We start from the raw sequence: 57,671 nt of genomic DNA, 5'->3' as shown, positions 1-57,671 counted from the left end.
CCGGTTGACGGTTACGGGACCCTGCGTACAGCATCGTGAATGCTAGTTAATGCCGAGTCGCTTGGCGAGAGATTTCAGGAAGGCGTCCGCATCCCCGACGTACACGTAGTCGCTTTGCGCCATGATGGGGGCGTTGTCGTCGCGGTTGACGGAAATGATGAGTTTACTTTGGTCAATGCCTACCAGGTATTGGGTCGCGCCGCTAATGCCGACGTTAATGAGCAGCTCGGGCGCAATCGTGTTGCCAGATTGGCCGATTTGCTGCTCAACGGAAAAGTCGTCGCGGTCCGTGAGGGGGCGCGAAACGCCGACGCTGGCCCCCAGCTTGGCGGCTATCTGCCGGGCCAACGCCACCGTTTGGTCAGACGCGGCACCACGGCCGAGGGACAGCACCTTGCGGGCACCGTTCACGCCCGTAGCGGTGGATACGGCCACGTGTTCGTCGATAATAGTGTCACCAACTGACGCGCTGACGGGCACGTCGCCATCACGAATCACCGTCTGGCTGTTGGTAACCCGTTCAGCGGCAAAGGTGTTGGGGCGGACCGAAACCATTTGCGGCCGGGCTTGTGGGCACGTAATTTCGCACATGACGTTGTCCCCGTATGACGGCTTGACGGCCACCAGGAGGTTGTCATCGTAGCGGAGGTCCAAACAGTCAGCCGTGAGCCCGGTGGTCAGCTGGGTTTGAACCCGCGGCGCTACTGACCGGCCTTGCGGAGTGGCCGCAAACAGGACGCTGTCGGGCCGTTCTGCACGTGCCAACGCGGTGATAACGTCGGCCATGGTGCGGTCACTGGCCCGCTTCAGTTTTGCGTCCCGCACGCGAATAATTTCGTCCGGTCCGTAATCGGCCAGTTGTTGCTCAAAGCTGTCGTCGTCGCCCTCGAGCAGGATGGCGACGACGGGCCGTCCGTTGGCGATTTGCCGGGCTTGGTGATGAGTTGAAAGGTGACGGGCTGTATGCGGCCAATGGCGCGTTCGGCTACCACCCAAATTGCGTTTGTCTTTGTCATGATTTTGCCCCCCCTAGATTAGGTTTTGTCGCTGCAGCTGCGCGATCAGCTGGTCAACGGCCTCGTCAGGTGTGCCGGTCAGTGGTCGTGTGGCCCGTTGCGTCGGTGTTGGTGCGTATACTTTGGTGACAACGGTTGGCGACCCCGCTAACCCGATGCGGTCGGGATCAAGGTTGAGGTCTTGTTCCGTCCAGGTGGTGATGGTTTTGGTGAAACTATCCTGAATGTTGACGGGAGTTTCGTAACGGGGATGGTTAATTTCACTGCGAACCGTGATGACTGCGGGGGTAGTAAGTGCGACGGTTTGGGTGCGGTCGTCGAGGTCGCGCTGGACCGTTAGTCCACCGGTTGCATCTGGCGTGATCTTGTTCACGAACGTAGCCTGCGGGACGCCCAGCAGTTCTGCGGTGATGGGCCCGACCTGCCCGGTGTCCGCGTCGACTGCCTGCCGGCCAAAGAGGGTGAGGTCCACGCCGCCGATTTTGTTAATCGCGGCTGCGACGGTGTAGCCAGTTGCGAGCGTGTCGGCCCCGCCGAATGCGCGCGAGCTGAGCAAGTAGCCGTCATCCGCGCCCATGGCCAGGCCGTCGCGGAGGGCCTCAGTCGCTGCGGGCGGGCCCATGGTCAGCACACTTACGCTACCACCAATTGCGTCGCGCAACTGCAGCGCAGCTTCGATGGCGTTCTTGTCGAATGGGTTAATCCGGCCGGTAGTGCCAGAGCGCACCAGGTTATGGGTTACGGGATCAAACTTCACGTTATTGCTTTCCGGAACCTGTTTAATGCAAACAACAATTTTCATGATGATAGCCTCCTACTTGTTGAGCTCGGACTGAGCAATAGCCGAGCGCATCTTTTCAACGGTGCCTTCAGCAATCTCCATGGCGCGGGCATCGAGAATCAGGTGTGCCAGCGGGTATTCCCGGCTGTAGCCGTAACCGGCGAGGACTTGTAGGGCGTCGTCACAGGCACTGACTGCGGTGCGTGAGCCATACGCCTTCGCCATTGCGGCCTCCTCGGAGTAGCTTTGTCCCGCGACTTTGAGTGCGGCCGCCCGTTGGTAGAGCAGCTTCGTGGTCTCTTTGCCAATTGCGATGTCCGCCAGTTTCCGTTCGATACTTTGCAGGTGGCCGATGGGGACGTCGATGGCCTTACGCTCGTTAGCGTAATCGGTGGCGACATCCAGTGCGTGCTCCATGATGCCCGTCAGCGCGGCACCCATCAGGATGCGCGCGTCGTCGTGGGCGGAGTCGCCGACCAGCATGCCGTCACCCTGTTGGCTGAGTAGGTGGTCTGCGGGGACGGTCACCTCATCGAGGACGATTTCGCCCACCGGCACCCCGCGCAGACCGATAAAGTCCTCCTGCTTGCCAAAGGAGAATCCGGGCATGCTGGAGTCCACGACGAACACGGATAGTTCGTCTGGGGCAGTTTTGGCCAGGACACAGTAGACGGTGGCCAGACCGCCGTTGGTAATCATGATTTTGTTGCCAGAGATAACCCAGTGGTTGCCAACTTTGCGGGCGGTAGTCTGGATACCCATGGGGTTAGAGCCACCACTCGATTCGGTCATGCCGAATGCAAAGATGTGGCTGGTGGCCGTAGGGAGGTACTTGTCTTGCAACGATTGCGCGCCAAACTTAATAATCTGCTCGACGGTCTTGTAGTGTCCCTCCAGGGTTACCGCTGCGCTGGCGTTACCCTGGGCCATCCGCCGCACGACCTCGGCGGTGATTTCGGGATCAAAGTCGGCGCCCCCGTACTGTCGTGGTAGCATGAGCCCGAGGAACCCCGTACCAATCATCTTGTCCAGCAACCCCTCGGGATAGTGGCCGTCCGCATGAATCTGCATGTCGTAAGGCGCAACTTCCTGATTGGTAAACTCGCCGACCATGCGCAACAACATATTTTGTTGTGGTGTCCAGTTTAATTCCATATTCGTCACCTAACCTTTATTATTTACGTTCTGCGTTCTACGTTGTAACCGTGTTCTCATTCTGTTTATACACTATCCGCGGGTGTAAGTACAACTGTTGTGGGGGTGGGGCGGCAGCGTAGGTCGGACCAGTGAGCTGCGGCTTACGTGGGGTGCTCCATGGTAATCCACTGCTAGGGCGAAGCTCCAACCCGCCAGGCCCGGGCGGGTTTCCGCCGCGATTTCAAGACCGGCCGGAAAACCGCCGGCCGGTCTTGAAATTCGTCGCGTTCTAACGGCTAAAGCCGTAATAACGTTACACCCCGGCAGTGGTTACCATTCCGACCCCACACGCCTACGCCCACTGGTCCGACCGACGCGGCCTACCGCTATGGGGTGAAAATTTGACTCATCGTTGATTGCCTAATTACCATAATCAGAACGTGTGGCCTGGCAGCAAGGTGGATTGGTTTGCCCGGTGTGCAAAAAAACACCATGCCAGGTAGGCATGGTGGATTGGAAGGGGTATGTGGGACGAATAAACCGAGAAATGGAGGTGCATAGTCCTCTAGTTGGTGGTAAACACCACACCGCTTCCTCGTTAGTCGTGCGTAGGGAAACGAGTTGCACCCCGCAGAAACCGACGTATAAGCAAAACCAGACAAGAATCCAAGTGCGGGATTCTCGTCTGGTCTTACTTATACTCTGGTTTCTAACCGCGGGGTTCCGCTCTCTAAACGAGCTCCGCAGGCCAGAAAGCGACGTATAAGCTACTAGCACCAAAGGCCAAGTACGGGGCACTATATGGGCGGTCAACACCACACCGTCCCCGCGTTACCTTTGCTTATTGAAACGAGCTCCGCAGGCCAGAAGACGCCGCATAAGCAACTCTAACCAAAAGGCCAAACCCGGGCCTTTCGGTTAGAGTTGCTTATGCTCTGCCTTCTAAACGGCCTGCTGCGCTCTCTACTTACTCAACTTACTAGCCGCCGCCTCGTCAACAAACACAATCACGTTGTCGTGGTTTTGCAATACGGATGCTGGCACGTCCTCCGTTACCGGACCCTCAACCGTTGCCTTAATGGCGTCAGCCTTGTCTTCACCGAAGGCCAACAGGATGATTTGCTTGCTCTTCATAATGGAGCCAATGCCCATGGAAATGGCGTAACGTGGCACGTCTTCTTCATGTTCAAAGAACCGTGCGTTGGCGTCAATCGTCACTGCGTCAACGTTACTTTGTGGGTGCCCTCATCAAACGGTGTGCCTGGTTCGTTGAAGCCGATGTGGCCGTTACGACCAATGCCCAGCAACTGAATATCGATGGGGTGCTCCTCGATAATCTGGTCGTAATCCTTAGCAGCCTGCTCGATGTCTGCAGCCTGACCGTCTGGGACAAAGCTTTGCTTGAATGGCTTCTTGCTGAACAGGTGCTCGTTCATAAAGTAGTGGTAGCTCTGGTCGTTCTTCGTGTCCAAGCCCACATACTCGTCCAGGTTAACGCTGGTCATCTTGCTGAAGTCCAGATCACTACTGGTCATGTCGTTGTACAGGTCAACGGGGGAGCTACCCGTAGCCAGACCCAAAGTCTGAATACCATTGCCCATTGCGTCCTTAATTACGTTAAATGCCGCCTTGCTAGCCGCTGCCTTACCGTCAAATACACGTACATCCATGATTGAATCCTCCTTGATTGTCTTCCGCTCGTTTGGTCTATACCAATGATATTATCAGGGGCGTTGAAAGTCAAGCTTTTCTAACCTTAGTGTAGCCGGTTTCTTTGACGGGTGCTATAGCGGGTGTTGGTTGGTATACGTCCTATTTGAGCGGGCGGAATTGTAGCGTATTTTTGAATTCAAAATAGCCTCCCAACTGGCGTGATTACTCCCAATGTTGTGAGCAATCGGCTACCAGTAGGAGGCCAAATTAGTTGAGTTCTGAAGTGTGGACGGGATGAAACTACGCTATTTGTTGACCAAAGCGCCAACAAACCAGGCTGAGAAAATTAAAACCACTCCTAGTAGAACCAGCAGTATATCTTTTTTTAAAGTTGACCTTTTTCCCTCGAGCACCTAGTTAGCTTACACATCACTCGGTTCCGGATGCTCCGCCCAAAAGTTGGTTAACGTTGCGGCCAGTTCGCGCGTGCTCCGCGTGTTCGCCTTGACCTGCCAGTGGGCCGGCAGCAGTTGCCGGTAGCGGGGCTCATTGAAGCGGGCGTCCAGTAAGAGGATGACGCCCACGTCATGGGCGCCGCGAATGACTCGCCCGCCAGCTTGCAGGACGTTGTTGAGCCCGGGGAGTTGGTACGCGTACGCAAAACCCTGGCCGTTGCGTTGCTGGTAATACTGCTTGATGCGGTCGGTCTCGCTGGACAGTCCCGGCAACCCGACCGAGACGACCGCCACCCCAATGAGCGCCTGTCCGCGGAGGTCGATGCCCTCGGCGAAACTCCCGCCCAGTACCGCGAAACCAACCACTGGTGGTTGTCCCGGTGCAAAGGCGTCGAGGAAGGCTTTGCGGTCCGCTGCGGACATCGCGCTCCTTTGCGTAACCACATCGCATTGTGGGTTGGCCCGCACAAAGGCGTCGTGCACCGTCTCAAGGTAAGCGTACGACGGGCAAAAGACCAGGTAGTGGCCGGACCGCGCCGTGACCATCACCGTCAATGCGGCGATTAATGCCGGTAGGCTGGCGGTGCGTTCGCGGTACGTGGTGCGCACGTTGCCGGCGACGATTACCGCCTGGTTGGCCGGCGGGAACGGTGACGGTAACGTGTACGCCAGGCTGTTGTCGGTGCCGCCCAGGACGTCGCGGTAGTAGTCCATCGGGGTGAGCGTGGCCGAAAACAGGACGGCACCGTGACCGAGGGCGAGCCGCTCGTCCACAAATTGACTGGGGTTCAGGCACATTTGCTTCACCGTCAGGTCCGCTCCGTCGCGGGCAACGCTCGTTTCAAAGGCGTCGTCGTACAACTCGGCAATTTTGAGGTAGGCGTTGGCGGCAAAGAAAGCGTCCAGACCGGCATCCAGTACCTGGTCAACCTCCGCGTTCTTCTCGGCTTCCAGCCACTCGTGAAACTGGGTGGCAAAGGCATCGAGCTGTCAATTAGGGGCTCAATGGGCTCCTGCTGGAAGTGCTCCTCGCGCTGCAGGTTGGTGTCCAGTACGTCCATAGTGTCTTCGACGCCGCGGATGCTCTTACGCAGCCGGGTAATGCGTCCACTTTTCAGACCGGATAATTGGGGGATGATGTCAGCAAATGCCTGCCGTGATACCGCAGCACTGTACATGTTGCGGGCTCGGTCCACCAAATTGTGGGCCTCATCAACCAGAAAGCAGTTCTCGGGGTCAGGGTTTGCAAAGAAGCGTTGCAGAAATACCCGTGGGTCGAATAGGTAGTTGTAATCGCAAATGATGACGTCACAAAATAGGCTGGCGTCCAGCGAAAATTCGAACGGATCGACGGTATGTTTACGGGCGTACTCCTCGACTACCGCACGAGTAATGAGGTCGTTATTAGCGAGCATGTCCAGTAACGCGGGCTTGAGCCGGTCGTAGTAGCCGAGCATGTACGGGTTTTGCGTGGGCTCGTCGGGTTCGTCGTCAAAACGGATTGTGTCCCGGGCAGTGATGGTGATACTTTTCGCGGTCAGGCCGGCATCGCCCATGCGGCCCATGGCGTCCTCGGCCACGTGGCGGGTGGCGGCTTTGGCCGTTAAGTAAAACGCCCGGTTGATGAGCCCGGCACCCATGGCTTTAACGGCGGGAAACAGGGTGGAGATGGTTTTGCCCGTACCAGTGGGAGCCTGCACAAAGAGTCGCTGGCCGGTGTAAATGGTCTTGTAAACTGCGCCAGCAAAGTCGTGTTGGCCCGCACGAAATTCTGGAAAGGGAAACTGGAGGGCCGCGGCGGTCTCGTTACGGCGTTTGATGATGTCGCTGCGTAGCTTAATCCAACTACCAAACTCCGTAATCAGCGCTTGGTAATTATCCGCCAGCTGGGCCGCGGTGTATTCGCGGCGATGGTGGCTCTCGTCCTGGTTGCGGGTGTTGACGTAAATCAGGTCGATGGTGAGGCCGTCAAGTTCCCGTTCCGTGCACAGATAGTGGCCGTAAGTTTCGGCTTGCGCCCAGTAGCGGTCGACGGTGTTGGGGGTGAGTTGGTCAAAGTCGCGGGCGGAAGTCTTGATTTCTTCCAGAATGACGGGACCATCGTCAGGGGTGATCACCCATCGGCCCGGCCGTCAATGGTGTACTCAACGTCGGCGATGGTTTCATCCCGTTTAAGGTAAACTTCCGACTCGTATTCGTAGTCGGAGTTATCGGCGTGGGCATCCTGGATACGCCGGTGGATTCGGCTACCCATCATGGCGGTATTGTTGCTGGATTGCGTGACCGGATTAAGGTCGCCGCTACGCACGGTAAACTCAACCAGTTCCCGTACACCAATTCTCGTTGTGGCCACGTACTCACCGCCTTTGCAATTGATTCAGGCATCGTATCCCAATTTTAAATAGGTTACGTTGTGCCCGTCGTGTGTGGTACCGCGACCTTTAGTATAGATGTTTGGCGGGTGGCTGACCACCAGAACTTGCAGGGGGTGCGGCTGTTCGATATGATGAGTGCAGTTATGGCGTGTGCACGCGCGCCTTTGCATATAAGAAGGGAATACCAAATTATGGAGATCAACGTACAGAAATATCTTGATGCCGTGACGAACACGGACTTTGTGATTGCTGAACACACGGTGAAACCATCGGCAGTGGAGCAGGACGGCGTAGCGGCGGCTCTTGCGCCCATGGTGGCCGACGCTCAAACCAATCTAGCGGCCGGCCGTATTATGCGCAGCGTGGTCACCATCACGAGCGCGGAACCGACCACCATTGCTTTGGAGGCCGGCGTGGTGAACCTGCCCATGGCGGACGCAAGAAAATCACCAATTTTTTTGGGTAACGACGAGATTGTGCCGGTGCGGGTGTACCTGACCGTCGCCAACAAGTTCCTGAACGCATCCGGGTTCCGCATTGACGAGGTCGCAACGGCGGACGAGTTTATCGCCAACGCGGATCAGTACGGGCAAAGCATTGTGGCCTCCGTCCAGGAAAAGCTAGCGCATATTGCTGAGGAAGCTGCCAAGCCTCAGGAGGAGGTTAAACCGCAGACCGTTAAGAAGACGACCACGAAGCGCAAAACTACGCGCACGGCCAAGAAGACGACGGCGAAGAAGACCACGACGCGTAAACGTACCACCACTAAGAAGGCGGCCACTAAGAAGACAGCCAAGTAGTAGTGGGCACGGTAGGGAGGCCGAGGAATGATTAACCAGATGATTTTATTAGTAGTGACCGGTGTTGCGGCCGGCATTCTGGGTGCCATTATGGGTATCGGTGGGGGATGATTATTACCCCCGTGCTGACGGTGCTGATGGGGCTGCCCATCCAGTACGCCATTGCGGCCAGCATTATCGCGGTGATTGCGACCAGTTCTGGTGCGACCATTGCGTACCTCCGCGACGATATGTTGAACCTGCGGGTGGCGATGTTTCTCGAAATCGGGACGACGGTGGGTGCCATCGTGGGTGCTATCGTTACGGGCATGGTTCCGTCCAACATTTTGTACTGGCTGTTTGGCGCGTTGTTGGTATTTTCCACCTACAACATGATCCGTAAGTTGATTGGTAAAACCGACGCCGCACCAGCGGACCATCCTGACGAGCTGGCCACCAAGTTGAAGCTGAACGGCTCTTACTACGATAAGGCCACAAAGAAGCAGGTTGATTACACCGTCACCAACGTTCCGGGCGGGATGACCATGATGTTTGGGGCGGGGCTAGCCTCGGGGATGCTGGGTATTGGTAGTGGTGCGTTCAAAGTGATTGCGATGGACACCATCATGAAGATGCCACTCAAGCCTAGTAGCGCCACGTCTAACCTGATGATGGGGGTAACGGCTGCCGCGAGTGCGACCGTGTACTTCTTTAACGGGTCACTGCGGCCGGAAATTGCGGTACCACTCGCACTGGGAATTCTGGGTGGCGCGTTGATTGGATCACGGATTATGCCGATTATGCCCACGCGGTTATTACGCATGATCTTTGTACCCATCATTGGTTTCATGGGGATTCAGATGCTGCTGAAAGGATTCGGGGTGACCATCTGATGCAAAATCGTGAACGGGACCAGATGCACGAGGAAACCAAGTACGTTGAACTACTAATTGGTCGTATCATGCGTATCGGTGTGATTGCGGCGGTCGTGGTCTTACTTATTGGGCTGGTGTTGATGCTCTTCCAGGGCGGCAACTACGCCACGGGCTCGCAACCACACCGCTTTGGGACAATCTTCACCGGGCTGCTGCACGGTCAAGCCGATGCGGTCATGATGGTTGGCTTGTTCCTGCTCATCCTGACGCCGGTACTGCGAGTGGTCGTTTCCATATATGCTTTCATGGTGGAGCACGACCGTCTGTATGTGTGGATAACCACCGTCGTACTAGTCATTCTGGCGGTTGCGATGGTCATCGGTTACTTTGGGTAAACGGGTCACCGAAAATCAGTTCGGTACTGTACTTACAAAAAAATAAGCTGGTAAGATGATTCTTGTAAGCAAAAAGATAAGGTGGTTATTACAGTTATGGAAACTAAACTTTTGGATTTGTTAAACCAGCGGCACTCAATTTACGCGCTGGGCAAGAACGTTAAGCAGAGCGACGAGGACATCGTGGAATTGGTGGAGAACACCATTCAGGCAACGCCACACGCATTTAACGCCGTTACGACCCGCGCGGTCTTCCTGTTCGGTGCTAAGCACGACGAACTGTGGGACATCGTGGTTAAGCGGCTCAAGAGTGAGGTGCCAACTGAGGCGGCCTACGAAAAGACCAAGGAAAAGATTGCTAGCTTCAAGGCGGCTTACGGGACCATCCTTTACTTTGTGGACACGGACCAGGTTGCCCAGCTGGAAAACGACTTCCCGCTGTACGCTGCTAACTTCAAGGATTGGGCGGAACAGGCTGAAGGTGCCATCCAGACCAACACTTGGGTAGCGCTGGCCGAAAATGGCATCGGCGCTAACCTGCAGCATTACAACCCGATTATTGACGACTTGGTTCGGGATGCATTCGACATTCCGGCAAACTGGAAGCTCCGCGCGCAGATGGACTTCGGCTCCATCGAGCTGGTGCTGACGCCAAGGACAAGATGGACAAGAACGACCAGTTCAAAGTCCTGAAGTAACTCGAACACAACCTTATACAGGTGCACCAACAATACAATACTCAACAAGGCCGCGACCCCGTGTCGCGGCCTTTTATACGGTGGTGGGTGGACGGCAGCGTCGGTTGAACCGGTGAAATGCGGCTTAGGTGGCTGTGAACACGCGGGTGGTATTTGGGACTGCGGCTTGCGTGCCCTACGCCGTAGGTTGCTACGGTGGCGGGTGGGCGGCCGCGTCGGTCGGCCCGGCGAGCTGCGGCTTACGTGGGGCACTCCATGGTAATCCACTGCTAGGGTGAAACCTCCAACTCACCAAGCCCGGGTGAGTTTCCGGTGCGATTTCGAGCCCATCCGGAAACCCGCCGGCTGGTCTCGAAACTCGTCGCGTTCTAATGGCTAAAGCCATAAGAACGTTGCACCCCGGCGGTGGTTACCATTCCGACCCCACACGCCTCCGCTCACCGGCCCGACCGAAGCGGCCTCTTGCTACTGTATAGGTAACGTCTCCGGGCGCGACACCTCCGTCCCAAATACCACTCGCGGGTTTCCGAGACATAGTGGCAGTTGTTACCATTCCGACTCCACCTGTCTCCACTCACCGACTCGACCGACGCGGCCTCTCGTTACTGTGTAAGTCACGGCTCGTGGCGCTAATCTCCGTCCCAAACCCCGCCCGCGGGTTCTCGATACACGGCGGTAATGGTTACGGTTGCGTTCCACACGCCTCCGCTCACCGGTCCAATCGACATGGGCTCATGATACTGTTGAAATCACGTCTCAGGTAACGTTGTGTGCATCTCAAAACTTAGACCACGGTCTACCTGTACGCATTGATGAGCTCGGCAAATCACTGATTTAGTCGTTACTCATAATCGGAGCAAAGAGCGGGGGCCAGCAAAGTGACGGTGGGGTGGAGGCGCTTTGCCTGTAGACGTGGTTGTGATAGTAGGTAAGGCCGCGTCGGTCGGGTTGGTGAGTGAAGGCGTGTGGGCCGGAGCGGTAACCACTGCTCGGGGAACACAGGCAGTTTGCGCTTTAGCGCTTACTGCGTGTTTCTCGCAGGAATGGCGTAGCCAGTCCGAGAGTTCCATAGGCTTTAGCCATTAGAACGCGACGAGTTCTGAGACTGACCGGTGGGCTTCCGGGCAGGCTCAGAATCGCACCGGAAACTCGCATGCACTTGGCGAGTTGGAGGTTTCGCCCTAGCAGTGGATTACCGCGGAGCGCCCACGGAAGCCGTAACTCATCAACCCGACCAACGCTGCCGGCGACCACTAAGGTTGCAATCATGGCGCAGGGCACGGAAGCCGCAACCCCACCACCACTTTGCCAGCACGGACCACCCCGCCGGCCAGAACCGCCACTGCGCGGTGACGATAGCGGTATAATATATACAGTAGGAAAATGAAGTTTGAGGAGGAACTACTATGGTGTTTGGAGTTATGGGTGTGCGCCTTTTTGGTATGCGCCACTTAATTCGGGAGGCAACCCGCAGTAACGGTGGGAACGGCAGCGGCGCCGTGAGCGCCATCATTTTGATTGCCGTCGTCTTTGCGCTCTGGTACCTCGTCGTTCCCCGCCTGCGCGCCCGGCGTCGTGCCCAACAGCAGCAGGATCGCGTTGCCGCCTTTGCCGAGACGGTTGAGCAACCCCAGCGGCCCGCCAAAGTGGCGACCGTACCTCTAGGGGTCGCCAACCGCGACGAATTTATCGCCCTCGCGCGACACGTTCAGGCCGCCGTCGATCAGCGTGACCGTAGCGAGCTGACCCGTTATACCACCAAGCACGCCTGGACCCAGATGACCCGCGACTGGCCAGCTTCCGCTGCGCCGGTGGGGTATACCGAGCTGACCTTCGACAACTTGGCGCGACTGGCGACCGACAAAGACGAACTGCTTATTCGGGCGACTATCACACGCACCACGATGCCCGTGGGGACCGACGCCGAACCCGAGGCGCCCACTACCACGACCAGTCTGTGGGAGTTGCAGCGCTCCGAGCATGGGTGGGTTGTGAACAAAATTAATGAGGACGAAAGTTAGTTTTTTTAATTACAGATAGTAGGTACAATTTGTAAGCAATTGTTGGTGGCGCAATCGTACAATGCGTTATTTTTAACTTTGTGCTGTTGCGAGAACGGTTGATAAACGGTACACTTGCGTCAGTTTAAGATTCGTGTTTAGGCGTTGATGAGAAGAGTAACTACTTTGGCCGTTATTCAGAGAGCCTCCGTTCGGTGTGAGGAGGTAATGGCCGGGTAGTGAAGATGGTCTCGGAGCCGTAACCAGCGATACTGGTTCGTGGGCAAGCGTTACTTTGCCGGGTATCACCACTGCGAGGTGGCGGTACCGTTGAGGCGTGTTGTGGCACGCAAAGTAGGGTGGTAACGCGCGTGGGCGTCCCTTAATCCGGTTTCCGGGTTGTGGGGCGCCCTTTGTTGTTCGTAGGTAGTTGTGGCTGCCACGATTAGGTTGAACACGATGAGATGATGAAAGGGGGTGGTCGCATGGCCCAGCAAATGTGTTGTTCGGTGTGTAAACAGGAAGCAGATGCAGAACCTTGCTGTATGCGCTCGAGCATAGGGCGGACAAAGATGAAGAAGAACGGTGCGGTCACCTCGAACGTGGCCGCCGGTTAAAACTGGAGGCATTTAAATGCATAAGCAATCATGGGCCCGATTAGCGGCCACTGGGACTTTGGTACTCGCAACGGCGCTGGTACTCGCCGCATGTGGGTCAAGCAGTTCATCAAGCAGTAGTAAGAAGCAGGAATTGAACCTGGCTGCGTCAGCGCAACTGGATACCATCGATATTTCCAAGTCGACTGGCTACGGGCAGACGGGGAACGTTTACGAGAGTTTTTACCGTTTAGGCAAAGACGGCAAGGCGACCGCCGGTTTAGCTAAGTCCGCCACGGTGTCGGCTGACGGGAAAACATACACGTTTAAGATTCGTCCGAACGCTAAGTTTAGCAACGGCGACACCATTACGGCGCAGTCGTTCGTTTATTCATGGCGGCGGACGATTGATTCTAAGACCACATCACCGTACTCCTACCTTTTTTTCCGGGATTAAAAACGCTGACGACATCATCGCGGGCAAGAAGAGCCCGGACACTTTAGGCATCTCGGCTAAGGGCAAGGACACGGTAGTAGTGCAGCTGGACCAGCCAATTGCCTACTTCAAGGTTTTGATGGCCTACCCGCTGTTTTCGCCACAGGATCAGAAAGTGGTGGAAAAGTACGGCAAGAAGTACGGCACCAAGGCGGAGTACTCGGTGTACACTGGCCCGTTCAAGATTTCCAAGTGGAACGGGACGAGCAACAAGTGGACCTTTGTGAAGAACAAGGACTACTGGGACGCCAAGAAGGTTAAGTTGCAGAAGATTAACTACACCGTCGTTGGTGATGCGGGTACCAGTTTGGACCTGTACCAGACCGGCAAAGTTGATTTGACGCAGTTGGAAGCCACCCAGGTAGACAACTACGTGCACAACAAGGAGTACAAGATCTATCCTTACTCCTATGTCAGCTTCCTGGAGTACAACCGGGCTAACAGTGATGCTAACAAGAAGAAGGTTCTAAGCAACACCCACTTCCGTCAGGCAATTTCGGCTTTGGTTAACCGGAAGCAGTTGGCGAAGAAGGTGGTCGGCCAGGGTACGGTGATCCCAACTGGTCTAGTATCAACGTCGCTCGCCTCGAGCCCAAAGACGGGGAAGGACTTCTCCAAGGATCAGGCGGTATCGGGCACGATGGATTACGACGTCCAGCAGGCCAAGAAGGATTGGGCTGAAGCGCAGAAGGAAACCGGCGTTAAGGATATTACGCTGACCGTCCTGGCACCAAGCGATAACGGTAGCGACAAGGCTACGCAGCAGGTGGTTCAGTACCTGAAGGCGCAGGCAGCGAAGTACCTGCCGGGTCTCACCCTGAAGATTCAGACAATGCCGTCGCAGGCCGCTCAGCAAAACGAGCAGAACGGCAACTTTGACATTGTACTGGCTGGTTGGGGTGCCGACTTCAACGACCCGATTTCCTTCCTGCAGATTCTGCAGAAGGACGCTTCCTACAACTACGGGAAGTATGACAGTGCGGAGTACGAGGCGCTCGTGAAGAAGGCTTCGGTTACGGATGCGAACGACCCTACTAAGCGTTGGCAGGATATGATTGACGCCAGCCACGTCCTCATGAAGGATCAGGCGGTTACGCCGCTGTACCAGAGCGTATACTCTTACCTGCAGAAGAGCGACGTGCACGGCATCATCCACAACACGGCGGGGACGCAGTGGTCTTACAAGTACGCTTACATCAAGTAGGCGGGTTGCGGTAATAAATTGAACAATCATCTATTGGGAGTTCGCCTGGGGCGGGCTCCCTTTTTTTATGCTGGGGTGGCTGGCAGTTCTGGCTTGGTAGCTTCGGTCGCAGAATCCCCGCCCCCAACCGTAACCGCCAGGCCACCACAACCTGCCAATAGCAAATTGAACAACGGTTTCGCTGTGTGGGTGGAACCTGTATACTGAAAGTAAATAACACGTGGAGAGGAAGTGGCCTTTGTGAAGCAGCCGCTCGGTAAGGTGCGCCTAACTAGTCGCCAGGCACGCTGGTTGTACCTGACAGTCCAATTACTATTGGTGGCCGTCCTGATTTTCGTATGTACCAAAATTTCCTTTGTTTTTGAGCCCCTGCAAACCTTCTTCTCGACCTTGCTGGGTCCCTTTCTGATTGCGGGTTTCCTGTACTACCTGCTCCGCCCGCTGGTCAAACTGCTGATGAAGCTCAAAATGCGGCGGCGGGCCGCCAACATCACGGCCTTTATCATTCTGCTCATCCTGGTTATCGGTGGGCTGGCGGTGCTGATCCCGCGGATTACCGGTCAGGTGGTCAACATCGTCCAAAACCTGCCACAGTTGGCTGACCGCGCGCAAAAGTTAGCTAATCAATTAGCCAGTACGGACATCGCCAAGAGTATCGGCGTTGATACTATCGTTAAGAAGTTCGACTTTGATAACCAAAAGATGATTAAAAATCTGACCAAATTGCTGGGCAACAACGCCACCGAAATTTCCTCTGTGGTCAGCTGGATTGGTAACGCCCTGGTCAACATTTTCATGGCGCCCATTATTTTGTACTTCCTGATGAAGAACGGCGACAAGCTCTCCGGCAATATTCAGCGCTTCTGCCCTCCGGCACGACGTCCGTTTGTCGCCAGCTTGCTACACCGCGTGAACAGTACCGTTGAAACTTACTTTACCGGTCAGTTCACGGATATGCTGATTGTTGCCATTCTGTCCTGCATTGGGTACTACATCGTTGGCACCCCGTACGCATTAGCTATCGGTTTTACTGCTGGGGTGATGAACATGGTGCCGTACATTGGCCCGTGGTTGGGTGCCGTGCCGGCGGTGCTGGTCGCGATGACCGTCTCCTGGCAGAACGTGCTTTGGGCCGTAGTGGTTGCCGTCGCCGTGCAGCAAATTGATAACAACTTTGTGTACCCGAACGTCATCGGTAAGACGCTCGACATTAGCCCGCTAACGGTCATTGTCATCCTGCTTACGGCCGGCAATATTTGGGGCCTGCTGGGCGTGATTTTGGGGATACCAGCATACGCGGTGGTTAAAACCGTGCTGACCTGTTTCGTGGAGGAGCCGAATAACGGGTTCTTTGACTTCATGAACGAGGCCCCCGAGCCTGCGCCGGTGAACGAGTCTACCGATACACCAGCTGACAAGGACGCGGATTAGGCGTAGTTCGTTAATCCAAACCAATCAAAAGCGGAATCCGGTAAATCAATCCGGGTCCCGCTTTTTGGGCGTGGTCAGTTAATTTTAGTGTGCCTGTGCGTCGTTGCGGATGGTAACTGTGTTAGCCATAGCCTGGCGGACGGCGCGGCCGAGGCGTTGGCACCCCGTCTTGATGTCATCAATTGATGCGTGCGTGAAGGCGAGGCGGAGGCCATTATGGTGGTCGTGCAACGGGTAAGTCATACTGCCAGGCACCAGTGCCAGTTCGTCTTTGTACTCCCGTGCCAGAACGTCCGTGTTGATGGTGGTGGGCAACTCTAGCCAGACGAAGAATCCCCCTGAGGCGCGCTGATTATCGCTGTGCCGGGCATCTCTGCGCGTAGACCAGCGACCATGGCGTCACGCTTTTGCGCGTAGTTGTGGCGGAGTGCCGCAATGTGGGCGTCGAGATCGTTATCGGCGAGGTACTGGCTCACGCCGCGAAGGGTGAGCGTACTCGACTCAAGGTCGGCGCCAGTTTTGAGCGCGACCAGGTCCTTGATGATCTCTGCATCGGCGTGCACCCAGCCCACCCGGAGACCCGGCGCGAGGACTTTGCTCATGCTGTCAACAAAGATGACGCGGTCGCTTTGATCCAGTTCGCTGAGCGTGGGCAGGTTAATGCCGTTGTAGCGCAACCACCGGTAGGGCGCGTCCTCAATAATCATGACGTCGAACTCCCGCGCGAGGGCGAGCAACGTCCGCCGCTTGTTGAGCGACATCACGGTGCCGGTGGGATTTTGAAAGTCGGGCACGGTATAGATGAGCTTTACCCGGCGTTCCGTGAGTACGCGGCGGAGCGCGACCATATCCATACCGTCACTTTGCACCGGGACACCCTCATAGTGCGGTTCGTAGGTATCAAAGGCACTGATGGCACCGGGGTACGTGGGTGCCTCGACGACGATAGTGTCGCCGGGATTGATGTAGAGGCGCGCGATGAGGTCGAGCGCCTGCTGGGCCCCCTGCGTCATGGCGATGGTATCAGCGGTGGCGCGGACACCGTCGCGCTGCAGTAGCCGGGCTAACTGTTCACGTAGCGGGCGGAAACCCTGGGCGTCAGAGTACTGGAATTGGTCGCCGGTACTGTTGGCCATCGCTGCGGCAAACGCGACGCTCAGTTCCTGCTGGGGAAACAGCTTGGGGTCAGGCAGACCGCCCGCAAAGCTGATTTGGTTCTTAGTGGGCGCGGCTAGTAGGTCACCTAGTCCGTTATCCGTGGCGCGTTGAGTACGTTCTGCGTAATCCATTGCTGTTTCCTCCTTGTGGCTGAATTAGTGGTTGGTGGAGCGGGGTATATAACTGGTGATTGGTACGGCGTTCCCGCGTTAGTGTCAGGTATTAAAACGAGCTGCGCCCCGCAGAAAGCGACGCATAAGCAGTTACGAACAGGAAGCCAAGTACGGGCTTCCCGTCCGTAACTACTTATGCTCTGCTTTCTGACCGCGGGGCTCCGCTCTCTAAACGGCCTGCTCCGCTCTCTTGCCTTTACCCTACAGCCCGCCCTATAATAAATAAAGCTCAACTATTTCATTTAAACTTGAAAGATATTCAACTAGAGGTGGAACCATGTCCAATTTTAGCTACCAAGTCTTCTCTTCAGTGGTCAGCTCCGGCACCTTTGCCCGTGCCGCCGCCGAACTGAACGTGACCCCCAGTGCCGTTAGCCATAGCGTTAGCCAGCTTGAAACCGAGTTGGGCTTCCCACTCTTTATCCGTAACCGTAGCGGGGTCGAATTGACCAGCGATGGGCGCACCGTGCTCCCCGTGATTCAGGGTATCCTCAACCTCGAAGGGCAACTCCATCAAGTTGCCGATGACATTAATGGTATGGCCGCCGGGCGCGTGCGGATCGGCGCCTTCTCGTCCGTCTCGACTAACTGGCTACCGCAAATAATTCAGCGTTATAAGGCGCAGTTCCCGCAAGTGCATATTGAAGTCGTCCAGGCGGGCTTCAACGAAATTAACGAGCAGGTGCGCCTCGGTACCATCGATATTGGTTTTTCGCTCCTACCGGTGGACAGCCACGTTGACGTTACGCCGCTCATCAAGGACCGCATTTTTTGCGTGACGCCCAGTGACTTTAAGCCGCGCAACGGTGAGTTTGTCGATGATGCCGATATTGGCGGGCGTAGCTTCATCCTGCAGCAACAGGACTACGATCGTGACACCAAGCGCGCGCTGGACCGCTACCACGTTTCGGGCAACTCGCTGACGTACTCAATTGACGACCAGTCCATTCTGTCGATGGTGGAATCAGGACTGGGGCTGGGCATATTGCCCGAGTTGGCCCTGAACAAACTGGTCGGTAACGTCAACGTCTTTCCGTTCTCGACCGACTTTGAACGTACGTTGTGCATGGTGGTTAACCCCACGCAGGCCCAGGCGCCCAGCGTGGCTCACATGCGGCGTACCATCACGGATTACCTCCAGTCTGAGTACGGTGAGCAATATTTGGATGCATAGCTAAGCAAAGACGACCCCGCACACGCCGCGGTTTTGCGGGAGGGGGGTCGTCTTTGTGGTGTGACGTTACATTTTGTCCATAGTCTCGTTGAGTGCGGCATCCACCCGGTTGTTATCGCGGTTGTTGGCGTGGCCCTTGACTTTGTTGAAGGTGAGGTTGTCAAAGCGGTCGACTTGGGCGAGTAACTGTTGCCAAAGCTCGGAGTTTTTCACGGGCTTACCTTGCTTACGCCAGCCGTTGGCGCGCCATTTGACGTACCATTGCTGTTGCATGGTGTTGATAACGTAGGCCGAATCCGAGTACAGGTTGACGGGAATATCTGTCCGCTTGATGGCGGTTAGGCCCTGAATAGCGGCCATGATTTCCATGTAGTTGTTGGTGCGGCCAAACTCACCGCCGGACAACATTTTTTTCGTGGTCACCGTACCGGAGGAGGGCGGCCCATGCGCTCTTGTCGGTTGGACGGACGGAGCCGCCCTTGTTGACGCCGGTGTTCCGGTTACCGCCGTCAGTGTAAAGTTCAATTGTGTCAGGCATCGTGGTTCCTCCTCAACTTTCTGCCCATTTAGTGTAGCACAAAGGGTTAGATGGTGGTCGCCGTAGCTCCGGTCACGAAGGCCACCCACACGGCCGGAACCACCACGTTGCTACGCATACTCCCAACGTTGCCATGCAGTAGAGTAAATAACACATTCCGGGTGTTCCGTGGTAGAATGGAATGACTGTTTTCGCCACGTACGTAAGAGGGGTTGTACACAGAGATATGGAAAAGCAACGTTTAACGCGTAGTAACTTGTTTTTTTATCGGTTCGATGTTGTTCGGTATGTTCTTCGGTGCCGGCAACTTAATCTTCCCCGTGTTTTTGGGTCAGGCATCCGGTAAAAATGTGATCCCAGCTTTGATTGGCTTCCTCGTTTCTGGCGTCGGGCTCCCACTACTCGGTGTAGCCGCTATCGGCCTTTCACGGACTGATGGTGTCTTCTCACTAGCCAAGAAGGTTGGTCGTCCGTACGCATTCTTCTTTACCATCGCGCTGTACCTGTGTATGGGGCCGCTGTTCGCCACGCCACGGCTCGCGACCATCTCATACGAAATCGGGTTATCCACGTTCATCCCACAACGCCACGCAAAGTTGGCCCTGCTAGTATTTTCCGTTGCGTTCTTCGTGGTGGCGTGGCTGTTAGCCCGTCGACCAGGACGCATCATGACCTACGTGGGGAAGGTGCTGACGCCGGCATTCCTCGTGGCCCTCGCGTTACTGCTAGCGTTTGCCATCATCTTTCCACTCGGCACTTTAACCAGGACATGGTGGCGACCGCGTACCGGCACACCCCGCTGGTTAAGGGGTTCACCGATGGGTACATGACCATGGATGCTTGGCAAGTCTGGCCTTTGGCGTCGTGGTGGTTAACGCAATTCGGGAGCTGGGCGTCACGAAGCCCAAAGCCATCGCCACCGACACCATCAAGCGGGCGGGATTGCCGCCATCCTCATGGCCGTGCTGTACGCCGCGTTAGCGTTTATGGGTCTGACTTCCCTGGGCCAGTTCGACTTTGCCAGCAACGGCGGGGTCATCATTGCCGAAATTTCCAACTATTACTTTGGCACCCTGGCAGTATTTTGACCGCCATCATCGTGATACTGGCCTGTCTGAAAACCGGTATTGGCTTGCTGACGTCCTTTGGGGACACGGCAGTAGAGCTGTTTCCGCGGCTCAAGTACCGGAAGGTGGTATTCTGGGCGGCACTGCTTTCCCTGATCATCGCCAATGTTGGACTCAACGAGATTCTGGCGATTTCCGAGCCCGTGATGTACTTTCTCTACCCGCTAGCAATTGTGCTAATACTCACAGCGTTGGCCGAGCATTTATTCGCGGACGATCGCGTAGTGTACGTCATGACGACCATTTTCACCTTTGTACCGGCACTTCTAGATGGTCTCAATGCGTTGCCGGCGGGACTCAAAGGTGGTTGGGTACACCAGGTGCTTGGTTGGGGACAATACTTACCGGGATTCAGTATGGGTCTGGGGTGGATTTGTCCCGCCATTGTGGGCTTTAGTATAGGTTGGATTTGGCACGGATTGCGTCGGTACAAGCGCCAGTAATATAAGCATAAAAAAAATTTTGTTAGGGTTTGCAAAAAATCAACGCCAATTAAGGCGTTTTTTTTATTGCCCAAAATAAAGAATAGTCGTTACCGCTGTGTACCAAATACCGGTAATTAAGTTAACTAATGATTATATGCTCAGTTGTGAATTGCTGTAATTGAATACGCCACCTTGTTCGCTCGCGTAGATTAAAGTTATAGGCAGCTGCTGGAAAGTGCACAAGGGGGATGCTTTGGCAGCCGAGACGACGCTGTAACTTTGACGAGGGGAGGTAATAAGATGACTAAACGATTGATTAATGCTTGCGCTGTGCTGCTGTTACTGCTGATGCAGTTACAGGGGCTCTGGGGCAGCACACAAACTGTCAATGCCGCCGACAACGCGGTTACGATAGTGGATGATGAATCGGCGCGGGTCACCGTTACCCCAACGGTAGTGGATGACCGGATTGATTGGCAGATCGACTTTGACCGCCACGACCCGGCCGACCACACAACCCGAGCGATTCGCATTCGTCTAGCGCAAGCAGAAAATGGTACCGGGACCGTCGTTCGGCGCGATGGCGACCTTGAGCAATCAAAGACGGACGCTGACGACGAATGGTACCACGAAGACGAATATAGTAAGGACGCCCAGGGTAAGCTGGTGGTGAGCACCGATTTGGACGCCACCCAGCTGGTCGTCTGGGTGCAGCTGGATGGTCAGGACATGGGGGGCACGGTGACGAAGGACCTGCTGCAGGAAACCGCAGCGGATCCGCACACCGTGACGTTGCCGGTAGCCGTGCAGGATCAAGTAGCGGAGGCTAAAGAGACGGCCGCGGCTAAGGAGTCTCCAGATGTCACTACCACAACTGATGTCAGTGCGCCGGAGCTGACGGAGACTGACAGGGACGCGGCGGTGGTGCCGGCAGATGAAGATGCGGATGCCGAGGAATCGGTGACGGCAGATGCTGATGCCAAAGAGCCGGAAACGGATACTATGGACGCCGACACCAATGAGGCTACCGCTAAGGTTGACCCACCTGGGAACGCTGTGTTGGAGGCAACCAATTTACGGCTGCTGGCCAATGCGTCGGCTGACCTCAAGGTTGATGTTGCGAGTCAGACAAATAATTATGACGTAAAAGTTAAATCTAGCACCGCCACATCCGGCGGGTACGGTAGTCAGACCGCTATGGAAACTAACCGTTATCGTGAGTACGCGACCGCGGGTTCGACCGCAGTGATTTTTAGAAATCGTACGGGTGCGGGCAATGTGAACCTTACGCTTGAATATGACTATGTTGGTACGGTCATGGATAGCCATGGTCAAATCGTTGATATTGGTGCCTACGTCAAAATTGATAACATTACGAACCATAATGGCGATTGGAATTCGAGCAGGGTATACGCCTTTGATTTCTCCCACAATTTCTACTCTGGTTTGGTTTTGGCCAACGTACGGAGCTTTGACTGGGAAGTGACGTTCTTCGTGAAGGGTGACAAGAATACCCACGTGGAATTCGGCAGTTACGGTGACTTGCTAAACCAAGCACAGTTAACGTTTACCTCCCTGAACCCTGGTGAGTTTGTTAACCCGCTGAGTGGGGGTACGGCGGAACCAGAATTTGATAGCCATCACGTTAGCCACAGGCAGTTTTACGCGAATACCCGTGTTGGTGTTACCAAAGGCAACTTTGAAAATGAATATCAAAACACGTCGACGGGTGCAAAAGAGACCATGGGTTACACCTCTCATACCTGGGGCGAATGGACGCCAGCCAGCTACACGAACCCCGACAAAGAATGGGAGGACTGGTCTGGGGCGGCCACCTTTGCCAAAGGGGCGGTGGCTCTAAGTATCACTGGCTCAACGTTCAAATTCAAACGGGGTACGTACGGTGCTTCGACCAACGCCTGGTTGGCCTTGTCTAGCGGATCGCGGGAGCTAGAAATACCTAAAGACTTGGAGAATCGTAAGAGTGTTAGCAGCCAGAAACTTCCAGGTGGGGGTAGCCCTAGTGATGTGGCAACAGAAACGGGTAATACCTGGACTAACAACAATTTAGATCAAGAATTGGTCAACAGTTATCACCCTAACGGTACGTTCTACTACTACATTAACCAGCAAACGTACTCGTTGAATGACTACCTGGCCAAACCCGGGAAAATCACGATTACCGATGTACTGCCGGAGCACCTGCAGCTGGTGTCCGGTAATGACCGGGCTAGATTATTCAGCGATTTAACTAATGGGGTGGCTCCCTCTGGTGACGGTGTTAACGTCACCAATTCGGTCAGCACTGGGTCAGAAGGTAACCGACAAAAGGTCACCATCGAACTCACTGAAACCCAAATTCGTGGCATTGCCTTCACTGGTGGCTACTTTACCATCCGTTTGGCGGTGCGCGTTGTGACGAACCCAACGAACGTTGACCCACGCGCGACTTTGGAAAACAAAGCGACGGTGACCATGACACCGGTGCTGGGGAACCAGACCTACACCAAGGAGACGAACACGGTCACGGTTTACCTGGGCGATAAGGTGAACGGCACCATCCAGTTCGACAAAGTTGACGCGGATGGTGGGTCCTTGCAGGGCGCAGGTTTCACGCTGTACAAGAATGGTAGCCAGGTTGGCAACGAGGTTCTTGCCGACGCAGATGGGCACGTAACGTTTAAGGATATCGCACCTGGGGCCTACACCATGCGTGAAACGACGACGCCAGATGCTTCAAGCCCAACAGCACGGTCTACGGCGTCACGGTTAATAACGATGGCTCCATTAAGTGGACCACGGGGATGCCAGAAAACAACAAGGTTGTTAACCGTCTCAAAGATTTTGAGCTCACGGTGCACAAGCTTAACGGTGCTGACAAGCAAGCATTGTCCGGGGCTGTGTTCATCCTCACCGATGCAAATGGTCACAGGATTGAGGAGCAGACCTCGAATACAGACGGCAAGCTCATTTTCTCTACCAAATTGGTCCAAGGCACCTACTTCATCGAAGAAACCAAAGCTCCAGATGGCTTCGAATTACTATCCCGGCGGATCAAAGTGGTGGTGAGTGCGACCGGTATCAGTGCCACTTATGTCGACAAGGATGGTGATGAAATTGGGTCCGAAGAGGTTGATTTGGATTACAAGCTGAATGTTCAAGCCAATCCCAATACCGCCACGGTGACGGTTAAAAACGAACCCGTCACCCCACCGGGAGGCAAGCTACCCGACACGGGGAGCCGCGGCCTGATGGGCTACATGATTGGCGGGTTGCTGCTGGTCCTCATCGGTAGTGCTTGGGCACTCATTCAACGGCGTCGGGGAGGTGATGGTCATGACTAAACTCACACGCTGGCTCCTAGCAGCCATCATTGCCGTAGTGGGTATGACCGTCTTGTTGACGGGGGCGCACACCGTATCCGCGACGACGACCACAACGGTTACCATCCACAAACGGCTGTACCACAGCCGGGATGAACTGCCGAGTATCAGTAACAACGGGACTGAATTAGACAGCAATCACGCGGCAATCACCAACAGCGTGGGCCTGAACGGCGTACGTATGCGGGTGTATGACGCGAGCGATTATCTCCGCGACTTTGCAGGCGGGATGGACCGGTTCACCCAAGTGTACGGGAATGGCGATATGACCGCGGAGGCCATGGCTACCGTTGCCAAAGAGCGGGCGATGCCGTTGGTTGCGGACGTGACGACTGCGACTAGCAGTACTGGCGAGCAGGGAGTCGCGAGCTTCCCGGTTGAACGCCAACGTGACGAGCAGCCAACCGCGTACTTCATCGTTGAGGATGCGGACACCGCGGGGGCGGAGGACGTTGACGTAACGGCCCTACCCGGACTGCTGGTGATTCCTAACATGTACAGCACTAGCACCGCGGCTTTGCACATTTACCCTAAGAACGTGGCCTACCAGCGTGACCCCTACTTCTTCAAAATTGGGCGCCAGGCGAATGGTGACCAAAGTCGGTTAGCCGGCGCGAAGTTTGTTGTTCGGCGACAGCTAGCGGGCGGCTGGGAGTATCTGGCTGCCCAACAAGATAACTTACAGCAGCTCAGCTGGGTCACCAGCGCGACGCCGACCACGGACGCAAAGGTGCGGCAGTTTACCTCCGGCGACAACGGCCTAGTAACAACCGGTGAAATTATGTTTCCCGCGGGCGATTACGAGTGGGTGGAGGTACACGCACCAACCGGCTACCAGATATTAACTAATCCGGTGCCGATGGTGGTACCGACCAGTACCTACAACGCGGACGGTTCGTATAACTCGGTGCTGATTAACGGCCAGCCGGTTACGGAAACGAGCGATGGTAACTTGACCACGGCCATTATTGAGCAGGGACGGCCATACGTGTATAACGACGCGCAGACGACTATCACTGTTCCGGGCACTGGCGGGGCGAGTGGCGGTGGGACCGCGGCGGGAGTCGCGACCCATCCGGAAACGCCCACTGGCAGTACGGGCCGGGGATGGTTGCCACAGGCTGGGACGGCACCTGTCGATTCTAGCAGTGATGGTCGGATTATTGATGATTGGAATTGCGTTGTATTGGCGCCGGCGCTTGCGTCGGGCCGTAGTGGAGGCAAAGTCAAAGAATGATTAGCGACATTGATGAGTATCGGTAATTGGGGAGTGCGCCATTATGGCCCCCCTGACAAGATGAGGAGGAACCGCCATGAAACGCGCAAAATTTGGGTATTGGGGCAGTCTGATTGCCGCGTTGGTCCTGATGATCAGCGTGCTAGCCAGTCTGGCAGCCATCCGGCCGGTGGGAGCAGCGAGCTCACCCGCAACGGTCGGAATAACCATTCATAAATTGAAATTAACGGACAACACAACAATTACTAATAATGGCTTGGAGCAGGGCAACCTTGGCCCGACTTTGCAGGATGCTGGGTTCACGGTCTACAACATCAGCAAACAGTTTTACGCGGAGTACACCGGTAAGAACGGAGACGAGTTGGTCGCAAGGTATACCAATGACCTGACCAGCCTGGGCAATTACCAGGACGGTCTGGTTGGCTCCGAACAGTTGACTGGTCCCACTGGGCAGGCCAGCTGGACTAGCTACCGGCAAAGACGGAGCTGGGCAGCGGTGCATCGGTTGACTCCGTTTACCTGATTCTGGAAACCACCGTGCCGGGTACGGTGACATCGGGTGCCCAACCAATGATAGTGGCGTTGCCAGTGAAGAATCCTGCGGGGGCCGGCACGTTGAGCAACATTCACCTCTACCCGAAGAACTACGGGATTGATAAGGTGCTGTTGGACGAAGAGGGTAACGCGGCAACCGACACACAACGCTACGAAGTGGGTCAGCCGTTCACGTACCAGGCTAAGTTCACGGTGCCTAGCAACATTACGAGTATGAAAGAATTTAGGATTTGGGACGCGTTCGAGGGTAGCGGTGTGGTGTATGACGGCATCGACTCCGTGACTGTGAACGGAGACAGCAGTAAGGACTACCTGGCTGACTTTAACGCACACTCTAGCTTTGCTTTTAGCGGAGCAAATACGCGGTGGGACTACAACTTTACCCTGAATGACGCCAATGCAAAGGCGTTCTACGCGAGCCTAGCGGGCAAGACAATCACGGTGAAGTATTCCGCCCACATCACTGAAGATGCGGTTCCGGACGTAGCTGTGGGTAACAAGTTCTACGTTAACTACACGACGGATACTGGTAATAAGCACGAGCTGGAAGACGATTCCACAAAGGTGACAACCGGTGGGCACAAGTTCAAGAAGGTGTCATCGACCACCGGCGCCACTCTGAAGGGTGCAGAATTCGTGGTGCGAAACGCTACCGATAAGTACGCATTAGTGGCGCATGACAAAGTCACGTGGGTGGACGATCGCGATGACGCGACCACGTACACCTCTGGCGAGGACGGCAAAGTCGTTGTTAAGGGCTTGGCGGACGGTACGTACGAATTAGTTGAAACGGCCGCACCTGATGGCTACCAAACAATGACGAAGACTACCGGCTTCACAATCGTTGCGGGTAGTTTCGGCGAAGAAAAAAACCATCGACGTTAAGAACGATCCCAACACGTTCGGTTACCTCCCAATGACGGGTGGTATGGGCTGGGTACTCTTCATCCTGGCTGGTGTTGGTCTGATGGGCGCAGCGATGCTCATGATGCGGCGTCGCAATACCCAAGCATAGGGCACAACAGTGCAGCCCGCATTTTCGGGGGTTGCATACATATAATAGAAGGGAGTGGCAGGCATGCGGCGAATATGGGCGCGAGCAATCCTAATTGTGGGTCTGTGTGTCTGCGCGTACCCCTTTGTGAGTCAGCTTGTGAACGACGTGGTGGTCTACCACCAAACGCAGCGGGCGGCTGACAAAAACGAGGCCCGTTACGCGGCTGCGCTCAGGGAGCAAAAGCGTACGCAGCCCGAGGACAGCTTTGACAAGAAGAACCTCAGCAAAGCCGTGCGGGCACACCTGCTGGGCAGCATTACCGTCAGTAGTATTGGTGTCCGGCTGCCACTCTTTGACAACGTGGGCGAGCAGGCACTCCACGTCGGTGCGGGCGTGGTGCCGGGAACGGATGCGCCAACGGGTGGTCGGGGCACCCACACGGCCATCTCGGCGCATAGCGGGGTACCCTCAAAGCGGCTGTTCACGAACCTGAAGCGTGTGCGCAAGGGCGATACGTTTGTGATGACGGTGGCGGGGAAGCACTACGCGTACCGGGTATTCAGGATCCAAACGGTGCTGCCAACGGCTGTCCGGGAGCTGGAACCAGAGCGGGGGGAGGACTTGGCAACGTGATCACCTGCACGCCGTACATGGTGAACTCCCACCGGCTACTGGTGACGGGCAGGCGCGTACCGTACACGGCGGCGGTGGCTAAGCAGGCGGACCAGGGGGCAAAGGAGCGGTACAACCGCAGCACAGTCATCCTGATCGCGGTTGTTGCGGGAATTATCGGCCTCATCGTGGTCTTGGTGTGGCGGCAAAGGCGGTAAGCGGCAGCGTAGGCCGGACCGGTGAGCTGCGGCTTACGTGGGGTGCTCCGCAGTAACCACAGCTAGGGCGAAGGCTCCAACCCGCCAAATGTGGGCGTGTTTCCGCCGCTATTCTGAGCCTGCACGGAAACCCACCGGTCAGTCTCAGAACTAGTCGCGCCGTACGTCGAAGACAATGGAGCTCTCGGACTGGCTGCGCCATTCCTGCGAGAAGCAGGCAGTAAGCGCTAAAGCGCAAACTGACTGCGTTCCCTGGCAGTGGCTACTACTCCGACCCCACACGCCTCCGCTCACCGGGCCGACCGACGCGGCCGCACGCTAATGTGGTAGCGATAGCACGGGGGTTGTGACTATATCCGCGGTGGCCGGGCCGGGGTGGTGCGTTTCGCGATAACCGTTGCTAGTGCGAAGAACTCAACTCGCCACACGAGAGCGTGTTTCATTCAAATCTGCGTGACGCATGCGGCCAGCGCTAAAACCAAAAATGTTTACGCGACCCAGAACCGCTAACGCACCAGACTGTTACTTATCCCATGTGGACAAAAGTATGGTTAGTGCTCTAGTGTATGGATGGAACCCGTGGGTGGAATTGGGGACGGAGGCGTCGTGCCTGGAGACGTAATTGCTGCGACCCCGGAGCGTGCGGGTGTAGCAACCTACGGCGTAAGGCGCGTAAGCCGCATTCCCCAAGTCCACCCGCGTGTTCCCCGCCGCATACTAGTTCACCCCCCTGGTGGAATTTGCCATGTCTGGTAGAATAAGAGATAAAACGTTAAGGGGACCCGGACATGGAACCACATTTAATCATTACGGATATTGACGGCACGCTGGCGGTCGACCACCAGCACGTGTCGCCCGACACAGCGGCCGCGCTCAACCTAGCCATGGATGCGGGCAACCCGTTCTTCGTAGCTACGGGGCGGATGTACGCGCTGGCCAAGATCATCGCGGACCAGGTCAGCGACCGGGCTGGTGTGATTGGAGCCAACGGGGCCGTCTACGACTTTTCCGGTCAACGGGTACACCACCTGCTGGGCGTTGAGGCACTCACGCAAACCAACAACGTGACCACGCGCCATGGGCTGTCCGCGTTTTACTTTAGCGACGACACGGTTTACTATACGCAGACGCCGCCCACCTTTGTGGAGGCTGCCTTGCGCGTCTTCCAACCTGACGGGCTAACCGTCGGCGTTAAGCAGGTGGGCACGCTGGATAACCTCCTGAAGCGGGCTGACCGCATCACCAACGGGATTGTGATTAGCCCCCGGGACGCTGAGGGGTTGCGCCGCACTCAGGAAGAGCTGGCGGCCACTGACCTGATGCACGTCTCCGCGTCAAATCACGACAACATGGAGCTGATCCCGCGGGGAATCGATAAGTCTACGGCGGTGCAGGAGCTACAGGCAAAGACGGGGATTCCGGCTGCCCGCACCATCGTCTTTGGCGACGGCATGAACGATATCGGCATGATGAAGCAGGCCGGCATCAGTGTGGCGATGGGCAACGCGGTTTCTGCGGTGAAGGAGATTGCCGCTTACACCACGGACGACAACGAGCACGACGGTATCGCTAAATTTTTGACCGAATACTTGGGCACGAAATAAATGAGAATAGTTACGCAAAAGGGTTGACGTTTATGCGTTAACACTTTCATTTTGAGACGATTTACGCCATACTGTGACCGTTTACAAGTCCGCCAGTGGTGGGTTTGCTCTATGCGGTTTCTAATCGGTCGGTGCTTGCAAAACACCGTACTACGGGGATGCTGATGGTCGGTAAATAAGTTTAAGAATTGCGGCGGGTGGCCAATTCGTGAGCAAACGCTATTTACTTTAATGGCATTTTAATGTATTGTTTTACTATTAGATTTAGCGTAGTGACATTCTGTGACTACCGAACAAATACATATCGTCATCTTCTTAGTGGCATTATGTTTGTTTAAGTAAGCGAGGGAGCACGCACATGGCAAAATATCTTGCAAAACGAATCTTCTTTCTGATTTTAACGCTGTTCATCGTTGCGTCCATCACCTTCTTCCTAATGAAGATGTTGCCAGGGACGCCATACAACAACCCGAAAGTTACCGGGGCACAGTTGGCTGCGTTAAACAAAGCCAACGGGTTGGACAAGCCGGTTTGGTACCAGTACCTCAAGTACATGGTGGGCCTGGTTCACGGCGATATGGGTACTAGTTACCAGTTTGCCGGCCAGAGTGTTAGCCACCTGATTATTTCCCGAGTCGGACCATCCTTCCAGATTGGTGCTCAGGCGATGATCGTGGGTACGTTGCTGGGAATTCTGCTGGGTGCGATTGCCGCAATCCGCAAGAACACCTGGGTAGACTCCACGGCGACTATTTTCGCCATCCTGGGACGTTCGATTCCTAACTTCGTCTTTGCCTGCCTGCTACAATTCTGGTTGGCATACAAGTACCAGATCTTCCCAATTGCCCTGTGGGACGGGTTCAGTTCCTCCATCCTGCCAACGATTGCCCTGGCCATGGCGCCATTGGCACAGACGGCGCGGTTCATGCGGACCGAAATGGTGGACGTCCTGAACTCCGACTACATCGATTTGGCCCGGTCAAAGGGTGACTCCAAGTGGCAGGTTGTGGCTAAGCACGCCCTGCGGAACTCCATGATTCCTATCGTCACCATCATTGGACCGATGGCGGTTGACCTGATGGTTGGTTCGCTGGTTGTTGAAAACATCTTTGCTATTCCTGGTATTGGTGAACAGTTCGTCCGTTCCATCCTGACGAACGACTACCCAACCATCATGGGTCTGACCATGCTGTATAGTGTCATGCTGGTCGTCATCATCCTGGTCGTCGACATTCTCTACGGGTTCATTGACCCACGTATTCGCTTATCCGGGGAGGCAAACTAATGGCTGACTACAAAATCACCGCAGACAGTTTCAAGCCGGCGCACATTGCCAAAGAGCAACAGGAAAAGCTCGGCACCGACAACATGACGTTCATGCAGGATGCGATGCGGCGCCTGCGTCACAACAAGATGGCGATGATTTCGTTGTGGATCATCATTGCGTTCATCGTTATCTCATTGCTCAGTTTCTTCTTTTCACCGTCAAATCCTAATACCCAGCACCTGAAGTGGAACAACTTGCCACCAAAGATTGCTAACTGGAGTATTCCTGGTTTCCGTGGTTACGGTGTTTCTGCCGGCGCCAAGGTGAACGTGTACGCACAGAACAACGTGCCGAACAACGTTTGGTTTGTGCTGGGCACTGACAGCCTAGGCCGTGATATCTTTAGTCGTATCTTAGTTGGTACACGTGTATCACTGTTCATCGCCTTCATGGCTACGCTGTTCGACCTGACCATCGGTGTGGTTTACGGGCTGGTTTCCGGTTGGAAGGGCGGCATGGTTGATACCGTGCTACAGCGGATTATCGAAATCATCAGCTCCATTCCTAACCTGGTTGTTGCCATTCTGATGCTGTTGGTGTTCAAGCCAGGTCTGACTTCCATCATCATTGCCATCGGGTTTACCGGGTGGGTGACGATGGCCCGACTGGTGCGCGCGCAAACCCTGCAAATTAAGGACCAGGAATACGTCCTGGCCGCGCGAACGTTGGGTGAGTCATCCGTCAAGATCGCGATGAAGCACCTCATTCCTAACTTGAGTTCAACCATCATCATTCAGACGATGTTCACGATTCCGACGGCCATCTTCTTTGAAGCCTTCCTGAGTTACATTGGGATTGGTATTCCATCACCAACGGCTTCCCTGGGGACTTTGCTCTCTGATGGGCAGAAGAACTTCCGGTTCCTGCCGTACCAGATGGTCTACCCGGCCATCGTCATTTCCGTACTGATGATTAGTTTTAACCTGCTGGCCGATGGGCTGCGGGACGCATTTGACCCACGTACGACGCGCTAGGAGGTGAGCCTGTTGAGTAAAATTCTTGAAGTCAAAGATCTACAAATTGATTTCCACACGTACGCCGGCACGGTTCACGCCATCCGCGACGTTTCGTTTAGCTTGGAAAAAGGTGAGACGCTCGCCATCGTTGGTGAATCCGGTTCGGGTAAGTCCGTTACCCTGCGGACGTTGATGGGTTTGCTGGCTAACAACGCCGTGGTTAAAAGCGGCGAGGTTAACTTCAACGGTGAAGACGTATTGAAGAAGTCTGAAAAGGAACTGGATGCCATGCGCGGTAACGATATCGCCATGATCTTCCAGGACCCCATGACGTCTTTGGACCCAACCATGAATATCGGTAAGCAGGTGGCAGAACCGCTCCTGTTGCACAACAAGATTAGCCAGAAGGATGCCATGAAGGAAGCCGCCCGGGTGCTCGACCTGGTTGGTATTCCAAATGCGCAGAACCGGCTGAAGGATTACCCACACCAGTTCTCTGGTGGCCAACGGCAGCGGATTGTTATCGCCATTGCCATCATCAACAACCCGCAAATTCTGATTGCCGACGAGCCGACGACCGCACTGGACGTAACCATCCAGGCCCAGATTATCGACCTGTTGAAGGAATTGCAGACGAAGATTGATACCAGTATCATCTTCATCACCCATGACCTAGGGGTTGTGGCTGGGATTGCGACCGTGTCGCCGTTATGTATGCGGGGAAGATTATCGAATACGGTACTGTGGACGAAATCTTCTACAACCCGAAGCATCCTTACACATGGGGCCTGCTGGAATCCATGCCGACTTTGGAAACCAAGAGTGACCGGTTATACGCGATTCCTGGTACGCCGCCCAGCCTAATTGATCCACCAAAGGGTGACGCGTTCGCTGCCCGGAACCAGTTTGCCCTGCAGATTGATACCGAGCAGGAACCACCATTCTTCCAGGTATCACCGACGCATGCGGCCGCAACGTGGCTGCTGCACCCGGACGCACCTAAGGTAGAATTACCACCAGAAATTCAGCGCCGCCAAGAAGTTTGGCAGCAAATGCATCCAGAAAAGGCGGGTGACTAACACATGGCAGACGAGAAAGAAAAGCTGGTGCAGGTACGTCACCTAGTACAGACCTTTAACCCCGGCAAGAAGACGGAAGTACGCGCGATTCAGGATATTTCCTTTGATATCTATCGTGGTGAAACCCTTGGCCTGGTTGGTGAATCCGGTTCTGGTAAGACCACGACAGGCCGCGCCATCATTCGGTTGTACAAGCCAACCAGTGGCGAGATTCTGTTTGATGGTAGCGACATTGCCGGGTTGCACAACGGTTCCAAGGAAATGAAGGAATTCCGGCGTGAGATGCAGATGATCTTTCAGGATCCCTACGCTTCTTTGAACCCCCGGATGAAGGTTAAGGATATCATTGCCGAAGGAATTGATATTCACCACCTGGCCAAAGACGATGACGACCGTGATGCTCAAGTGGCTAACCTGCTACAACTGGTTGGTCTGAACCCCGACCACGCCACCCGTTACCCGCACGAATTCTCTGGTGGGCAGCGGCAGCGGATTGGGATTGCCCGTGCTTTGGCCGTGCAACCGCAGTTCATCATCGCTGATGAACCGATTTCCGCGTTGGACGTTTCGATTCAGGCCCAAGTGGTCAACCTGTTGAAGAACATTCAGGATCAACGTAACCTGACGTACCTGTTCATCGCCCACGACTTGTCCATGGTGAAGTACATTTCTGACCGAATTGCCGTTATGCATTATGGCCGGATTGTCGAGCTGTCGACTGCCGATGAGGTGTACAACCACCCGTTGCACCCGTACACGCAGAGCTTGTTGTCCGCGATTCCGATTCCGGATCCGGAAGTACAGAAGCGGCGTGAGCGGATTTACTACGATGCTAGTGCCGAAAATGACGGTGCTGAGCGGAACATGGTGGAAATTACACCTGGACACTTCGTCTTTGCTTCTGATGACGAAGTGCAGGGGTATAAGGATCAGGCGGCTAAGTACGCTGCTGACGAACAGTAGTTATTTACCGTTTTAAAAAGACTTCCAGTTTGAGCTGGGGGTCTTTTTGTTTGCTTGTGAAAAATGGTGTCATCGAGTGTAAAACGACCTGTCAAGAACGATGTAACAGTCTTTTGATTGGTGCTTGTGAAATGAGGCCGAATGAACGATGGGGTGCTAAAATTAATCCTCCACACTGCATAAACGCATAATTAAATAGTTAATGTTATCATCACTAAAAGTGTCAAGAATGATTGACATGGCGCGGTATTTATCATTTAATAAATTGGACGAACTGTATTCATTATGCAATTAGCGACAATACATACATTGGGGAATGTTTAGGTGTTAGTTTATTTACTTTGGGGGAATTACTATGACTTTACGCGGTGAGACCAAGGTTCATTACAAGATGTTCAAATCTGGCAAGAAATGGGTTGTGGCGGGGATTGCCGTGGCCGCGATGGTGCCCATGATGATGGCACCAACTGTCCTGGCACCGCTGGCACCGGTACGGGCGGCTAGTGACGGTAGTACCGATAAGAGCGCTACCGGGCTATTGAACCACTACTTTGCTAACGCCAGCTGGGGCGCGGACATCATGACCACCGCCGTTAGCGATGGCGCCTTTGTAGACGCCACGGCCAATGGCTATGGTAGCGTCACGATTGGGTCGCCTAACTACGTACAGGCCATCGACAAAGCCGGACTACGGTTAACGATTGATGGGGATACTTGGACTGTTGGGCCACGGGATAGTAGTAAAAACGTAGCATTAAATTCCGTCGTCAACGCAGTTGGTCTCCCCAGCGGCAGCGTGTTGGCCAATCCTACCGACGTTGGCAACATGATGTCTGTTTTGGCGTACCTAGAGGGCGTACCACTGAACAGCATGAATGGTGGGTCGGGTTTAACTAGTGGCTTCCCGTACACATTGATTAGTGGCGGCGAAATGACCATGACGAACAACGTTCCATTTTCGGGTAGTGCCATCGGCGGTTATAGTGCTATAGCAGCGGGTAACGTCACTCTAACCAACAATAACTCCGCGCCTACTGGTAACGTACTGGTGACTGATGGGGGAAAACTTACGGGTACGGGTGCACTGCCGGATGCGGTTGCTAACGGCATCAACAAGTATCAATTCACTACTGATTCAATAGTGGGTAAAGAGCAGGCGTTGAAGTCGGCCTCAACTGCCATTGTGAATAAGATTGTGGGTGACAACACCGCTGCCGTAGCCGCAACTGCCGGTCATAGCGAAATTGACTTAGACTTCAGCAAGGCAAAAGCAAACGACAATACTTACGTGTTTACGGTTGACGCTACGCAATTGGGCAACCGCAATAATGACTTTGTCTTCACGAATACTAACGCTTATGACGGCTATAGCAACGTTTTAATTAACGTCACTGGCGGCAGCGGTGCCACCATGACCGTTCCGGCCGTGCGGAACACGCCAGCTGGGGTTGACCAGGTGGTGTTAGCCAGCACGGATGGTACCACGTTGAATCTATCTAATGAGCAATTCAAAAACACTGGGGCCAATGTCACCGTCATCGCACCAACCTCCAATGTCATTCTGTCTGGTAGTGCTCCCATCAATGGTTTCGTTGGCGCCATCAATGGTGACGGCAGTGGTAACGGCTACGTAGCGCAGCCAACCACCAACAACTACACCGTGCAGTTTGTGGACGTGAACGATAATAAGAAAGTTGTCGGGACCACCACCGTTAGCGGTAATGCTGGCGACTCCAGCACAGTGACCGTTCCGGACGGCTGGGCGTTAGCTAGTGGGGCTTTCAGTACGGTCACGTTGACGGATACCCCGGCGACCGCAATTCAGGTTCCGGTCACGCAGGTCAAGACCGCGACCGTGACGCAGACAATCACGAGTACGGCGCAGAAATCTGCCACCGACACAACACCAGTGACGGATAACGACCAGGACGCGAACGGCAACGCCATTACCTATCCGGGCAAAGTGGCTGACTTACCGGCTGCCCAAACCCGGACCACGACCGTACAGTACACGACCGAGGGTACGGGCGACAATACCGCTGTAAACGTGCTCAGTGGTACGACTGGCAACGTCGTCTTTGCCGCTATCGAGGCGCAAAACGTGACCGGCTGGCTTGAGGACCAAAGTAGCGTTGCCAATACCTACCTCGATGAAAATGCCTTAATTAGTAAACTGAAAACTTTGGATAGCGAAAATGGCAGCGTTAGTTTTGACGCCCAGCTTATCTACTACCCATCATCAACTAGTGTGCACAAAACGCTGACCTTTACCGATCACGTTTATTTCGATTACGCTGACGATGCGGAGGGCGACTGGGATCAGTTGCCAGCTGACTTTGACCGGACCGCGACCGTGGGTTACACCGAGACAACCGACTATAACGGTACCGTTACCCGCAGCGACTTTGCGGTTGAGGACGGTGATGGACTGGACAATGTTACGGACGCCCAGATTGCCGGTTGGACAGTTGCTGGGTACACCAATAATGCGGACTTGGGCAACTTTATAACCGACGACGGCATGGTTGGCCTGCTAGAACAAAGTAACGGTGATACGCAAAGCACCAACACGCTAATCACGTACTCCGCCGCAGAGGTTGCGCTGACGGTGACCTATGTTGACGACGCTGACAACGGTGCCGTAGTGGGCGAGACCACTACTTTAACCGGATTAACCGGCAGCACGGGTACTTATCACGCCACCGCGCCAGATAAGTACGTGCTGGCTAAGACCCAAAGCAGTGCGGTTGATTACACCGTCACCCCTGACAATAGTGACAACATCACCGTGCACCTGACGCACGCTATTACACACACCGCGGCCACGACGACGCGGACCGTGAACTATACCATTGAGGGCCAAAGTAGCGCCAAGGCACCAGCCGGCGTGACCCAGACGGCAACGTGGAATGTCGCCACTGATGAGGTGACCGGTGATGCTGTATACACGCCACAATCTGGCTACGCAGTGGTACAATCACCGACCATTGACGGCTACACTGCGGATGGTGATGTGGCTGCCATCAGTTTGGCTGTCACGACTACCGCGCCGGCGAGTGCCACTACCGCGACCGTGAACTACACGGCCAACACGGAGACTCTGACCGTGCATTATGTCGATGATGTGACTGGCGCAGAGGTCTCCACGAATACGGTGGCTGGCAACATGGACGACACCGGCACTTACACCGTAGTAACGCCGGCACATTACGCCCTGGCCGATGGACAAAGTAGCAGTGTCACCTACACCTTGACGAACGACGATACTGACGACATCACGGTGCAACTGACACATGCCGTCGCGCACACCACGGCTACGACGACGCGCACCATTAACTATGTCATTGTGGATGGCGACCAAAGTAAAACGCCGGCCGCAACCGTGCAGACCGTGACGTGGGCTGTGACCACCGATGAAGTGACCGGCACGAGTTACGCGACGGCCCAAAATACCTACGGAGCAGTGACGTCCCCATTGGTTATGGGCTACACGGCTGACGGCAACGTGACCGCAGAAGTGCTGGCACCAACGTTAACTGAGCGGCTGGAAAATACCACCACGACGGTGACTTACCGTGCGGATGCCGCATCGCTGACGGTACACTATGTTGACGACGTGACCGGTGAACAGGTCACGAGTGCCACGCTCAAGGGCGTAACGGACGGCACCGGTACTTACCAAGTGACGGTTCCCGCTAAGTACGCTTTGGCGGATGATCAGGCAGATTCGTTCGGGTACACCTTTGCCGCTGATAATAACGATGACGTGACCGTGCACCTGACGCACGCCATTGCGTACGGTACGACTACCACTACACGGACGATTAACTACGTGGTTAACGGCAATGCTGACAAGAATCCGGCGAGCGTCACCCAGACACTGACGTGGAGCACGGCGACCGATGAAGTGACGGGTGCCGTAGTGGCCACGCCACAGGGTGAATACGCTGCGGTTAAGTCGCCGACGGTCCATGGTTACACGGCCGACGGTGATGTCAGTGCCGCGACCGTTGCGACCATGGCCGCAACACCGGTCAACGCACAGGACGTAACGGTGACCTACTCGGCCAACCCGGCTAGCCTGACGGTACACTACGTGATGATGTCACCGGCGAACAGGTCACGAGCGCGACGTTAACGGGCGTAACGGACGAACCCGGTACGTACAAAGTCCAGGCACCAACGCACTTCGTCTTGGCTGACGGACAAGCGCTGAGGTCGACTACACCTTTGCGACTGACGACAACGATGACGTGACCGTGCACCTGACGCACGCCGTTGTGCACACGACCACAACCACTACGCGGACGATTAACTACGTGGTGACGGGCCATGCTGACAAAAATCCTGCTACCGTTACGCAAACTTTGACTTGGAACGTGGCAACGGACGAAGTGACCGGCACCGCCGTTGCGACACCGCAGGGCGGATACGCCGCGGTGACCTCGCCAACGGTGCACGGTTACACCGCTAACGGCAACGTGACTGCATATAACGTGGCGGCTACGACGGACACGCCGGTAAATGCGCATAATGTCACCGTGACCTACACGGCTAACCCCGCAACTTTGACGGTTCATTATGTTGACGACGTCACCGGCGAACAGGTGACGAGCACGACGTTGGTGGGTGTCACCGACGAGTCAGGTACGTACAACGTCCAGACACCAGCGCACTACGTTTTGGCGGATGGCCAAGTTGCTGAAGTGGATTACACCTTTGGTACTACTGATGCTGACGACGTGACGGTGCACCTAACGCACGCCATCGCACACACGACCGCAACCACTACGCGGACGATTAACTATGTGGTTGATGGTAATGCCAGCAAGAATCCAGCCAGTGTCACTCAGACGCTGACTTGGAACGTGGCGACAGACGAAGTGACCGGTGCAGTCGCGGCGACGCCACAAGGCGAATACGCCGCGGTGATCTCGCCAACGGTCAACGGCTACACGGCTGACGGCAATGTGGATGCGGCCATAGTGACGGCTACCAATGCGATGCCGGTAAACGCGGCGGACGTGACCGTGACCTACACGGCTAACCCCGCTGGTTTGACGGTTCACTATGTTGACGACGTCACCGGCGAACAGGTCACGAGCGCCACACTGACCGGTGTGACGGACTAGTCTGGCACGTACAGCGTCCAGACGCCAACGCACTACGTTTTGGCGGAAGGTCAAGCCAGTGAGTTCGATTACACCTTTGCGACCAATGACAACGATAACGTGACGGTGCACTTGACGCACGCCATCGCGCACACGACCGCAACCACTACGCGAACGATTAACTATGCCTTTGCCGACGGGGATGCGACTAAAGCGCCAACTGCTGCGATCCAGACAATCACCTGGAACGTGGTCACGGACGAAGTCACCGGCGCCAGCTACGCCACCCCAACGGGCGAGTATGCGCAGGTTGACTCACCCGTAGTTACTGGGTACACGGCCGACCGCAACGTCAATGCCGAGGCCCTCGCCCCGACGACGACCGCGCGTCTAGCGAACACCAGCAAAACCGTCACTTACCACGCGAATGCGGCTAATCTGACCGTAACCTACGTGGACGACGTGACCGGTCAAACGGTCACCACGCACACCCTCACGGGGACAACGGACGCCACGGGTACCTACACGGTGGCAGCGCCGGCACATTACGTGCTTGCTGATGGTCAAAGTCGCGGTATCAACTACACCTTTGCGGCCGATAACAGCGACGCCGTAACGGTGCACCTGACCCATGCGGTCGAGCACAGTACGGCGACGACCACGCGCACGATTAACTTTGTCGTCGATGATGGCGATACTACGAAGGCACCACGGCCGGTTGTGCAGACCGTGACGTGGAACGTTGCGACTGACGCCGTTACCGGCGCGAGCGTGGCAACTGCCACCGGGACGTACGCGGGTGTGGATGCACCAACCGTTGCCGGATATACGGCTGACGGTAACGTCGCGGCCCAAACTTTGGGCGCGTGGACACCGCCGACTTGGCTGACAGCCAGGTGACGGTGCACTACACGGCCAACGACGCTGAGCTAACGGTCACGTACGTGGACGATGTCACTGGCGACACGGTCACGACGGCCAAGCTCACGGGCAAGACTGACGGTATGGGCACGTACGCGGTGACGACTCCTGCACATTACGCGCTCGCTGACGGCCAAAGTGGCAGCGTCAATTACACCTTTGCGGCCGATGACAGCGATAACGTGACGGTCCACCTGACCCATGCGGTTGGGCACAGTACCGCCACGACCACGCGGACGGTGAACTACGTGGTGACGGGCAAAGCCGAACTGAACCCGCAGAGCGTCACCCAATCGCTGACCTGGAACGTTGCCACCGATGAAGTGACGGGTACCATTACGGCGACTCCACAGGGCGAATACGCTGGGGTAACTTCCCCAACCGTCAACGGCTATACCGCTGATGGCGACGTATCCGCGGTACGGGCGACCGCCACCACGGGGATGCCGGGTGATGCGGCCGATGTGACCGTGACCTACGCGGCTAACCCCGCCACTTTGACGGTCCGATACGTTGATGACGTCACCGGCGAGCAGGTGACGAGCGCTACGCTGACGGGCGTGACGGACGGTACGGTACGTACAACGTGCAGGCACCGACGCACTACAGCCTGGCTGATGGACAGTCCGCTCAGGTGAGTTACACCTTTGCGGCTAACGCTACCGACGACATGACGGTGCACCTGACGCACGCGGTTAACCACACCACGGCGACAACGACGCGGACGGTGAACTACGTGGTTGATGGTGGCGACGTGACAAAGGCTCCGGCCAGCGTTGTACAGACTGTCACCTGGAACGTGGCCACTGATGCGGTCACTGGTGCGAGTGTCGCCACGCCGACTAACGGCTACGCGGCGCTGACGTCACCAGCCGTCGCGGGCTACACGGCTAGCGGCGACGTGGCAGCGATGGCACTGGGTGCAGTCGAAGCTACGCAGCTGGCGGATAGCACTACCACCGTGCACTACACGGCCGACGCGGCCACTTTGACCGTGACCTACGTGGACGATGTGACGGGCAACACCGTCACGACCGCTGTACTGAAGGGTACGACGGACGGTACGGGCACGTACAACGTGACGGTGCCCGCGCGTTACGCGTTGGCTGATGGGCAAAGTAGCAGTGTTAACTACGCCTTTTCCGCCGACGACAGCGATAACGTGACGGTCCACCTGACCCATGCGGTTGGGCACAGTACCGCCACGACCACGCGGACGATTAACTACGTGGTGAGCGGCGACACGGCGAAGGCCCCGGCTAGCGTTGTGCAGACCGTCACTTGGAACGTGACCACCGATGCGGTGACTGGCGCTAGTTACGCCACCGCGCAGGAAGCGTACGGTGCGGTTAGCGCGCCAGCGGTTGCTGGTTATACGGCTGACCATGGCACTGACGCCCAGGTTATGGGTCCGGTGGCCGTCGAGGCTTTGGCGGACACTACCACAACCGTGACGTACACGCCGAACGACGCGGACATCACGGTGACGTACGTGGACGACACGGATGGTACGACGGTTGAGTCCCAGACGCTCATTAGGCAGGTTGATGGCACGGGCACCTACACGGTGACGGTGCCAGACGGCTACCAGTTAGCGGACGGGCAAAGTCGCAGCATCAACTATGTCTTTGCAACAGATGCGAGCGATAACATGACCGTACACTTGGCCCACCACGTTACGGCGGGCACGGCCACGACGACGCGGACCATTAACTACGTGGTCGATGGTGGCGGCACCACGGGGCCAACTAGCGTGATCCAGACCGTGGTGTTCGCCACGAGTACGGACGACGTGACTGGCTTGACGACGGCGACGGCAGCGGGCAATTACGCGGCGGTGGCAACACCGACCGTGGCTGGCTACACCGCTGATACGGCACGGGTTACGGCAGCAACTCCGCAATATGCGGATGGCGATGCCGTGGTGACGGTGCACTATGCGGCCAACGCGGAACAACTGACGGTGCGTTACGTTGATGACGTGACGGGCACGACGTTAAGCACCGACACCATTACCGGTACGATGAACCAGAGCGGCGTGTACACCGTCACCGTTCCGGACAACTACGCGCTGGCGGACGGACAAAGCCGTGCGGTCAACTACCGCCTGACGGATGATGATAGTGACGACGTGACGGTCCACCTGACGCACGCCATGCAGTACGGTGACGCCACGACGACGCGGACTATTAATTACGTCACGGCTGATGGCAAAGCTGGTGTGGCACCGGCCAGCGTGACGCAAGTTGCGCACTGGCGGGTGGTCACCGACCTGGCGACTGGCGGCAGTATCGCCACGGCCACGGACGGTTACGCCGCGGTGGCCTCACCAACTTTGGCGGGTTACACGACCAGCGGCAACGTTGCAGCTGTAGAACTGGGCGCAACCAACACCGCGGCTTTGCAGGACACCAGCGTGACGGTTACGTACACGGCGGTGGCCCAACCGGATAATGGTGGCGTAACAACGCCTCCGGCCACGACGCCAGATAACGGTGGCACAACAACGCCGCCGGCCACGACACCAGATAACGGTGGCACACCAACGGCACCAGTTACAGCGCCGGTAACCACGCCGAGTGGCACCACGACAACTACCGCGACGGTACCGGTCGTACCAAACGTTGTGGCAACACCAACGACGCCGGCAGTAACACCGACAACAACGACGCCAGTTGCACCGGCTGTACAAGCTGGTAGCAGCACACCGGCCACACCGCTTGTAGCCACGAACACCGCGACGCCGATTAGTGCGGCTGGGGTCACGCCAGACGTAGCCTCCATGGCCGCCAACATTGAGCGTGAGGCTGCGGCTACGTCGGTGGCCTCGACGGCTGATGCAGCAGAACGTGACGTTACGGCCAATGTGGGCGCGGATATCACCGATGCCCTCAACGCGAACAGCACGGATGCCGTGGCCCAGCGGGCGGTAACGCCGGCCGGTGTGACCGCGACGATCCTCAACGTGGGTGAGCAGTCGCAAAACCGGATCCCTGGTGGTAGTAGCGAGTCTACCTACACCTACTTTGCCCAAAAGATTGCCGACGCCCAGACGCAGGAAGCGGTTCAGTACGAACTGTTGCTTCGGCAGTGGGACAGCGGGGTTAACAACTGGGTATTACCATCCAGCTTTGGGATTACTGTAGGGATGCAGACAACGTTGATGCAGCAGGCACTCCGGAGTTTGGATTCGGGCAACATCAGTATCAACCTCACGACCAGTCAGTTTACCGACGACACCGTGGTGCAGCGTCTGAGCAGCTTTGCGCGGAACCAGCAGGGTCAGGGTACACTGACGATTGAGCTGGCCGAGCTGCCGTCAGCCGCGCAACTAGCGAGCGTCATGCCGACCTATCATGATGGTGGGGTCAAAGTTGTACTGGGTGACGCGCAGGACGCTGATAGTAGCGATGCCGCACGTGTGGCTAGTCAACTGGACGGCTTCAAGTTTGCGCTCCAGAAGCTGCGTGCGCGCGGTGAGGACCAGCAGTGGGTCAGCGCCGCACACCAGTGCAGGCGCTCGCACGTGACACCGGCGGGACGTTTACGCTGGAAGGCGTGGAGTCCGACGGTGACTTGCAGGTAGCCCGGCAAATGGGAATTACTAACGTGCAGGGCTTCCTGTTTGGCAAGCCGGCGCAACCAACTCAGATTGATTTTGAGTAGTTGATACGGAAATTAGGTTAAATCGAGCGGGCGCGCTATCCGTATGGGTGGCGCGCCTTTGCTTGCATAACACGACGATATTGAATTATTTATCGTGCGACATGCACATCTATTCGTCAAATTGCAGTAAAATGATGTGTAATTAGTACTATAGATTCAGCGCTACTGGGGAGTGGGGGCGTCAGTATTAATATCAGGGGGAATAGTCTTTGAATACGTACACTTATTTTGCCCAGGCCATCGTGAACGTCGCGACTCGCAAAGTGGAAAAGTATGAGCTGCTGTTGCGTGCTTGGTCGCCTCAGACGCATGAGTGGTACCTACCGAACTCATTCGACATTTCGGTGGGGATGCAGACCCGGATGCTCAAAGAAGCGTTGAAGGATCTGGAGGTTAAGCGCGTGGGCATTAACCTCACGCCGGAACAGTTTGCGAGCCGGGGCGTGGTGCAACGGTTGGCGCGCTTTGTGGCGCAGACGCCCGAGCTCATTGAGCTGACCGTGGAACTAACGACGGCCCCGACGCTGACGGAGCTGTCGGCCATGGCGCCAGAGTACCACCAGCACGGTATTTTGATTGCGTTAGATGACGTCGGCTCCGACATTGACGATCTGGACTTGGCGGCCCAACTGGCCCCTAACGTGGATATCTTCAAGTTTGCGTTGCAAAACCTCCGTGAACAGGGGCACACCGACGATTTACTGGGGCAGATGCGTCCATGGGCCGAACTGGCGGCGCAGCATGACGTCCAGTTTACGGTTGAGGGTGTGGAAACCTATACGGACCTGCAGCTGGCACGGCAGGCGGGGGCGACGCGGGCGCAAGGTTCTTCTTCAACCACCCGATCGCACCGCGGGAACAAAAGCAGCGCGCATTTGCACAACAAATTAGCAATTTGAACGACTTAATATAAAATGCAGACAAAACTAATATCTAGCGGCTTCGGGGGCAACCCCGAGGCCGCTTTTATTAAAGCTCAGGGTGCGGTTGCCCGGCGTGTGGCGGGCTTTGCCGGCTACTTCGTGCAACGGTGCGCGCACGGAAACGCTACCAAACCATTCCTGTTTTACTCATGTATTTCTATGGTTAACGATATATAAATGTGGCAAAAACTAGTGTTAAGTGAGAATTCGGTGTACAATAGGTTCATCTTGAAGCATAGTAGGGGGAAAACAACTATGAAAAAGAAGTCAGTGATGCTGGGAGCGATGCTGACCACGATGGTTGCCTTGTTGGCAGCCTGTGGTTCAAGCTCAAGTTCTTCTAGCAAGAAGTCATCCGTTACATACATGCAGGGTGACGTGCTGCAAACTATGGACCCAGCAATGGCAACTGATGTCATTTCTGGTCAGTCCATGACCGACGTGTACTCCGGTCTGTTCCGCTGGAACAAGACCAAGCTGGAACCAGATATGGCGGCCAAGATGCCAACCGTATCCAAGGACCAGAAGACCTACACCTTCACTTTGCGTAAGGACGCTAAGTGGAGCGATGGCAAGCAGGTGACTGCACAGGACTTCGAGTACGCGTGGAAGCGCGCCATCGATCCAAAGCAGAAGTCTGAATATGCCTACATCTTCTCTGGCATTAAGAATGCCGACGATATCATCAACGGCAAGAAGGATCCTTCGACTCTGGGTATCAAGGCCCTGAGCAAGACCAAGTTGGAAGTTCAACTCGACAAGGTTATGCCTTACTTCGAAAAGATGATTACGTTGCAGACCTTTGACCCGGTTGAAGAATCCCAGGTTAAGAAGGAAGGCTCCAAGTTCGGTACCAACGCCAACACTTTGACGTTTAACGGACCTTACAAGCTGGGCAAGTGGACTGGTTCCGAAAATACTTGGACCGAGACCAAGAACAGCAAGTACTGGAACGCCAAGAAGGTTTCCATCAAGAAGGTTAAGTACCAGGTGATCAAGGAAAACAACACCGCGTACAACCTGTACACTTCCGGCAAGGCTGATGACGTTACCGTTACTGGTGACACTGCAGCCCAGGCTAAGAACGACAAGGGTTACAAGGTTGTTAAGCAGAACGCCACTTACTACCTGGTACCAAACATGAAGAAGGTTCCAGCCTTCAAGAACCAGAAGATTCGTCAGGCTATCTCCATGTCCATCAACCGTGCCGAATTCATCAAGAAGGTTCTGGGTAATGGTTCCGTTCCATCCAAGACCGTTGTGCCAGAAGACATGATGATCAACGACAGCGGCAAGGACTTTGCTACCGACGCATCTAAGGGTGTGACGAACAGTGACTACAGCTTGAGCAAGGCTAAGACGTTGTTCAAGGAAGGTATGAAGGAAGCCGGTCTGTCCGACCTGACCTTCACCCTGCTGAGTGACGACACGGATACTGCTAAGTCCACGCTGGACTACCTGCAGTCCGCTGTTGGTAAGCTGTCTCAGGATGGCGCTAAGTTGACCGTTAAGACGAAGTCCGTACCGTTCAAGACCCGTCTGTCCCTGTCAACTGCTGGTGACTTCGACATGGCCATTGAAGCATGGTCTGCTGACTTCCCAGACGCTATCAGCTTCTTGGACATGTTCACTACTGGTAACTCCTACAACTACGGTGGTTGGACTAACAAGCAGTACGACGACCTCGTATCTGCATCTAAGGATACTGACGCTACGAACACCACGAAGCGTTGGAACGACCTGGTTAAGGCCGACCAGATTCTGGCTAAGGACTCCGGTGTCATTCCTCTGTACCAGCTGGGTGCCGCACACCTGCGCAACACTAAGTTGTCTGGTGTCACGACCAGCCCTAACGGTATGATCAACTGGGTTAAGGCTTCCGTTAAGTAAAGCTAATACCTAGACTTAAAGCGTGACCTCCGGGTTGCGCTTTTTGTGTCCCTGGGGTGAGTGCGTGGGCGCGGGCTGCACCCACTGTTGGATGAGTAGGTGCACAAAATTTGTCCACGAATCGTGAACATGATGGTGGTGTTTGTCTGTGAAACACTGTATAATTGATTAGCGTGTGGTTAAAGCAACGTAATTATCGGGAGGATTTTGGGGATGAAGAAGCGGTCCGTATTGGCGGGTTTGTGGCTCGTGTTATTAGCGGTAGTGTTGGTGGCCTGTGGTGGCCAACAACGCCGTCAGCGTACCACCGTCAACGCAATGCAGACTAGTAACCTACAATCCATGGATCCCGCCCGGGCTAGTGACCTGGTGAGTGCGCAAACCATGATGGACGTATACTCCGGCCTGTATCGCTACAGCAATAAGCAGCTACAGCCGGATATGGCGGCGCGGATGGCAACCATCTCGTCCGACCAGAAGACTTATACCTTCCACCTCCGCAAGGATGCGCGGTGGTCGGACGGCAACCGGGTGACCGCCCAGGACTTTGTCTATGCGTGGCGCCGCGCCGTTACCCCGGCCACGAAGTCACCCTACGCGTACGCGTTTGACGATATCGTCACGCCCAGGAGGTTAGTTCGGGCAAAGTCGCGCCGCAGCAGTTGGGCGTCACGGCCGTTAACCGGATCACTTTGCGTGTGCAGTTGACGAAGGCCGTACCGTACTTTGAGAGCATGTTGACCATGGCGGTTTTCGATCCCGTTGAACGGAGCCAGGTCGCTAAGTTTGGCGACCAGTTTGGGGCCAATACGGGCACGCTCACCTTTAACGGCCCGTACCGTTTGACTAAGTGGGCGGGTAAGGGCGAGACTCGCTGGGTGGAGACCAAGAACCCCACCTACTGGAATGCGAAGACTGTCCGCATCAAACGGTTAACCTACAGCGTGGTGAAGTCGAGTCAGCGTGCACTCAAGTTGTTTAAGCGGGGCGACCTGGATGATGTGACCGTGAGTGGCGCGGCGGCTAAGACCGCGCGCAAGCTCAAGGGGTACCATACCGCCAAGCAAAATATTAGCTACTACATGGAGTTGAACCAGTCCCGCGTGCCGGCTTTGCAAAACCAGTCGGTCAGACGTGCAATTTCGATGGCGGTTAACCGCCAAGCCTTAGTCACGCGCGTGCTGGGTAATGGCTCGCAGCCTTTGTCCACCATCGTGCCGGCCGGAATGTTTTATAACGAGCACAGCGGCAACGACTTTGCGACCGCCGCGGCGGACGGTGTGGCCCAGTACAGTCAGTACGACCTACAGAAGGCCCGTCAGTTATTCAAGGCGGGGATGGCTGCGGCCGGGCAGACTAACTTAACTTTAACCGTCATGGGCGACAATACTGACAGCGCCCGCGCTACTTTGGCATACTTGCAGCGGGCATTGACCGCTCTGAGTCAGGACGGCGCTACCGTGACCGTCAAGGTTGACCCACTCAGTCTAGATGACCGCTTGGACCGGTTACGCGCGGGTGACTTCGACGTGGCCGTGTCGGCGTGGTCGGCTGACTACCCGGATCCGGTAACGTTCCTGAGCCTGTTTACTACTGGTAACAGCAATAACTACGCCGGGTGGAGCAACGCGGAGTATGACAGCCTCGTGAACGCTGCACAGACCACGGACGCGGGCAACGTCACGCGACGGTGGCGGGACCTCGTGGCAGCCGACCAGCTCCTTACGCGGGAGATGGCCACGGTGCCTTTGTACCAGGTCGGACAGGCGCGGGTGAAGCAGACTAGCCTCAAAGCCGTTTACAATAATCCCAACGGTTTGGTTAACTGGGCGACGGCTTACTACCAAAAATAATGTAATGAGAGTGGCTACCACCATTCCTGCGGGAAAGTGGTAGCCATTTTTGGCGCCAATAATGAGAGCTGCCCGCGCCTAATTGCCATGTCCGTGGTGAACAAAATCGCTAAATGAGTGCAAAATTTGAACTTTTATACTAGAATGTGACTAAAATGTGTAGACATGAAGAGAAAATGAGCGTATTATCATTTACATAAACGCACAGATGTAATCACTGTACATACATTAGGGGGCAATTATTCATGAAAAAGAAGCCACTTTTGCTTGGCTCCATGTTAACCACCATGGTGGTATTGTTGGCCGCTTGTGGGAGCAGCAGTTCTAGTTCCAGCAAGTCACAGTCAATGACCCGCATGGTGAAGGACGTTATCCAGACCATGGATCCAGCACAGGCTACCGACGTTATTTCTGGGCAGACTTTGCAGGACACCACGGCCGGCTTGCTCCGGTTCAAGGGTAAGAACTTGGAACCCGACTTGGCCAGCAAGAAGCCAACGGTCTCCAAGGACCAGAAGACCTACACCTTCACTATCCGTAAGGGCGCTAAGTGGTCTGACGGTAAGGAAATCACCGCACAGGACTTTGTTTATTCCTGGGAACGTGCGGCTGACCCAAAGACGAAGTCGGAATATTCCTACATCTTCTCTGGTATTAAGAATGCAGATGACATCATCGCCGGCAAGAAAGACCCATCAACCATGGGTGTTAAGGCCGAAGGTAAGTACAAGCTGGTCGTAACTTTGGACCGCGTTATGCCTTACTTCCAGAAGATGATCACGCTGCAAACCTTCAACCCGGTTGAAAAGTCCGTCGTGAAGAAGTACGGCAGCAAGTTCGGTACTGCATCCAAATACATCACCGCTTCCGGTCCATACAAGCTGACTAACTGGAATGGTTCCAACAACACTTGGACTGAAGTTAAGAACAAGAGTTACTGGAACGCCAAGAACGTCAAGCTCGACAAGATTAAGACGACCGTGGTTAAGGATACTTCCACCGCCGTTAACCTGTTCCAGTCCAACAAGTTGGACGACGCCGTCATTTCTGGTGACACTGCCACCCAGATGAAGAACGACAAGTCCTACAAGACGATGGTTCAGGGACGGACGACGTACCTGGAAATGGAACAGAAGAAGGTTCCAGCATTTAAGAACCAGAAGATTCGTCAGGCTCTGTCCCTGTCAATCAACCGTACTCAGTTCATCAACAAGGTTCTGGGCGATGGTTCCCGTCCGGTTTACACGATCCTGCCATACAAGTCCATGTACAACTCTGACGGCACTGACATTGCGGCTGCCGCAACGAAGGGCGTTAAGCAGTACAACGATTACGACCTGTCCAAGGCTAAGCAGCTGTTCAAGGAAGGTATGAAGGAAGCCGGTTTGACTTCATTCAGCTTCACCATCACTTCTGATGACACCGACGCCGCCAAGTCCACGACTGAATACCTGCAGAACGCCTTTGAAAAGCTGAGCTCTAGCGACGCTAAGGTTACGGTTAAGACGAAGTCCGTTCCGTTCAAGACGCGGATTACGCTGTCCGAACAGCACAACTTCGACATGGTGGTTAGTGGCTGGCAGGGTGACTTCCCTGATGCCATCAGCTTCCTCGACCTGGAAACTACGGGTAACTCTTACAACTTCGGTCAGTGGAGCAACGCTGAATACGACAAGTACGTTCAGGCATCCAAGACGACCGACGCCACGAGCACTTCCAAACGTTGGGAAGACCTGGTTAAGGCTACGCAAATCCTGGCTAAGGACAATGGGGTTATCCCTCTGTACCAGACCGGTGAAGCGCACCTGACTAACACCAAGATCAGCAACTACGATTACGGTCCAAACAACATGATTGACATGGAATCCGTCACCAAGAAGTAACGGTTCCGCACACGCAGCGTCCACCTCGGTGGGCGCTGTTTTTTTTGGTGTTGGCAACGGGTGGCGGGGGTGATTGCTTCCGGTGCGCTGGTGATGGCTGGCTACGGGCGGGTTAACCCTGCGCTCCCGCGGGGGTACGGTGTGACTGCTGAAAGGGAGACGCTCCAGCCCGCGCAAACCCGCCGCGGTCTTCCGCCGCCACTCAAAGCCTACGGGCAAAACCGGCCCGCAGTCTCTGAGCTGGTCTCGCCGTACGTCAATAAGTGCCAGTAAGTGCTGACGCACCAACTGGCATTAATTTCCTACGGCGCTGCTGCGCATCCCCATACAGCAGCCACACCGTACCCCCGCTCCGCTCCGGGCTAACCCGCCCGTGGCCGACTACCATCAGCATACCTTCAGCAAGCAACGCAGCCGCCAGTGGCCACGCAACTGTAGAGATGTAATGCAACGTGTGTGCAAGAACCATCACGTGATTTGGACGTAGATTCGAGCAGTCGAGAGCAATCTATTGATGTTAGGTGTGTTTGCTGAAGGAAGACGGTTGCGGCCCGCACAAATTCGTCCATGACAGGCTACCTCTAACGTAATTTCAGCAAGTATCGTATTCGTATGCGGGCGAGCAACTGAAGGTGACGGTACTCCATTGGGCGTGATAGCTTTAAAGGACATGCGATTGGTTGACTAAAATAAGTTCTCACAGCTCCGGTCATGGGCACCACCCCCTCGGCCGGAACCACCACGCCACTACGGCGACAACACCTCACCAATTACCTGCAGTCTGGCGTATACTAAGCAGTAGAACAAATCGGAGAGGAAGTTTTTTTGAGATGGCTACACCAGAAATTAAGTTGCTGACCCCCGCAGAGCAGGAGCGCTTCGGCCGCCTGTACGCCTACACCGAGAGCGTGCTGGCCGCCGACCGCACCGGACATTCGCTGGACCACATTAACCGCGTACTCGCGAACGCCGTCCTGTTGCTGCACGACACTCCCGAGGCCGACGCATTGATTGTCGTTGCCGCAGCGACTTTGCATGACACCTACGACGATAAACTCGTGGAGTCCGTCCCCGCCGCCCGCCGCAAAACGGCCAGCATTTTGGCGGATACCGGATTTGACCAAAGCAGCGCCGACGCCATCCTCAGTATCATCGACCAAATGTCGTACCATTACAGCCTCGACCACGACGTTGCACTGGACCTGAACGGCCAATTGGTGCAGGATGCCGACCGGTTGGATGCCATCGGAGCTATCGGGATTGCCCGGACCTTCTACTACGGTGGCGCCCACGGGAGTCAGCTGTACGGCGGCGAGGTACGCAGTCAGCTCAGTGGTAGCGAGTACCGGCACACGAGCTCCGTTCTGAACCACTTTGATGAAAAACTCTTCAAATTGGTCGATCAACTGAACACCCCTGCAGCCCAGCGAATTGGCGCCCACCGGCAACAGGTCATGCACGACTTTGTGGATGAGTTCAAAGCCGAAGTGAATGGCGCAAAATAACAAAGCAATCTATTAAATATTGGTACCAATTCACCCTCCCAAGCGTTTACAATAATACTTAGGAGGGTGAACTATTATGGCAACGACTAACTTTGGTTATACCTACCGCGAGTTACGTCGAGCCAAGGGCTACAGTCTCAAGGCGGCGTCCGGTGCGGAAGTATCAGTACAGTTTTTATCCCAATTTGAACGGGGCGAATCCCAGATTAGTTTCGAGCGGCTGGATTCCCTGTTGCGCAACATTCACGTCAGTTTGAGTGAGTTCGTGGCGGCCGCCGGAAGCGACCACCTCAACTGGATGGATTGGTGGGCGTACCAGCTAACCGAAGCGTGGCGGTTGCGGCCAGCTGATATTGACGCGGCTGTGGCGATGGCCCCGCCGTCAGCGCAACCGGCCGTCATGGCTATTAACGGTATCGTGTTGCTCGACCAGGAGGACCAGCGGGGTGCTTTGACCGGAACGTCTTTGGCCGCCGTCACCGCGGTGCTCCGCCGTGCCGTACGCCCGGGGATGTTTAGCAATCTCGTGGCCTCGCTGGCCGCCTTTGCTTTGCCCCAGGACCTGCGCATCCAGACGGTGACGCGGTTGTTGGAGCAACCCTACGTGCGGTCGTACGCGCGGTACCTGCGGCCGTGCACGACGGCGTACGCGGTGGTGTGCCTGGCCGAGGCCGAGGTGGTGCTGGGGTCGGCGACGCTAGCGGGTGAGTGGCTGGCAAAGGTGGACCGGCAGCTACGGCCCGCAGATATGTATGAACGGTTGATGGTGCGCAAGGTGCAGGCCGGGGTGGCGTACGCACAGGGGGCGGTGCCGCAGGCCGAACGGATGCGCGACCAGGTGCTACGAGCGTGGCAAATACTGGATGACAAAGTGGAGTACCAACTATTTGCGGAGCACATAAGGGCGATGTTTGCAATGATTGGGGATGACAACCATGGTACAGCCTAGGTATGGCATCGCTTTTCGGGAGTTACGGATGGCGAACGCGGTGTCACAGCTCATGTTGGTGGACAACGACGCGGACCGTCAGGCACTGTCGCGCTTTGAGCGGGGTCGTCACGCAATTACCGTGGACCGGTTGAGCAACATGCTGGACCGGATTCCAGCGACCTATCAGGAGTATTTGCGTGTTATGGTGCCGGAGCCTAACGCCAGCTTCGAGGATTTCATGGGGCTTCGCGAGCGCATTTTGTACGGTACGGCTGGCCGGGTACGTTTGCGGATGTTGGCGGACCGGTACCGCGCCCGCTTTGATGAGACGCACGAGGAGTGGCTGGAGCACCGCGCGATTATTTTGGCGGCCTCTCCGTCGGCGCACAGGACCAGTGAGGAGGGCCAGCGGTTGCGGGGATTTCTGCGGGCGCATGGTGCGTGGAGCCATTATGAGTTTGCGTTGTTCACGTACGGGTTGACCACGGTACTGAATTTGGATGACGTAGAGCCGATGTGGTCGGGGCTGATTCAGCCGTTCGACGTCCAGACGCGGTTGGGTTACCAGAGTCAGCGGCGGCAGATTGGGGCGTTGTTGATGGTGGCGCAGTTATCGTTTGCGGACGGGCGGTTGCCGTTGATGAAGAAGGCGCTGGATGCTGTGCGTACAATACCGGCTTTGGCTGGTGGCCCGTACGAAGAGTTGCGGTTACAGGGATTAAGGGCGTTGTACATGATTCACAGTCCGGAGATGTCGACGGCGGCGGGACGGGAACGGCTGCGTGCGGTGATTGAGTTATGTGACTTTGTGCAGGCAAAGGCGGTGGCGAAGCGGCTACGGGTGGAGCTGGCAGCCAGTTTGGCGGAAGCTGAGTAGCTGATTAGTTGGTGAGACTACGGATTAGTTGAAGCTTCGGACCCGTTTCGGTATATTATTAAGGCGACCAGTTTGGTTTCACGCCGCCTTAGCTCATGAGGTAGAGCGCAGCCGTGGTAAGGCTGAGGTGATTGGTTCAAGTCCGATAGGTGGCAGAGCAGAGCGCAAAAAGGGGCGGTCAGCAACCGTAATCTAACGACAAATAACCCATGGGACCCGCACTTGGTCCCATGGGTTATTTGTTGTTAGATGGAGGTTGTTGCCCCTTTTTGCGCGTTTCGGCAGTGGACTTTACGTAGGAAGGGCCAATGGGTAGCGGAGGAGAACCAGAATAAACTGTAGTAGTGTTTTGCTGGGCGGCAGAGTACGAGCCCGCGATTGCCCCCATGGTTTGTTTGTCGGTAGATGTTGGTTGATGACAAAAATTTTTGCATTTTTGCAGACACTGTGCAGCCACTATCAACTATTGGCGGTACAAACATGTGCTAGGTATTGGCTGTTGCCTATACTTTTATACAATATCCACAAAATGAGGGGGTGATGCATTCTGTCAGAATCGAATAATGGTTCCAAAAAAAACTAGGGTGGTTGTGCAAGTTCGGACGGATCAAGAAACTGAACAATTGGCCAGGGATGCTTTCGAATCGATGGGTATGGATCTCAGTACGGGGATTAACATATTTTTGCATCAAGTAGTCAACGATGGGGGGATGCCCTTTACGCCGAGCGCCGCCAACACTTTGCCCGAGACGCTGGCGGATGCCCTAGTGGACGTAAAGGCTGGTAGGGTTGAACACTTTGCAAATTTCGCTGACTACCTGGGTGCTATGGATAAACTGTAAACTCGTGGACAATTTGAACCAAAAAAGCCCCACCAAAATTGATCGGTAGGGTCGACGGCCTCGCACGCATAAGGTGTGATGAACTATTTTTGTTAACAGATGAAAAGTTGACCGCTGCTGTGAGGCAAAGGTACGGCGTCCACGTTATTGTAGTGCGCGCAAAGAACGAAAAAAAAGATGACGCGTGAACAATCAAATTGAGAGATTTGGCGAAATTACTAAATAGAACCCGTCCAGTGAGGGCGGGTTCTAGTACGTGGGGGTTAGTACACGGGATACCCATCACACCTTATTTAGGGTAAGGATGGTGATGCCCATGCACAACCAAAAAAAATTAGAAAGGTAGCACAGCTGTGGCAGTATTGTTTGTCGCCGCTGCGATTATGGTGCGGGAAATTGCTCACGCGATATTAACACTATCGCGTGCCGCACTTAATCTGGCGCAAGCATTCGCAATTGTAAAAAAAAGCTAACCACCCGCACGGGTAATTAGCTTGGCCAACCGTACTAACTACGTACGCTGCGGTGTAGCAGCACCGCATACATATTATATCCCGTGCCGCATGACGGCGACAAGTCTACCCGTTCACCATAGTGCCCAGCAGTTGTTGAGCACATGTAGCACCGCCCCCACCCGCACATCATCGCTCCAGGCGTAAGCAAAGGCCATGCCGGCACCCAGGCCACAGTACGTCAGGAAGTTAATCGGATCGCCAGGGGAGTGCACTAACGCAAAGGCGATACTGCTGACAATCGCAGCGAACCAGCGGCTACTGCGAGTACGCCGCGCCGTGAACGCGTTCATGAGCATACCGCGAAAGATTAGCTCCTCGATAATGGGTGAGAACAGGCCCACCGACAGCGACATGCTCCACGGAATGCGGTTCAGGTAGCTGACCACGGCGGTCTGGTTGCTACTTTGTGGTGCAAGGTGGTGCGTCGCGGCCAGCCAGGCGGCCACCTGGACGATTACAATAATGGCCAGCCCCCCGAGCAGCGCTTGCCAGTTGCGCTTGCTCAGTAGTGGTTGCCGGTGGTCGGGCGGCGTCTGGGTTGCGGCGTAGCGGTGGTACATCCAGACGAGCACTGCAATGAAGATACCGTAACCCACAACGGTGATGGTGATGGTCACCGGCGTCTCGTGACGGCCTGACGGCAATACCAACATGTCCACCAGCTGGTACATAATGAACGCGAGCAGGAAGCCCAATACCCGTTGCGTGGTTGAAAAGTGTTTGCTCATGGACGATCCTTTCTGTTAAGGCTGAGGTTCGGCGTTGGCGGGTTCTTCGGCGGCGTGGTGTAGGTATTCGTCACCGGTGAGCCGCGTGTATAACGTTGCCGGTACGTCTTTGAGCAAAGGTGACGGGGCGTCGCGGGCCACTAGCACTAGCTCGTGCAGGGTGCGGGTGCACAGGGTGTACAGGATATCCCGGTCGCCCGGAGTGGTGTAGCTGGTCGCAGAAACGTCAAAACCGATGACGGCGTCAAACTCCAGGCCCTTGGCGAGGTACACCGGGAGGACGACGCAGCCGCGGCTGAGTTGGTGGTCGTCCTTGCTGAGCAGGGTGACGTCCACGTCGGTTTGGAGCCCCAGTGCGACTTTGCGTGCCGTCGCCGCATCCTTGGTCAGAATTGCGACGGTGGGGTGCCGCTGCAGCAGGTGGTTGACCAGCGTCGAAAGTACCGGCTGGTAGGTCCGCTGCGGCACCGTAATCAGCTGGGGCAGGACGCCCGTGCGACTGAACGCGGTGATGTCCTTGCCAGCCGGAATGAGGGCGTTCGCGAAGTCCGTGATGGGGCGCGTGGAGCGGTAGGATTTGTCGAGCGTGACGAGGCGGGGATGGAGATCCGCAAAGTCGCGCTGGAGGTCGGCCAGGTAATTTTGCCCGTCGGTGTAGTCGCCGGTGAACACGTCCTGGGCAACGTCACCCAGAAAGGTGAGCTGCGCGCGCGGAAAGGCGTGGTGCAGGTACTTCAGGGTGGCGATGCTGTAGTCCTGCATCTCGTCAACAAAGACGGACTGGATGGCGTGATTTTGGCCGCCACCAGTGAGAACGTCGCGAATCATCATCAGCGGAGCGGCGTCGTCCAGACGCAGGCGGTGCGACTCTAAGTCCAGACCGACGGCGTCACACATCGCCGACCAGGTGGCCGCGTCCACCACGGTCTGGGGGTACTGACGGAGGAAGTCGAGGTAGTTCAGGTAGGGGTCAAAGAAGTAGTCGTCGTAGAGCGCGGTGTAGACGGGCGCAAAGCGTTCGGCCACGACGGCCCGTGCGACCGCCCGCAACTCGTCGGCTCCATTTTCGAAGCGCTGGTTGCCGATATAGTGTTGTACCTGCTCCTCGTTGAGGCTGGCGAGAATGTCGTCCACCCAGTCCTGGTGCGTTTCCAGGCCAATGCGCGTGTTGAGACGCTTCATCAGGCGTTTACGGGTAGCCGCAAACTTATCGGCGAGGGTCATCTGTCGCGGGAGGCGGTCGTAAATTTTCTGGATGTTGGCGGCAGCAAAGAAGGTTTCGCCGTTGAGGTCGACGTCCACAAAGTGGGGTTCGGCATCATGCTTGGCGTAAACCCGGGCGGCGTCCATGAATGCCGCACTCTCTTTGACCCGCCGCATGGCTTTGGCGGCCTCGGGGAAGGACGATTCGTCGCGCTCAAAGCGGTCAAAGAGGGTTTCCACCTGCAGGCCGGTGAGCCGCCGGGCGAGAAATTCGACCAGGGTGGTCTGAATCATGTTCTTTTCGCCGAGGCTCGGCAGCACCTGTGAAATGTAGGTGGCGTAGAGTTTGTTGGGCGAGAACAGCACCATCTGGTTGGCGTCCAACGTGGACCGGCTGTGGTAGAGCTGGAAGGCAATCCGCTGCAGCACGGCGCTAGTTTTGCCGGACCCCGCGGCCCCCTGTACGAGCAGGAGGTCGGAACTGGTGTCACGGATGATGGTGTTCTGTTCCTGCTGAATGGTGGCGACGATGTTTTGCATGTACTCGGAACTGGCGTCGCCCAGCACTTCTTGGAGGATGGAGTCCCCGACGGTTTCGCTGGTGTCGAACATGTTGCGAATTTCGCAGTGCTCAATCTGAAATTGGCGTTTATTGTTCAAAGTCGCGTGGGCGGTGCCGACCGGCGTGTTGTAGTCGACGGGTCCGAGCGTCCCGTTGTAGTAGATGGAGGCCACGGGGGCGCGCCAATCGTACACCAGGAACTGGTTGTCGCTGTCCTGGAAGGTGCCGGTCCCGATGTACAGGGTATCGTCGGCGCCGTCCTCGGTGATGTCGATGCGGCCAAAGTAGGGTGAGTGGGCCAGGCGGGTGAGGCGGGCTTGTTCCTTTTGGAGAATTTGCTCGTTCTCGACGGCGCGGGCCACCAGTTGCTTTTGCTGCTGGACGGCGGCGTTGGTTTCCATCCGGTCGTCCACCTCGGTGATGTTGACCTTGGTGTTGTCGCCGTAGTTTTGTTCAACGTCGCGGGTTTCTGCGTGGGCCTGGTCAATTTGGTCGGCTACCACGCCGAGACGGTGGTGGAGCCGGTCAATTACGTGGTCGACGCGTCGCTGTTCGTCAGCGCGGGATGCGTTCTGCATATTGCTAGCCTCCTCTTGTACGTGCACTATGAAATGGATAGTACATTGTACTTCCCCCTGGCCGATTGTGCAAGCTTGGCGTTGGCATTGGCATTGGCGGTTGGCGGCAGCGTAGGCCGGCCCGGTGAGCTGCGGCTTACGTGGGGTACTCCATGGTAATCCACTGCTAGGGCGAAACCTCCAACTCACCAAGACCGGGTGAGTTTCCGGTGCGATTCTGAACCTGCCCGGAAAACCACCGGTCAGTTTCAGAAGTCGTCGCGCAG

General features: G+C 55.8%; 39 protein-coding genes, 1 tRNA gene, 8 pseudogenes and 1 other annotated feature. Of the genes and pseudogenes, 37 read left to right on the top strand and 11 right to left on the bottom strand.

The window, feature by feature from the left end:
* Positions 1 to 42: 42 nt before the first annotated feature.
* The 6 genes and pseudogenes from JCM12539_RS04060 to JCM12539_RS15080 all read right to left on the bottom strand — a co-directional run bounded on the left by JCM12539_RS04060 (position 43) and on the right by JCM12539_RS15080 (position 7,395).
* Positions 43 to 894 carry an electron transfer flavoprotein subunit alpha/FixB family protein gene (locus JCM12539_RS04060; protein WP_369396061.1) on the bottom strand — a complete coding sequence of 284 codons (852 nt, stop codon included), beginning with the start codon at positions 892 to 894 and terminating at the stop codon, positions 43 to 45.
* On the bottom strand, positions 807 to 1,016 hold the full coding sequence (locus JCM12539_RS15085; RefSeq protein WP_369396064.1) for a hypothetical protein: 210 nt from the start codon (positions 1,014 to 1,016) through the stop codon (positions 807 to 809). The genes JCM12539_RS04060 and JCM12539_RS15085 overlap by 88 nt, the downstream gene beginning before the upstream one ends.
* 13 nt (positions 1,017 to 1,029) lie before the next feature.
* Entirely contained in the window at positions 1,030 to 1,818 is a 789-nt protein-coding gene (locus JCM12539_RS04055; RefSeq protein WP_054649459.1) for an electron transfer flavoprotein subunit beta/FixA family protein, read from the bottom strand.
* 12 nt (positions 1,819 to 1,830) lie between these two features.
* Complete coding sequence (locus JCM12539_RS04050; protein WP_054649457.1) at positions 1,831 to 2,952, bottom strand: acyl-CoA dehydrogenase family protein; 1,122 nt, start codon at positions 2,950 to 2,952, stop codon at positions 1,831 to 1,833.
* A 945-nt stretch (positions 2,953 to 3,897) separates the two neighbouring features.
* A pseudogene (locus JCM12539_RS04045) lies at positions 3,898 to 4,604 on the bottom strand (glucosamine-6-phosphate deaminase).
* Positions 4,605 to 5,009: 405 nt separating this feature from the next.
* Positions 5,010 to 7,395 (bottom strand): annotated as a pseudogene (locus JCM12539_RS15080) (ATP-dependent DNA helicase).
* 108 nt (positions 7,396 to 7,503) lie between these two features.
* Between JCM12539_RS15080 and JCM12539_RS04035 the strand changes: the two are divergent.
* From JCM12539_RS04035 to JCM12539_RS04005, 7 genes and pseudogenes are all read left to right on the top strand, one after another.
* The gene (locus JCM12539_RS04035; RefSeq protein WP_225350231.1) at positions 7,504 to 8,217 is read left to right on the top strand and encodes a hypothetical protein; all 714 of its coding nucleotides are present in this window, start codon (positions 7,504 to 7,506) and stop codon (positions 8,215 to 8,217) included.
* 30 nt (positions 8,218 to 8,247) lie between these two features.
* A pseudogene (locus tag JCM12539_RS04030) lies at positions 8,248 to 9,089 on the top strand (sulfite exporter TauE/SafE family protein).
* Complete coding sequence (locus tag JCM12539_RS04025; RefSeq protein WP_061777632.1) at positions 9,089 to 9,466, top strand: DUF1634 domain-containing protein; 378 nt, start codon at positions 9,089 to 9,091, stop codon at positions 9,464 to 9,466. The pseudogene JCM12539_RS04030 and the gene JCM12539_RS04025 overlap by 1 nt, the downstream one beginning before the upstream one ends.
* 96 nt (positions 9,467 to 9,562) lie before the next feature.
* Positions 9,563 to 10,164 (top strand): annotated as a pseudogene (locus JCM12539_RS04020) (nitroreductase family protein).
* 1,406 nt (positions 10,165 to 11,570) lie between these two features.
* Complete coding sequence (locus JCM12539_RS04015) at positions 11,571 to 12,185, top strand: hypothetical protein (protein ID WP_054649453.1); 615 nt, start codon at positions 11,571 to 11,573, stop codon at positions 12,183 to 12,185.
* A gap of 135 nt (positions 12,186 to 12,320) precedes the next feature.
* Positions 12,321 to 12,550 (top strand) — a binding site (T-box leader).
* A gap of 247 nt (positions 12,551 to 12,797) precedes the next feature.
* Positions 12,798 to 14,460, top strand: a pseudogene (locus JCM12539_RS04010) (peptide ABC transporter substrate-binding protein).
* A 240-nt stretch (positions 14,461 to 14,700) separates the two neighbouring features.
* Positions 14,701 to 15,891, top strand: a complete 1,191-nt coding sequence (locus tag JCM12539_RS04005) for an AI-2E family transporter (protein WP_054649451.1) — start codon at positions 14,701 to 14,703, stop codon at positions 15,889 to 15,891.
* Positions 15,892 to 15,975: 84 nt separating this feature from the next.
* Here the strand turns inward: JCM12539_RS04005 and JCM12539_RS04000 are convergent, their stop codons facing one another.
* Together JCM12539_RS04000 and JCM12539_RS03995 are read right to left on the bottom strand one after the other, a co-directional pair.
* Positions 15,976 to 16,206 carry a hypothetical protein gene (locus tag JCM12539_RS04000; RefSeq protein ID WP_054649449.1) on the bottom strand — a complete coding sequence of 77 codons (231 nt, stop codon included), beginning with the start codon at positions 16,204 to 16,206 and terminating at the stop codon, positions 15,976 to 15,978.
* Positions 16,207 to 16,208: 2 nt separating this feature from the next.
* Positions 16,209 to 17,180: an aminotransferase-like domain-containing protein gene (locus JCM12539_RS03995; RefSeq protein WP_054649447.1), complete on the bottom strand. Its 972-nt coding sequence runs from the start codon at positions 17,178 to 17,180 to the stop codon at positions 16,209 to 16,211.
* A 319-nt stretch (positions 17,181 to 17,499) separates the two neighbouring features.
* Between JCM12539_RS03995 and JCM12539_RS03990 the strand changes: the two genes are divergently transcribed.
* Positions 17,500 to 18,396 carry a LysR family transcriptional regulator gene (locus JCM12539_RS03990; RefSeq protein ID WP_054649445.1) on the top strand — a complete coding sequence of 299 codons (897 nt, stop codon included), beginning with the start codon at positions 17,500 to 17,502 and terminating at the stop codon, positions 18,394 to 18,396.
* A gap of 66 nt (positions 18,397 to 18,462) precedes the next feature.
* Here the strand turns inward: JCM12539_RS03990 and JCM12539_RS03985 are convergent.
* Positions 18,463 to 18,934 (bottom strand): annotated as a pseudogene (locus JCM12539_RS03985) (ribonuclease H family protein).
* A gap of 275 nt (positions 18,935 to 19,209) precedes the next feature.
* Here JCM12539_RS03985 and brnQ point away from each other — a divergent pair.
* The 29 genes and pseudogenes from brnQ to JCM12539_RS03840 all read left to right on the top strand — a co-directional run bounded on the left by brnQ (position 19,210) and on the right by JCM12539_RS03840 (position 53,819).
* Positions 19,210 to 20,504 (top strand): annotated as a pseudogene (brnQ, locus tag JCM12539_RS03980) (branched-chain amino acid transport system II carrier protein).
* A 282-nt stretch (positions 20,505 to 20,786) separates the two neighbouring features.
* The gene (locus tag JCM12539_RS14560; protein WP_054649443.1) at positions 20,787 to 23,555 is read left to right on the top strand and encodes a SpaA isopeptide-forming pilin-related protein; all 2,769 of its coding nucleotides are present in this window, start codon (positions 20,787 to 20,789) and stop codon (positions 23,553 to 23,555) included.
* Positions 23,549 to 23,830 (top strand): LPXTG cell wall anchor domain-containing protein, encoded by a 282-nt coding sequence (locus JCM12539_RS14555; RefSeq protein ID WP_263849741.1) that lies wholly within the window; start codon positions 23,549 to 23,551, stop codon positions 23,828 to 23,830. Before JCM12539_RS14560 ends, JCM12539_RS14555 begins: the two co-directional genes overlap by 7 nt.
* The gene (locus tag JCM12539_RS03965; RefSeq protein ID WP_054649438.1) at positions 23,823 to 25,106 is read left to right on the top strand and encodes a pilin N-terminal domain-containing protein; all 1,284 of its coding nucleotides are present in this window, start codon (positions 23,823 to 23,825) and stop codon (positions 25,104 to 25,106) included. The genes JCM12539_RS14555 and JCM12539_RS03965 overlap by 8 nt, the downstream gene beginning before the upstream one ends.
* A gap of 76 nt (positions 25,107 to 25,182) precedes the next feature.
* On the top strand, positions 25,183 to 25,629 hold the full coding sequence (locus tag JCM12539_RS14550; RefSeq protein ID WP_054649436.1) for a pilin N-terminal domain-containing protein: 447 nt from the start codon (positions 25,183 to 25,185) through the stop codon (positions 25,627 to 25,629).
* 14 nt (positions 25,630 to 25,643) lie between these two features.
* Entirely contained in the window at positions 25,644 to 26,546 is a 903-nt protein-coding gene (locus JCM12539_RS03955; RefSeq protein ID WP_054649434.1) for a SpaH/EbpB family LPXTG-anchored major pilin, read from the top strand.
* Entirely contained in the window at positions 26,506 to 26,676 is a 171-nt protein-coding gene (locus tag JCM12539_RS13085; protein WP_156302053.1) for an LPXTG cell wall anchor domain-containing protein, read from the top strand. The genes JCM12539_RS03955 and JCM12539_RS13085 overlap by 41 nt, the downstream gene beginning before the upstream one ends.
* A gap of 63 nt (positions 26,677 to 26,739) precedes the next feature.
* Positions 26,740 to 27,291 carry a sortase gene (locus JCM12539_RS03950; RefSeq protein ID WP_082405328.1) on the top strand — a complete coding sequence of 184 codons (552 nt, stop codon included), beginning with the start codon at positions 26,740 to 26,742 and terminating at the stop codon, positions 27,289 to 27,291.
* Entirely contained in the window at positions 27,288 to 27,488 is a 201-nt protein-coding gene (locus JCM12539_RS03945) for a hypothetical protein (protein ID WP_054649430.1), read from the top strand. Before JCM12539_RS03950 ends, JCM12539_RS03945 begins: the two co-directional genes overlap by 4 nt.
* Positions 27,489 to 28,276: 788 nt before the next feature.
* Entirely contained in the window at positions 28,277 to 29,092 is an 816-nt protein-coding gene (locus tag JCM12539_RS03940; protein ID WP_054649428.1) for a Cof-type HAD-IIB family hydrolase, read from the top strand.
* 358 nt (positions 29,093 to 29,450) lie between these two features.
* Positions 29,451 to 30,377 (top strand): oligopeptide ABC transporter permease, encoded by a 927-nt coding sequence (gene opp3b, locus JCM12539_RS03935; protein WP_054649426.1) that lies wholly within the window; start codon positions 29,451 to 29,453, stop codon positions 30,375 to 30,377.
* Positions 30,377 to 31,393, top strand: a complete 1,017-nt coding sequence (locus tag JCM12539_RS03930) for an ABC transporter permease (protein ID WP_054649424.1) — start codon at positions 30,377 to 30,379, stop codon at positions 31,391 to 31,393. Before opp3b ends, JCM12539_RS03930 begins: the two co-directional genes overlap by 1 nt.
* A gap of 12 nt (positions 31,394 to 31,405) precedes the next feature.
* Positions 31,406 to 32,454 (top strand): annotated as a pseudogene (locus JCM12539_RS03925) (ABC transporter ATP-binding protein).
* A 3-nt stretch (positions 32,455 to 32,457) separates the two neighbouring features.
* On the top strand, positions 32,458 to 33,417 hold the full coding sequence (locus JCM12539_RS03920; protein ID WP_054649418.1) for an ABC transporter ATP-binding protein: 960 nt from the start codon (positions 32,458 to 32,460) through the stop codon (positions 33,415 to 33,417).
* 355 nt (positions 33,418 to 33,772) lie between these two features.
* Positions 33,773 to 37,555, top strand: coding sequence for a mucin-binding protein (locus JCM12539_RS03915; protein ID WP_054649414.1), 3,783 nt, complete (start codon positions 33,773 to 33,775; stop codon positions 37,553 to 37,555).
* A gap of 121 nt (positions 37,556 to 37,676) precedes the next feature.
* A complete protein-coding gene (locus tag JCM12539_RS03910) occupies positions 37,677 to 38,549 on the top strand; it encodes a mucin-binding protein (RefSeq protein WP_054649412.1) in 873 nt (290 codons plus the stop codon).
* Positions 38,550 to 38,588: 39 nt separating this feature from the next.
* Complete coding sequence (locus JCM12539_RS03905) at positions 38,589 to 39,428, top strand: mucin-binding protein (protein WP_054649410.1); 840 nt, start codon at positions 38,589 to 38,591, stop codon at positions 39,426 to 39,428.
* A complete protein-coding gene (locus tag JCM12539_RS03900) occupies positions 39,410 to 40,087 on the top strand; it encodes a mucin-binding protein (protein WP_162204018.1) in 678 nt (225 codons plus the stop codon). Before JCM12539_RS03905 ends, JCM12539_RS03900 begins: the two co-directional genes overlap by 19 nt.
* Complete coding sequence (locus JCM12539_RS03895) at positions 40,036 to 43,035, top strand: beta strand repeat-containing protein (RefSeq protein ID WP_156302051.1); 3,000 nt, start codon at positions 40,036 to 40,038, stop codon at positions 43,033 to 43,035. The genes JCM12539_RS03900 and JCM12539_RS03895 overlap by 52 nt, the downstream gene beginning before the upstream one ends.
* A gap of 289 nt (positions 43,036 to 43,324) precedes the next feature.
* Complete coding sequence (locus tag JCM12539_RS03890) at positions 43,325 to 44,014, top strand: EAL domain-containing protein (protein ID WP_054649404.1); 690 nt, start codon at positions 43,325 to 43,327, stop codon at positions 44,012 to 44,014.
* Between the two features lie 279 nt (positions 44,015 to 44,293).
* Positions 44,294 to 45,928, top strand: a complete 1,635-nt coding sequence (locus JCM12539_RS03885; RefSeq protein ID WP_054649402.1) for a peptide ABC transporter substrate-binding protein — start codon at positions 44,294 to 44,296, stop codon at positions 45,926 to 45,928.
* A gap of 213 nt (positions 45,929 to 46,141) precedes the next feature.
* Positions 46,142 to 46,636, top strand: a complete 495-nt coding sequence (locus JCM12539_RS14545) for an ABC transporter substrate-binding protein (RefSeq protein WP_054649400.1) — start codon at positions 46,142 to 46,144, stop codon at positions 46,634 to 46,636.
* Positions 46,627 to 47,781: a peptide ABC transporter substrate-binding protein gene (locus JCM12539_RS03875; RefSeq protein ID WP_263849740.1), complete on the top strand. Its 1,155-nt coding sequence runs from the start codon at positions 46,627 to 46,629 to the stop codon at positions 47,779 to 47,781. The genes JCM12539_RS14545 and JCM12539_RS03875 overlap by 10 nt, the downstream gene beginning before the upstream one ends.
* A 245-nt stretch (positions 47,782 to 48,026) precedes the next feature.
* Positions 48,027 to 49,664 (top strand): peptide ABC transporter substrate-binding protein, encoded by a 1,638-nt coding sequence (locus JCM12539_RS03870; RefSeq protein ID WP_054649396.1) that lies wholly within the window; start codon positions 48,027 to 48,029, stop codon positions 49,662 to 49,664.
* 851 nt (positions 49,665 to 50,515) lie between these two features.
* The gene (locus tag JCM12539_RS03860) at positions 50,516 to 51,169 is read left to right on the top strand and encodes an HD domain-containing protein (RefSeq protein ID WP_082405333.1); all 654 of its coding nucleotides are present in this window, start codon (positions 50,516 to 50,518) and stop codon (positions 51,167 to 51,169) included.
* Between the two features lie 76 nt (positions 51,170 to 51,245).
* Positions 51,246 to 52,118, top strand: coding sequence for a helix-turn-helix domain-containing protein (locus JCM12539_RS03855; protein WP_054649392.1), 873 nt, complete (start codon positions 51,246 to 51,248; stop codon positions 52,116 to 52,118).
* Complete coding sequence (locus tag JCM12539_RS03850) at positions 52,105 to 52,977, top strand: transcriptional regulator (RefSeq protein ID WP_054649390.1); 873 nt, start codon at positions 52,105 to 52,107, stop codon at positions 52,975 to 52,977. Before JCM12539_RS03855 ends, JCM12539_RS03850 begins: the two co-directional genes overlap by 14 nt.
* An 82-nt stretch (positions 52,978 to 53,059) precedes the next feature.
* Positions 53,060 to 53,132 (top strand) — tRNA-Thr (locus JCM12539_RS03845).
* Positions 53,133 to 53,567: 435 nt separating this feature from the next.
* A complete protein-coding gene (locus tag JCM12539_RS03840; protein ID WP_162204014.1) occupies positions 53,568 to 53,819 on the top strand; it encodes a type II toxin-antitoxin system RelB/DinJ family antitoxin in 252 nt (83 codons plus the stop codon).
* Positions 53,820 to 54,405: 586 nt separating this feature from the next.
* On the opposite strand, the gene JCM12539_RS03835 is transcribed toward JCM12539_RS03840, so the two are convergent.
* The gene (locus JCM12539_RS03835; RefSeq protein ID WP_054649386.1) at positions 54,406 to 55,062 is read right to left on the bottom strand and encodes a CPBP family intramembrane glutamic endopeptidase; all 657 of its coding nucleotides are present in this window, start codon (positions 55,060 to 55,062) and stop codon (positions 54,406 to 54,408) included.
* Between the two features lie 15 nt (positions 55,063 to 55,077).
* Complete coding sequence (helD, locus tag JCM12539_RS03830) at positions 55,078 to 57,405, bottom strand: RNA polymerase recycling motor HelD (protein WP_054649384.1); 2,328 nt, start codon at positions 57,403 to 57,405, stop codon at positions 55,078 to 55,080.
* Positions 57,406 to 57,671: the final 266 nt, after the last annotated feature.

The sequence above is a fragment of the Lacticaseibacillus pantheris DSM 15945 = JCM 12539 = NBRC 106106 genome (genome assembly GCF_001311175.1).
GTDB lineage: Bacteria > Bacillota > Bacilli > Lactobacillales > Lactobacillaceae > Lacticaseibacillus > Lacticaseibacillus pantheris.
Note: the sequence above shows the minus strand (reverse complement) of the source record. Positions and strands in the feature narration are given on the sequence as shown.

Bases quoted from the DNA above. Each gene is read 5' to 3' on its own strand.
- JCM12539_RS15085 (WP_369396064.1), bottom strand. From the start codon at position 1,016: ATGACAAAGACAAACGCAATTTGGGTGGTAGCCGAACGCGCCATTGGC.
- JCM12539_RS04055 (WP_054649459.1), bottom strand. From the start codon at position 1,818: ATGAAAATTGTTGTTTGCATTAAACAGGTTCCGGAAAGCAATAACGTG.
- JCM12539_RS04050 (WP_054649457.1), bottom strand. From the start codon at position 2,952: ATGGAATTAAACTGGACACCACAACAAAATATGTTGTTGCGCATGGTC.
- JCM12539_RS04025 (WP_061777632.1), top strand. From the start codon at position 9,089: ATGCAAAATCGTGAACGGGACCAGATGCACGAGGAAACCAAGTACGTT.
- JCM12539_RS04015 (WP_054649453.1), top strand. From the start codon at position 11,571: ATGGTGTTTGGAGTTATGGGTGTGCGCCTTTTTGGTATGCGCCACTTA.
- JCM12539_RS03995 (WP_054649447.1), bottom strand. From the start codon at position 17,180: ATGGATTACGCAGAACGTACTCAACGCGCCACGGATAACGGACTAGGT.
- JCM12539_RS03990 (WP_054649445.1), top strand. From the start codon at position 17,500: ATGTCCAATTTTAGCTACCAAGTCTTCTCTTCAGTGGTCAGCTCCGGC.
- JCM12539_RS14560 (WP_054649443.1), top strand. From the start codon at position 20,787: ATGACTAAACGATTGATTAATGCTTGCGCTGTGCTGCTGTTACTGCTG.
- JCM12539_RS03965 (WP_054649438.1), top strand. From the start codon at position 23,823: ATGACTAAACTCACACGCTGGCTCCTAGCAGCCATCATTGCCGTAGTG.
- JCM12539_RS14550 (WP_054649436.1), top strand. From the start codon at position 25,183: ATGAAACGCGCAAAATTTGGGTATTGGGGCAGTCTGATTGCCGCGTTG.
- JCM12539_RS03950 (WP_082405328.1), top strand. From the start codon at position 26,740: ATGCGGCGAATATGGGCGCGAGCAATCCTAATTGTGGGTCTGTGTGTC.
- JCM12539_RS03940 (WP_054649428.1), top strand. From the start codon at position 28,277: ATGGAACCACATTTAATCATTACGGATATTGACGGCACGCTGGCGGTC.
- opp3b (WP_054649426.1), top strand. From the start codon at position 29,451: ATGGCAAAATATCTTGCAAAACGAATCTTCTTTCTGATTTTAACGCTG.
- JCM12539_RS03930 (WP_054649424.1), top strand. From the start codon at position 30,377: ATGGCTGACTACAAAATCACCGCAGACAGTTTCAAGCCGGCGCACATT.
- JCM12539_RS03920 (WP_054649418.1), top strand. From the start codon at position 32,458: ATGGCAGACGAGAAAGAAAAGCTGGTGCAGGTACGTCACCTAGTACAG.
- JCM12539_RS03915 (WP_054649414.1), top strand. From the start codon at position 33,773: ATGACTTTACGCGGTGAGACCAAGGTTCATTACAAGATGTTCAAATCT.
- JCM12539_RS03885 (WP_054649402.1), top strand. From the start codon at position 44,294: ATGAAAAAGAAGTCAGTGATGCTGGGAGCGATGCTGACCACGATGGTT.
- JCM12539_RS14545 (WP_054649400.1), top strand. From the start codon at position 46,142: ATGAAGAAGCGGTCCGTATTGGCGGGTTTGTGGCTCGTGTTATTAGCG.
- JCM12539_RS03870 (WP_054649396.1), top strand. From the start codon at position 48,027: ATGAAAAAGAAGCCACTTTTGCTTGGCTCCATGTTAACCACCATGGTG.
- JCM12539_RS03855 (WP_054649392.1), top strand. From the start codon at position 51,246: ATGGCAACGACTAACTTTGGTTATACCTACCGCGAGTTACGTCGAGCC.
- JCM12539_RS03850 (WP_054649390.1), top strand. From the start codon at position 52,105: ATGGTACAGCCTAGGTATGGCATCGCTTTTCGGGAGTTACGGATGGCG.
- JCM12539_RS03835 (WP_054649386.1), bottom strand. From the start codon at position 55,062: ATGAGCAAACACTTTTCAACCACGCAACGGGTATTGGGCTTCCTGCTC.
- helD (WP_054649384.1), bottom strand. From the start codon at position 57,405: ATGCAGAACGCATCCCGCGCTGACGAACAGCGACGCGTCGACCACGTA.